This is a genomic window from Corynebacterium sp. HMSC076G08 (assembly GCF_001811515.1).
GTDB lineage: Bacteria > Actinomycetota > Actinomycetes > Mycobacteriales > Mycobacteriaceae > Corynebacterium > Corynebacterium hiratae.
This window is the reverse complement of the sequence record NZ_KV805081.1, coordinates 1-57,671: the sequence shown is the minus strand read 5'-3', so window position 1 is coordinate 57,671 and position 57,671 is coordinate 1. Positions and strand designations below refer to the sequence as shown.

46 protein-coding genes and 1 pseudogene (1 of these 47 running past the window's edge) are annotated in these 57,671 nt (G+C 62.6%); 30 read left to right on the top strand and 17 right to left on the bottom strand.

What is annotated here, in order from left to right; genetic code table 11:
• Window positions 1-1,039 carry the 3' portion of an HNH endonuclease signature motif containing protein gene (locus tag HMPREF2806_RS10855; protein WP_010188624.1) on the top strand. The gene continues 329 nt to the left of window position 1, outside the view, so 1,039 of the gene's 1,368 nt are visible here — the last part of the coding sequence; its start codon lies off the left edge, out of view; it ends in the stop codon at window positions 1,037-1,039.
• A 94-nt stretch (window positions 1,040-1,133) separates the two neighbouring features.
• On the opposite strand, the gene HMPREF2806_RS10850 is transcribed toward HMPREF2806_RS10855, so the two are convergent.
• The 5 genes and pseudogenes from HMPREF2806_RS10850 to HMPREF2806_RS10835 form a co-directional block, all read right to left on the bottom strand.
• Complete coding sequence (locus HMPREF2806_RS10850) at window positions 1,134-2,357, bottom strand: pyridoxal phosphate-dependent aminotransferase (RefSeq protein WP_010188626.1); 1,224 nt, start codon at window positions 2,355-2,357, stop codon at window positions 1,134-1,136.
• 10 nt (window positions 2,358-2,367) lie between these two features.
• A complete protein-coding gene (locus HMPREF2806_RS13915) occupies window positions 2,368-2,595 on the bottom strand; it encodes a hypothetical protein (protein WP_232745448.1) in 228 nt (75 codons plus the stop codon).
• Window positions 2,596-2,861: 266 nt separating this feature from the next.
• A pseudogene (locus HMPREF2806_RS13910) lies at window positions 2,862-2,960 on the bottom strand (DUF1707 domain-containing protein); the annotation flags it as partial.
• 37 nt (window positions 2,961-2,997) lie between these two features.
• On the bottom strand, window positions 2,998-4,227 hold the full coding sequence (locus HMPREF2806_RS10840) for a cation:proton antiporter (RefSeq protein ID WP_070517702.1): 1,230 nt from the start codon (window positions 4,225-4,227) through the stop codon (window positions 2,998-3,000).
• Window positions 4,228-4,296: 69 nt separating this feature from the next.
• A complete protein-coding gene (locus HMPREF2806_RS10835) occupies window positions 4,297-7,185 on the bottom strand; it encodes a (Fe-S)-binding protein (protein ID WP_070517701.1) in 2,889 nt (962 codons plus the stop codon).
• A gap of 112 nt (window positions 7,186-7,297) precedes the next feature.
• Between HMPREF2806_RS10835 and HMPREF2806_RS10830 the strand changes: the two genes are divergently transcribed.
• The 3 genes from HMPREF2806_RS10830 to HMPREF2806_RS10820 are packed head-to-tail and all read left to right on the top strand — an operon-like array spanning window position 7,298 to window position 8,925.
• Window positions 7,298-7,870 carry a DUF6230 family protein gene (locus tag HMPREF2806_RS10830; protein WP_049154769.1) on the top strand — a complete coding sequence of 191 codons (573 nt, stop codon included), beginning with the start codon at window positions 7,298-7,300 and terminating at the stop codon, window positions 7,868-7,870.
• Window positions 7,860-8,324, top strand: coding sequence for a DUF6114 domain-containing protein (locus HMPREF2806_RS10825; protein ID WP_232745439.1), 465 nt, complete (start codon window positions 7,860-7,862; stop codon window positions 8,322-8,324). The genes HMPREF2806_RS10830 and HMPREF2806_RS10825 overlap by 11 nt, the downstream gene beginning before the upstream one ends.
• Window positions 8,317-8,925, top strand: coding sequence for a hypothetical protein (locus HMPREF2806_RS10820; protein WP_232745435.1), 609 nt, complete (start codon window positions 8,317-8,319; stop codon window positions 8,923-8,925). Before HMPREF2806_RS10825 ends, HMPREF2806_RS10820 begins: the two co-directional genes overlap by 8 nt.
• A gap of 2 nt (window positions 8,926-8,927) precedes the next feature.
• On the opposite strand, the gene HMPREF2806_RS10815 is transcribed toward HMPREF2806_RS10820, so the two are convergent.
• The 3 genes from HMPREF2806_RS10815 to HMPREF2806_RS10805 all read right to left on the bottom strand — a co-directional run bounded on the left by HMPREF2806_RS10815 (window position 8,928) and on the right by HMPREF2806_RS10805 (window position 13,164).
• A complete protein-coding gene (locus HMPREF2806_RS10815) occupies window positions 8,928-10,865 on the bottom strand; it encodes an ABC transporter ATP-binding protein (RefSeq protein ID WP_070517700.1) in 1,938 nt (645 codons plus the stop codon).
• Entirely contained in the window at window positions 10,866-12,584 is a 1,719-nt protein-coding gene (locus HMPREF2806_RS10810) for an ABC transporter ATP-binding protein (RefSeq protein ID WP_070517699.1), read from the bottom strand.
• Window positions 12,585-12,747: 163 nt separating this feature from the next.
• A complete protein-coding gene (locus HMPREF2806_RS10805) occupies window positions 12,748-13,164 on the bottom strand; it encodes a methylenetetrahydrofolate--tRNA-(uracil-5-)-methyltransferase (RefSeq protein ID WP_070517698.1) in 417 nt (138 codons plus the stop codon).
• A gap of 162 nt (window positions 13,165-13,326) precedes the next feature.
• Here HMPREF2806_RS10805 and HMPREF2806_RS10800 point away from each other — a divergent pair, with 162 nt between their 5' ends.
• From HMPREF2806_RS10800 to HMPREF2806_RS10790, 3 genes are read left to right on the top strand one after another with little or no spacing between them, the layout of a single operon-like run.
• Window positions 13,327-14,109, top strand: a complete 783-nt coding sequence (locus HMPREF2806_RS10800; RefSeq protein WP_070517697.1) for a phosphoadenylyl-sulfate reductase — start codon at window positions 13,327-13,329, stop codon at window positions 14,107-14,109.
• Window positions 14,109-15,005, top strand: a complete 897-nt coding sequence (gene cysD, locus HMPREF2806_RS10795; protein ID WP_010188641.1) for a sulfate adenylyltransferase subunit CysD — start codon at window positions 14,109-14,111, stop codon at window positions 15,003-15,005. The genes HMPREF2806_RS10800 and cysD overlap by 1 nt, the downstream gene beginning before the upstream one ends.
• Window positions 15,005-16,297 carry a sulfate adenylyltransferase subunit 1 gene (locus HMPREF2806_RS10790; protein WP_070517696.1) on the top strand — a complete coding sequence of 431 codons (1,293 nt, stop codon included), beginning with the start codon at window positions 15,005-15,007 and terminating at the stop codon, window positions 16,295-16,297. Before cysD ends, HMPREF2806_RS10790 begins: the two co-directional genes overlap by 1 nt.
• 18 nt (window positions 16,298-16,315) lie before the next feature.
• Here HMPREF2806_RS10790 and HMPREF2806_RS10785 read toward each other — a convergent pair whose 3' ends face one another.
• Window positions 16,316-16,948 carry an LppP/LprE family lipoprotein gene (locus tag HMPREF2806_RS10785; RefSeq protein ID WP_070517695.1) on the bottom strand — a complete coding sequence of 211 codons (633 nt, stop codon included), beginning with the start codon at window positions 16,946-16,948 and terminating at the stop codon, window positions 16,316-16,318.
• 59 nt (window positions 16,949-17,007) lie between these two features.
• Window positions 17,008-17,499, bottom strand: a complete 492-nt coding sequence (locus HMPREF2806_RS10780; protein WP_070517694.1) for an LppP/LprE family lipoprotein — start codon at window positions 17,497-17,499, stop codon at window positions 17,008-17,010.
• Between the two features lie 111 nt (window positions 17,500-17,610).
• On the opposite strand from HMPREF2806_RS10780, the gene HMPREF2806_RS10775 reads away from it, so the two are divergent.
• On the top strand, window positions 17,611-18,189 hold the full coding sequence (locus tag HMPREF2806_RS10775; protein WP_070517693.1) for a nucleosidase: 579 nt from the start codon (window positions 17,611-17,613) through the stop codon (window positions 18,187-18,189).
• 126 nt (window positions 18,190-18,315) lie between these two features.
• On the opposite strand, the gene HMPREF2806_RS10770 is transcribed toward HMPREF2806_RS10775, so the two are convergent.
• The 3 genes from HMPREF2806_RS10770 to HMPREF2806_RS10760 all read right to left on the bottom strand — a co-directional run bounded on the left by HMPREF2806_RS10770 (window position 18,316) and on the right by HMPREF2806_RS10760 (window position 24,583).
• Window positions 18,316-19,581 carry an AI-2E family transporter gene (locus tag HMPREF2806_RS10770; RefSeq protein WP_232745434.1) on the bottom strand — a complete coding sequence of 422 codons (1,266 nt, stop codon included), beginning with the start codon at window positions 19,579-19,581 and terminating at the stop codon, window positions 18,316-18,318.
• A 35-nt stretch (window positions 19,582-19,616) separates the two neighbouring features.
• Window positions 19,617-23,063: a bifunctional proline dehydrogenase/L-glutamate gamma-semialdehyde dehydrogenase gene (locus HMPREF2806_RS10765; RefSeq protein WP_070517692.1), complete on the bottom strand. Its 3,447-nt coding sequence runs from the start codon at window positions 23,061-23,063 to the stop codon at window positions 19,617-19,619.
• Between the two features lie 410 nt (window positions 23,064-23,473).
• On the bottom strand, window positions 23,474-24,583 hold the full coding sequence (locus HMPREF2806_RS10760) for an ABC transporter substrate-binding protein (RefSeq protein WP_046647137.1): 1,110 nt from the start codon (window positions 24,581-24,583) through the stop codon (window positions 23,474-23,476).
• Window positions 24,584-24,645: 62 nt separating this feature from the next.
• On the opposite strand from HMPREF2806_RS10760, the gene HMPREF2806_RS10755 reads away from it, so the two are divergent.
• The 8 genes from HMPREF2806_RS10755 to HMPREF2806_RS10720 all read left to right on the top strand — a co-directional run bounded on the left by HMPREF2806_RS10755 (window position 24,646) and on the right by HMPREF2806_RS10720 (window position 33,891).
• A complete protein-coding gene (locus HMPREF2806_RS10755; protein WP_369799722.1) occupies window positions 24,646-25,674 on the top strand; it encodes a FecCD family ABC transporter permease in 1,029 nt (342 codons plus the stop codon).
• A complete protein-coding gene (locus HMPREF2806_RS10750) occupies window positions 25,671-26,678 on the top strand; it encodes a FecCD family ABC transporter permease (protein WP_232745432.1) in 1,008 nt (335 codons plus the stop codon). Before HMPREF2806_RS10755 ends, HMPREF2806_RS10750 begins: the two co-directional genes overlap by 4 nt.
• Before the next feature lies 1 nt (window position 26,679).
• Window positions 26,680-27,477, top strand: coding sequence for an ABC transporter ATP-binding protein (locus HMPREF2806_RS10745; RefSeq protein WP_046647139.1), 798 nt, complete (start codon window positions 26,680-26,682; stop codon window positions 27,475-27,477).
• A 231-nt stretch (window positions 27,478-27,708) separates the two neighbouring features.
• Window positions 27,709-29,553 (top strand): molecular chaperone DnaK, encoded by a 1,845-nt coding sequence (dnaK, locus tag HMPREF2806_RS10740; RefSeq protein WP_049155042.1) that lies wholly within the window; start codon window positions 27,709-27,711, stop codon window positions 29,551-29,553.
• 3 nt (window positions 29,554-29,556) lie between these two features.
• On the top strand, window positions 29,557-30,261 hold the full coding sequence (grpE, locus tag HMPREF2806_RS10735) for a nucleotide exchange factor GrpE (RefSeq protein ID WP_070517691.1): 705 nt from the start codon (window positions 29,557-29,559) through the stop codon (window positions 30,259-30,261).
• A gap of 135 nt (window positions 30,262-30,396) precedes the next feature.
• Window positions 30,397-31,602, top strand: coding sequence for a molecular chaperone DnaJ (gene dnaJ / locus HMPREF2806_RS10730; RefSeq protein WP_070517690.1), 1,206 nt, complete (start codon window positions 30,397-30,399; stop codon window positions 31,600-31,602).
• Between the two features lie 13 nt (window positions 31,603-31,615).
• Window positions 31,616-32,038 (top strand): heat shock protein transcriptional repressor HspR, encoded by a 423-nt coding sequence (locus HMPREF2806_RS10725; RefSeq protein WP_070517689.1) that lies wholly within the window; start codon window positions 31,616-31,618, stop codon window positions 32,036-32,038.
• Window positions 32,039-32,370: 332 nt separating this feature from the next.
• Window positions 32,371-33,891 carry an acetaldehyde dehydrogenase ExaC gene (locus tag HMPREF2806_RS10720; protein WP_070517772.1) on the top strand — a complete coding sequence of 507 codons (1,521 nt, stop codon included), beginning with the start codon at window positions 32,371-32,373 and terminating at the stop codon, window positions 33,889-33,891.
• Between the two features lie 27 nt (window positions 33,892-33,918).
• On the opposite strand, the gene HMPREF2806_RS10715 is transcribed toward HMPREF2806_RS10720, so the two are convergent.
• Both HMPREF2806_RS10715 and HMPREF2806_RS10710 read right to left on the bottom strand, forming a co-directional pair.
• Window positions 33,919-35,070: an alpha/beta hydrolase gene (locus HMPREF2806_RS10715; RefSeq protein ID WP_070517688.1), complete on the bottom strand. Its 1,152-nt coding sequence runs from the start codon at window positions 35,068-35,070 to the stop codon at window positions 33,919-33,921.
• Window positions 35,067-35,327: a hypothetical protein gene (locus HMPREF2806_RS10710; RefSeq protein ID WP_070517687.1), complete on the bottom strand. Its 261-nt coding sequence runs from the start codon at window positions 35,325-35,327 to the stop codon at window positions 35,067-35,069. Before HMPREF2806_RS10710 ends, HMPREF2806_RS10715 begins: the two co-directional genes overlap by 4 nt.
• A 102-nt stretch (window positions 35,328-35,429) precedes the next feature.
• Between HMPREF2806_RS10710 and HMPREF2806_RS10705 the strand changes: the two genes are divergently transcribed.
• A complete protein-coding gene (locus tag HMPREF2806_RS10705; protein ID WP_070517686.1) occupies window positions 35,430-36,239 on the top strand; it encodes a carbon-nitrogen hydrolase family protein in 810 nt (269 codons plus the stop codon).
• Between the two features lie 4 nt (window positions 36,240-36,243).
• On the opposite strand, the gene HMPREF2806_RS10700 is transcribed toward HMPREF2806_RS10705, so the two are convergent.
• Entirely contained in the window at window positions 36,244-37,443 is a 1,200-nt protein-coding gene (locus HMPREF2806_RS10700; protein WP_070517685.1) for an FAD-binding oxidoreductase, read from the bottom strand.
• Window positions 37,444-37,611: 168 nt separating this feature from the next.
• On the opposite strand from HMPREF2806_RS10700, the gene HMPREF2806_RS10695 reads away from it, so the two are divergent.
• From HMPREF2806_RS10695 to HMPREF2806_RS10650, 10 genes are all read left to right on the top strand, one after another.
• Window positions 37,612-38,982: a sodium/glutamate symporter gene (locus HMPREF2806_RS10695; RefSeq protein ID WP_070517771.1), complete on the top strand. Its 1,371-nt coding sequence runs from the start codon at window positions 37,612-37,614 to the stop codon at window positions 38,980-38,982.
• A 209-nt stretch (window positions 38,983-39,191) separates the two neighbouring features.
• A complete protein-coding gene (locus HMPREF2806_RS10690) occupies window positions 39,192-40,589 on the top strand; it encodes a TetR/AcrR family transcriptional regulator (RefSeq protein WP_070517684.1) in 1,398 nt (465 codons plus the stop codon).
• A gap of 535 nt (window positions 40,590-41,124) precedes the next feature.
• The gene (clpB, locus tag HMPREF2806_RS10685) at window positions 41,125-43,686 is read left to right on the top strand and encodes an ATP-dependent chaperone ClpB (RefSeq protein WP_070517683.1); all 2,562 of its coding nucleotides are present in this window, start codon (window positions 41,125-41,127) and stop codon (window positions 43,684-43,686) included.
• A gap of 83 nt (window positions 43,687-43,769) precedes the next feature.
• Window positions 43,770-44,621: a sulfurtransferase gene (locus tag HMPREF2806_RS10680; RefSeq protein ID WP_070517682.1), complete on the top strand. Its 852-nt coding sequence runs from the start codon at window positions 43,770-43,772 to the stop codon at window positions 44,619-44,621.
• 97 nt (window positions 44,622-44,718) lie between these two features.
• The gene (locus HMPREF2806_RS10675; RefSeq protein WP_070517681.1) at window positions 44,719-45,945 is read left to right on the top strand and encodes a type III secretion system chaperone family protein; all 1,227 of its coding nucleotides are present in this window, start codon (window positions 44,719-44,721) and stop codon (window positions 45,943-45,945) included.
• A gap of 125 nt (window positions 45,946-46,070) precedes the next feature.
• Window positions 46,071-46,616, top strand: a complete 546-nt coding sequence (gene pyrE, locus HMPREF2806_RS10670; protein ID WP_070509837.1) for an orotate phosphoribosyltransferase — start codon at window positions 46,071-46,073, stop codon at window positions 46,614-46,616.
• Window positions 46,603-47,283 (top strand): TrmH family RNA methyltransferase, encoded by a 681-nt coding sequence (locus HMPREF2806_RS10665; RefSeq protein ID WP_369799721.1) that lies wholly within the window; start codon window positions 46,603-46,605, stop codon window positions 47,281-47,283. Before pyrE ends, HMPREF2806_RS10665 begins: the two co-directional genes overlap by 14 nt.
• A gap of 63 nt (window positions 47,284-47,346) precedes the next feature.
• Window positions 47,347-48,546, top strand: a complete 1,200-nt coding sequence (locus tag HMPREF2806_RS10660) for a glycoside hydrolase family 76 protein (RefSeq protein WP_070509839.1) — start codon at window positions 47,347-47,349, stop codon at window positions 48,544-48,546.
• A 181-nt stretch (window positions 48,547-48,727) separates the two neighbouring features.
• Window positions 48,728-49,762 carry a class II fructose-bisphosphate aldolase gene (fbaA, locus tag HMPREF2806_RS10655; protein ID WP_070509842.1) on the top strand — a complete coding sequence of 345 codons (1,035 nt, stop codon included), beginning with the start codon at window positions 48,728-48,730 and terminating at the stop codon, window positions 49,760-49,762.
• A gap of 140 nt (window positions 49,763-49,902) precedes the next feature.
• The gene (locus HMPREF2806_RS10650; protein WP_070509844.1) at window positions 49,903-51,123 is read left to right on the top strand and encodes an FUSC family protein; all 1,221 of its coding nucleotides are present in this window, start codon (window positions 49,903-49,905) and stop codon (window positions 51,121-51,123) included.
• Window positions 51,124-51,149: 26 nt separating this feature from the next.
• On the opposite strand, the gene HMPREF2806_RS10645 is transcribed toward HMPREF2806_RS10650, so the two are convergent.
• Window positions 51,150-52,079, bottom strand: coding sequence for a hypothetical protein (locus tag HMPREF2806_RS10645; protein ID WP_070509860.1), 930 nt, complete (start codon window positions 52,077-52,079; stop codon window positions 51,150-51,152).
• Window positions 52,080-52,274: 195 nt separating this feature from the next.
• Between HMPREF2806_RS10645 and HMPREF2806_RS10640 the strand changes: the two genes are divergently transcribed.
• The 3 genes from HMPREF2806_RS10640 to HMPREF2806_RS10630 form a co-directional block, all read left to right on the top strand.
• On the top strand, window positions 52,275-53,363 hold the full coding sequence (locus HMPREF2806_RS10640; RefSeq protein ID WP_070509848.1) for a hypothetical protein: 1,089 nt from the start codon (window positions 52,275-52,277) through the stop codon (window positions 53,361-53,363).
• 150 nt (window positions 53,364-53,513) lie between these two features.
• The gene (locus HMPREF2806_RS10635) at window positions 53,514-54,806 is read left to right on the top strand and encodes an adenylosuccinate synthase (protein ID WP_070509851.1); all 1,293 of its coding nucleotides are present in this window, start codon (window positions 53,514-53,516) and stop codon (window positions 54,804-54,806) included.
• A gap of 587 nt (window positions 54,807-55,393) precedes the next feature.
• Window positions 55,394-57,671: YPDG domain-containing protein (locus HMPREF2806_RS10630; RefSeq protein WP_198531342.1), on the top strand; the 2,278-nt coding region annotated here is incomplete at its 3' end.

Below are 57,671 nucleotides of genomic sequence, written 5' to 3'. Positions count from 1 at the left end.
CTATGCGCGCAAGCGCATTCGTGAGCTCAACCCGCCGCCCGCGCCGAAGCCGGGCGTGACAATTCGCCGTGGCAAGGAGCTGTCGAAGCTCACGCTCACAGCCCCGGCCGCGCTCATCGAGGACCTGCGCCCCAATATCGATGAGGAGGATCCGGTGGGTTCCTTTACCGCCGCGTTTCGTGAGGGCCGCCTCGCCCGCCCCGTGGCCCAGACCCTCGCCGTCATGGAGCTTCCCGAGTACGCCACAATCTTGGGCCGCTTGGGCGACCCGTCCACCCCGCGCCCCGACTCCGCCGCGCCCGCTGCTGACGGCACGCCTCCTACCCAGCCCGCCACCACATCTACCCTGCGCCCCGACTCCACGGGTGCCATGCCTCCCACCAAGTCCGCCGCCGCGTCTAGTGCTTCTGACGAGCCTGCCAGCGATGAGACATTCGGGCACGACATCAGCGACCCCGCGGCGCCGGACCTCGGGGATATCGTGATTCAGCTCTCCAACGGCGCGAAAATCACCGGCCAAGAGCTCATCGAGCGGGAGCTCGCCGAAGAAGGCCTCGTCATGCTTGTCGACCGCGTCAAAGGCCCCGTGGAACTCCACCGCACCCAGCGCGTTGCCTCGGAAAAGCAGCGCATCATGGCCAGCGGTGAGCAACCTACCTGTGCCTGGGACCGGTGCCTGTGCGGCGCCGATTACTCTCAGATACACCACATCACAGAATGGCGAAAAGGCGGCGAAACGAACCCCGAAAACCTCACCCCGCTGTGCAAGTACCACAACGCCATCAATGGCTTGCCGGGTCGGGGCCGCATCGTGCGCGAAGACGGCAAAATTAAATGGGTGCCGGCTGGGCCCCGCGATCCGCGGGAACCGGCGCATCCGCACCGCGCGCCGCGCGCCCAGCGCATCCGCGAAAACCGTCAAGAAACAGTAAGCACCGTTGCGAGCCCTAGCACAAGCCGTCGCGCCCAGACCGCAAAGCCGGCCGAATCACGGACATCCACACGTTCCGAGCCGGGAAGCCCCGCCCCGCCGGACTGATAACACCGGCCGGTGAGGGATTCTGCATGCACGTTTGTGTTGTGCTTTCTTTGCGCCGTGGGCCCTATCGCGCGAAGTTCAGGTATCGGCTGTGCTACTGGCGGTAGCTCACCAGGAAGTTGCCGAGTCGCTCAATCGCGTTCTCCAGCTGCGAGGCCCACGGCAGCGTGACCACGCGGAAATGATCCGGCGTGGGCCAGTTAAAGCCGGTGCCTTGCACCATGAGGATTTTCTCGGCGCGCAGGATGTCGAGCATGAGCTTCGAGTCATCGTGAATCTCATAGACCTCTGGGTCCAAGCGCGGGAAGCAGTACAGCGCGCCCATCGGTTTCACCACGGACACGCCGGGAATCTCGTTGAGCTTCTCGTAGGCAATGTTGCGCTGTTTGAGCAAGCGCCCGCCCTCACCGGTGAGTTCATAAATGGACTGTCTTCCGCCCAGCGCGACCTGAATCGCGTGCTGCGCCGGCACATTCGGGCACAGGCGCGTGCCCGCCAACAAATCCAAGCCCTCGATGAAACCACGCGCATGGGACTTCGGGCCTGTCAGCACCATCCAACCGGCACGGTAGCCGGCCACGCGGTAGGCCTTCGACAAGCCGTTAAACGTAATCGTCAGCAAATCCGGCGCCAGCGAGGCAATCGAAATGTGCTTCGCACCGTCATACAGAATGCGGTCATAAATCTCATCCGCCAGAATCAGCAGGTTATACTCGCGCGCCACATCCACGATTTTCTGCAGGGTCTCACGCGAGTACACGGCACCCGTCGGGTTATTCGGATTAATGACCACAATGGCCTTGGTCTTCTCCGTTACTTTCGCGCGAATATCTTCAATGGACGGATTCCAATCATCCTCCTCATCGCACAAATAGTGCACCGGCGTGCCACCCGCCAGCGACGTCGCCGCCGTCCACAGGGGGTAGTCAGGGGCGGGGATGAGAACCTCGTCGCCGTCGTCAAGCAGCGCCTGTGTCACCATCGAAATCAGCTCGGAGACGCCGTTGCCCAAGTACACGTCATTGACGTCGAAGCTGGGGAAATCCTCCAGCTCATAGCGGGTCACAATCGCGCGCCGCGCCGGGATAATACCCTTCGACGTGGAGTAGCCCTGCGAGGTCGGCAGCGCCGCAATCATGTCGCGCATGATGACATCCGGCGCATCGAAACCAAACACCGCCGGGTTGCCGGTGTTGAGCTTCAGAATGCTGTGCCCGTCGAGCTCCATGCGCTCGGCTTCCGTGGAAACCTCGCCGCGAATATCGTAGGCAACGCCCTGTAGTTTGGTGGATTGATCAAAAATCCGGTTGTGAGTCATGCCGGATATGTTACTTCTGGTTCCACTCTTTCAGCTTGCGTTTGGCAAGATTCATCGCATCCCCGGTAATTTCACTTGCTTGGCGACGCCTCTCCGCCCACTGCGCCTGCTCCAACGCCCGCATCTGTGCGCGTTCTTCAGCGCCGGCGGCCTTGAGCTCGCGCATGCGCTGGCGCTCAATCTGCCGCGCGGAGGGCTGGTGCCAGGACTCGGGGCCCACCTTGGCCACGTACAGCATGATCCACAACGCGGGGATGAGGAAAAGCAGGCCGGTGCCGGTGAGTGCGGCGGTGGCCCCGGACAGGGTGGCGAAGGATGCGATCGCTCCGAACAGTAGCCCGAGGGGCCAACCAATGCGGTGGCCAAGCGGGGTTTCCGGGTTGACTGGTAGGCGCGCGCGACGTCGCCCTGGGAGTAAATCTTCAGCTCGCTGCTGGCCTTGGTGGGGATATCCATGAAGACTTCTGCCAGCTCGCGGCGGGTAGTGGCGCGCATGACGGCGTCGGTGCGGTCCTCAAACTCATCCATGGTCAGGCGGCCTTCACCCAAGGCCTGGGCGAGGTCGTTGACGGCGTCGGTCCGTTCGGCGTCGGAAAGCCGCATGCTGAAGGGATTAGTCACGCCCTATATTCTAGCAGCCCTATTCTTCCGCCTTGGCGGGCTCTTTTCCGCGCACGAGGCTGGAGAGGAACGGGAAGATTGCAACGGTGAGTGCGCCGCCGGCGATGAAGATGGAGGCCATTTCACTATCGACGATGCCCGAACCCACCGCAAGCGTCATCACCGCCACGATGATGGGCAGGCCGGTCGCCGCGTAAAGGGCCACCTGGATGCGCTCGCGGGTGGTTTCGACGTCGGAGCCGGTCTGGTGGATGTTCTCGCGCAGGAACACCGGCAGGCCGCGGGTGACCAAGATGAGCAGCGGAATGCCGAGGACCTTGAGGGGTTCGTCCACGATGACTTTCCAGTCAATCGCCATGCCAGAGACCACGAAGAAGACGGGGATGAGCATGGAATAAAAAACGACGTCGAGGCGGTTCTCCAAGCCCTTATGGAACTCATCGGGAATGATGCGGTTGAGGATGATGCCCGTCGCGAAGGCGCCTAGGACAATGTCGAGTTCGAATACCGCCGTCACCGCCATGAGGATGGCCAGCATCAGGATGATGAGGCGCATGATGGTCTGATTGGTGGAGCCCGCCCCGGAGATGAAAGCGTCCTTGAACCACGGCATGAGGGTAGTAATGGCGAAGGGCATGACGGCGACGGCCACGGCAATGCCGATGAAGGCGAGAAGAATCAGCATCGTTGTCCACGTGGAGCGTGTTCCCAGCAGGAGTGCCATCGCGGTAATGGGCGCGACCTCACCGATTGCGCCGTGGATAACCACGGAATCGCCTACTCGCGTGCCCAGGAGCTTGTCCTGTTTGAGCATCGGCGTGATGGTGCCCAGGGCGGTGGAGGTCAAAGCGATGGCCATGACGATGGCGCCGGGGATGTCGTCCATGAGGAAATAGGCGCCGACGCCACACGCCACCACGCAGAGGAGCCACGTGGATAACCCTGTGGCGGCTTCCTTCGATTTCAGGGCGGCGAGGTCAATTTCGAAACCTGCAAGCAGGAAAAGCGCACCAACGCCAAGCTCCTTGAGCATCCCGATGCCGGGGTCCTCGTGGGCCAGGCCCAACATCGACGGGCCGATGAGCATGCCGAAGAAAATAAGCAGCGCCACGGCCGGCATCTTCTTGCCAAGCGCATGGGACACCAACGGCGCCAGCAGCGCCACCGCCATAATCCATGCGAAGGACACCAGCGAGTCGGTGTAATTATTTTCGCCCGAGGCGAGGACGTAGGTCACGTCAGATTGCATGGAGTAGAGCGTACCTGTGCGAAACCAGGCATGCCTAGCTCACGCGGCGCTGCTGTGGTTGACGTCGCACTAGTCTTTGCTTTCCGACGCCCCCTCTTCCGACACGCCTGGCGCCTCCGGAGCCTTCGGCACGGCGCCCGCGTTTGGTGCACTCGGTGCTGTTGGTGCAGGCGGTGCCTTCGGCACCGAAGGAGTATCCGTGGGTGCTTGCGGTGCGTTTGGTGCAGCGGGGGCACTGGGAACGCTCGACGCTGGTGCCGCCGGTGCACCGGGAGCGCTTGGCGTTGTTGCAGCCTTGGGTGCCGCCGGTGCAGTCGGTACAGCTGCAGCGTTTGGCGACGATGGTGCACCGGGCGCCTGGGGTGCGGCTGGTGCCTGCGGTACAGAGGCTGCGTTCGGTGTCGGAGTGTGTGCAGATGGAGCTGCGGGTGCGTCTGGCACGGACGGTGCGGTAGGTGCTTTGGGAGCACTCGGCGCTGTAGGAGCGGTTGGAGCTCCTGCGACATGTGGCGCAGCTGGGGCCTGCGGTGGACTGGGAGCTGTTGGAGCAGATGGACTCTGTGGTGCACTGGGAGCAGAGGGCGCTTGTGGCGCAGATGGAGTCGAGGGTGCTGCAGGCGTGTTCGGCGCGCTGGGGGCAGTCGGCGTTGATGGTGCCTGCGGTGCAGCGGATGGAGCCGTTGGCGCGCTCGGCGCGGCAGGGGACGTTGGCACTGCCTGTGGTGCGCTGGGCGCGGCAGGTGCTTGCGGTGCGCTCGGCGCAGACGGAGCTGCGGGCGCGCTGGGGGCAGTCGGAGGTGTCGGCGCCGCAGACGTACTTGGTGCAGCGGTGGGGGCCTGCGGAGAGCTTGTTGGGGCAGATTCCGCAGCGAGTGTTTCCGGGGAAGGTGCGGTGGAATCTTCCACGGGCAGGCGGCGGGGAGTGTCGAGGAAGGCCTTCTCGCGCGGGGCGGGAAGGTCGCCGGAGGGGGCAATGGCGTCGCGAAGCATGAGCGCCACATCGCTGACCTGTGTCTGCGGCGCGATGGACTTCACACCACCCGTCAGCATGACATTGCAGAACGGGCAGCCCGTCGCAATCTGCTCGGCACCGGTCGCCACGGCCTGCTCCGAGCGGAACTCGTTAACTCGCTTGCCCTGGTTTTCTTCCATGAACATGCGCGCGCCACCGGCACCGCAGCAGAAGGCCTCGTCGCGGTTGTGGTCCATCTCCGCCAGCGTTGCGCCGGTCGCCTCGACGAGTTCACGCGGCGGGTCGAAGACCTTGTTGTGGCGGCCCAGGAAGCACGGGTCGTGATACGTGACGGGTCGGCGGTTCTCCGGGGAACGCGGCACCGGCACGAGCAGCTTCTCCCGCACCAAACGGTTGAGCAGCTGCGTGTGGTGCAGCACATCAAAGTGGCCGTCGAAATCGGGATACTCGTTGCGGATCGTGTTGAAGCAGTGCGGGCACGTCGTGATGATTTTGCGCTGGCCTTTGGGGACGCCGGCGAAGGCGTCGTTAAGCGTGGCAACATTCTGCTCCGCCATCACCTGGAACAGGAACTCATTGCCAGCACGGCGCGCCGGGTCACCGGTACAGGTCTCGCCCGTGGCCAGCACACCGAACTTCACGCCCGCAGTGTGCAGCATGTCCACCACCGCGCGCGTCGTGGCGCGGCCCTTGTCGTCGTACGCACCCGCGCAACCGACCCAGAACAGGTACTCCAGGTCCGAGAAATCAGTGGCGTCCTCGCCGATGATCGGCACCTCAATGCCGTCGGCACGCGCCTCATCGATCCACGCGCGGCGCTCCGAAGCGTTGCGCCCCCACGGGTTGCCCTTCGTCTCCATGTTCTTAAACAGCCCGGTCAGCTCCGACGGGAAGTCGGACTCCGCCAGCACCTTGAAGCGACGCAGGTCCGCCACGTGGTCGATGTGTTCGATATCCACCGGGCACTGGTCAACGCAAGCACCGCAGTTGGTGCAGGACCACAGGACGTCATCATCAATCGTGCCCGCCATCGCCAGCACGTTGAGCCCCTCATGCGGGTTGTAATTATCCAGCGCGCTCTGGCGCAGGTCCATCATGAGCTTCTTCGGGCTCAGCGGCTTCTCGGTGTTCCATGCGGGGCACAGGTCCTGGCAGCGGCCGCATTCGGTGCAGGAGGAGGCGTCGAGAAGCATCTTCCAGCTTCCCGGTTCGAGGTCCTCCAAGTCCGGCGTGGGGAGAGCGCCCAGCGCCTTCTCGCCGTCGGCGTTGCGCTGGAAGAAGATGTTGAAGAACGCCAGGAAGCGGTGCCACATCACGCCCCACTGGAAATAGTGGGCGATGCACGCGATGAACACCAGGCCCGTCAGCAGCTTCACCAGGGCAAAGAATTGCACCATGCTTGGCGACGCCTGCATAACCCCCGCCACACGCATCGACAAGAAATCAGCCCACGGGGACCCACCGCCGTACGTGGCGATGGCGGCGGCCTTGACGGCGAGCATGCCCAGGCCCTCGAGGAGCACGATGGCCTCCACCAGGCGTGCGGGGAAGACCTGCGAGTTGTAGAAGCGGCTGCCGCGGTCGGTATGGCCGAGTTTGAGGCGCACGCCAATGAGGAAGCAGATGCCCAGCACGGTTCCGATGGCGAGGACCTCTTCGATGAAGTGGTAGACCGGCCAGTCGCTGAGCCACGGCCAGCCTTTATCGGGCGCGAAGGTTTGGATATAGGCTTCGAACCACACGATGGCGCCGAAGAGGAAGCCCACCATGACGAGCCAGTGCGCGGCATTGACCAGCGGGCGGCCTTTGAAGTGGGTATGGCCGAAGACTTCGATGAGCACGCGGCCAAGGCGCGCCAGGGGCCGGTCGGTACGGTTCAGCTGCGTGGGCCCGCCGGAGCGGATGAACCGAAACAGCGCCGTGAGGCGGTAGAAAAAGTACAGCCACACCGGGACTGATGCGGCGATGGCAACCCAGCCGAACATGCGCGCTCCTTTAATTGCTGCTGTGCGTGCCTCCTACCTTAAATCCCCCGGCCCCAAATCAGTGAGTCAGCATTCAGCTATCATCTTGAGGGCTAAGAATTCAGGAGGCGTTGTGGGCAGAATCAATGTTCCGAAGGCCGCGGTGGGCCTCGTTGCGGGCTTCGCAGCATTCGGAGTGGCCGGAGTTGCGGTTGCGCAGGGCGGTCTGACGGCGAATCTGGCGCTCTCGGGTACGTTCTTCAACGTCAACATTCGTCACTTGGAAGGCGATGGCTTTTCCTTGTTTGTGGATAGCGACAAGAAGGGCGAGGAGGATGTTCCCACCGCGCGGCTGAAGATGGAACACGCCGTGGCCTCGGATTTGTGTCTTTATGTCACCACTGACCTGCCTGCGGTGGGGGAGTCCACGCTCGCGCTCAAGGCGAAGGGCGATAACAGTGTGGAGGCCACTGGTCTCCTCGTTGGTGCGTCGAATATCGAGGGCTCGCTGGTCATGCAGGACGCGAACGTGGGCATCGACGCCAGCCAGCTGTCCCAGTCGGCCGACCCGGGGACGTGGGGCCTCTATGCCAAGCAGGTTTCGCTGACTGCCGACGACGTGCGCGCCACCTCCATCGGCGCGAAGACGCTATCCGCAAAGAATGTGGGCGTCTCTGTGGAGCGGGGCCGCGGCAATGTCTGCTGATCACGCTAGGGATTCCGACGCAGCACTGCATGGAGCAGAAGCGCCGGATTCTCTCGATGTTGACCAGGCTGTAGCTCCCGCGGCAGCCACAGGCGGGGCGTGGGGGCGGTTTAAGACGTGGCGCGCCGGGCGGCCGTTTATTCCGGGGCTGCTGCTCATTCTTTCGGGCATCGTCATCGCTATGCCGGCCTACTTCACGGTGCAGATCTCGGACCTGCTCGTCATGATTTCTACCGTGTCGGGTGTGTCCACCCTGCTTATCGGGGCGTTGCTGGTCATGTTTGGCCTTGGCGCGTGGTTCCGTCCCACCACTGCGACGTACCTGGGGGTACTGGGCATCATCGTGGCGGTCATTGCGCTTCCCACCTCCAACTTGGGAGGCTTTCTCATCGGTTCGCTACTCGGCATCATCGGCGGCGCGCTGACCTTGGCCTGGGAGCCTAGCGATGGCTAAGCTCCGTCGTTTGCGTTGGCATCAGAGCGTGGTTCGCCCTGCGCGCGTGAAGGTCGGGGTAGCCGTGCTCAGCGCGCAGATCCTGGTGAGCAGCGCGGGACCAGTCGGGGCGCAGGTTGCCCCAGCGCAGCCTTATTTTTCCACCGTGCGAGCGGACGAGGTGACTCTGACGGGGAACGTGAAAGCCACATTGGGTACGATGCCCGCCCGAGACGGCGAGGTGCGCGTTATCGAGCTCACCGGCGAGCGCCTTGCCGTGCGCAACCTTGCCATCACGCTGCCGGGCAACGCCGGCGATGGGCTGCTCACCACCGGCGGGGCCATAACGACGGTGGAGCCCGCGCGCATCGTGGCGACGTCCCTGACCTCCACGCCCACCGTCGAAGGCGCGCGCACCGTGCCCGTCACGGCAGACCTCACCGGCGGTGACATTCATGCCGTCCTCGACCAGCTCGGTATACCCCAGCCGAATCCTGTCCCAGACGCCGAGCTTCCCGACGCCCTCATGGAACACCTCTCCCTCACCGACGTCACCCTCGAGTTAGCAAACCTCACGGGTGACACGTTCTCGGCCCCGATAATGTCCGTGACGGTCGACTAGCGTTAGTCCTCGCGGAACTGGGACTGGTGGAGGCGCCAGTAGGCGCCGTGGGCGTCGAGAAGCTCGGCGTGGGTGCCTTGTTCGACGATGCGGCCCTCTTCCATGACGATGATGAGGTCGGCGTCGCGAATCGTGGACAGGCGGTGCGCGATGATGAAGGACGTGCGGTCCGCGCGCAGCGCATTCATGGCCTGCTGAACGAGCACCTCGGTGCGGGTATCCACTGACGAGGTGGCCTCGTCGAGGATGAGCAGCGCCGGCTGGGCCAGGAAAGCGCGCGCGATGGTGATGAGCTGGCGCTCGCCGGCGGAAATCGCGCCGCCATCCTGGTCAATCTTGGTGTCGTAGCCATCGGGGAGGGAATGGACGAAGCGGTCCACGTAGGTGGCCTTCGCGGCGGCGATGACCTCCTCGTCGGTGGCGTCGAGGCGGCCGTACCGAATGTTGTCCATGATGGTGCCCTCAAAGACCACGGCGTCCTGCAGCACCATGCCCACCTGGGAGCGCAGCTCGCGGCGCGAGATCTGCGCGGTGTCCACGCCGTCGAGGCGGATGGTGCCCGAATCGATGTCGTAAAAGCGCATGATGAGGTTGACCAGCGTGGTCTTGCCAGCACCCGTGGGGCCGACAATGGCCGCGGTCTGGCCGGGCTCCACGCGCAGGTTGAGGTCCTGGATGAGCGGCTTGTCGGGGTCATAGGAGAAGTCGACGTCGTCGAACTCCACGAGCCCCTTCGCGCGCCCACCCAAGCGGGAGGTGGATTCCTCGGCGGGTTCTTCCTCGGCGTCGAGGAACTCAAAGACGCGCTCTGCCGAGGCCACGCCCGACTGCACCTGCTGCATCATGCCGCCCAGCTGGCCCAGCGGCTGGTTGAACTCGCGCGAGTACTGGATGAAGGCCTGCGCGCCGCCCAACGTCAGCGTGCCGGAGGCCACCTTCAACGCACCCAGCACCGCGATGACCACGTAGGACAGGTAGGAGATGAACTGCATGATCGGCATCATCATGCCCGCCAGGAACTGCGCCAGCGAGGCGGAGCGGAACAGCTCCTCGTTGCGCTTATCAAAATCCTCCGTCATGGAATCGATACGTCCGAAGACAGTCGCCAGATCGTGGCCGGAAAAGGCTTCCTCGACCTGTCCGTTGAGATCACCGGTGGCTTTCCACTGCGCCTTGAACTGCTTCTGCGCGCGCGAGCCAATCACCGCGATGACCACCGCCGTCAGCGGCAGCGCCAGCAGCGCGACGAGGGCCAGCTGCCAGGACACGGTGAACATCATGACCGTGATCCCGATGACCATGAGCAGGTTGTAGAACAGCTGCGAAATGGCCTGCTGCAGGGCGGACTGGATGTTGTCGGCGTCGTTGGTGGTGCGCGAGAGGAGGTCGCCGCGCGACTGCGTATCGAAGTAGTTCAGCGGCAGCGCATTGAGCTTGGCCTCGATGCTCTCGCGCAGGTCGAAGACGATCTTCATGACCATGGAGTTGAGCAAGTAGCCCTGCCACCACTGGAAGAGCGAAGACACCACGTACATCGCAATTACGATGCCGATAATCGTGCCCAACGTGGAGAAGTCGATGCCGAAGCCAGGGTTCAAGTCCATGGCGGAAGCCATGTCGGCGAATTTATCCTGCCCGCCCGCGCGCAGCGCCGCGATGGCCTGCTCCTTGGTCACCCCAGCCGGCAGCTGGCGGGAGATGACTCCGGAGAAGATGACGTCGGTGGCCTTGCCCATCACCTTCGGCGCGGCCACGGCGAGGAACACGCAGATGATGTTCATCGCCGCAATCGCAAAAAGCTGCACCTTAAACGGCGCGAGCAGACCAAAGAGGCGCTTGGCAGACGGCCAGAAATTCTTGGCCTTGCGCGGGGCGTTCTCGCCGGTCTTTTCCTCGATTGTGGTGTCTTCACTCAACGTAGCGTTGTCCTGCTCAGCCATTTATGCCACCTCCGAGGTCTTCTGGGATTCCACAATCTCGCGGTACGTCTCGGAGGACTCGAGCAACTCCTCGTGCGTGCCGCGGGCCACGACGCGCCCAGCGTCCATGACCAGAATCTGGTCGGCGTCCACGATCGAGCTCACGCGCTGCGCCACGATGATGGTCGTTGCTTCCGCGGTGTACTCGCGCATTCCGGAGCGCACGGCGGCATCCGTCAGCACGTCGAGCGCGGAGAAGGAATCATCAAAGAGGTACACCAACGGGCGGGCGACGAGCATGCGCGCGATGGACAGGCGCTGGCGCTGACCACCCGAGACGTTGGTGCCGCCCTGCGCGATGTGCATGTCGAGGTCCTCAACGAAGTCAGCTTGCGCCACGCGCAGTGCGTTCCACAGCTCTTCGTCGGTGGCCTCCGGCGCACCCAGGCGCAGGTTGGAGGCCACTGTGCCGCTAAACAGGTAGGGCTTCTGCGGCACGAGGCCCACGCGCTTGACGACGTCCCCCCGCTTCATCTCGGCGATATCGGTGCCGTCGAGAAGCACGCGGCCCTTCGTCGGGAGGTAGAGGCGCGGGACGAGGGAGAGCGCGGTGGTCTTGCCGGAACCGGTTGCGCCGATGAGCGCGGTGGTGGTGCCGGAGGTGGCGGTGAAAGAGACGTCGTGAAGCACGGGCGCTTCGGCGCCGGCGTACTGGAAGGAGACGTTGTCGAACTCGACGACGCCTTCGGAGCGCTCCGGGGTGCGGGGCTGGTCCGGCTCGGTGATGGAGGGCTCGTGCTCGAGGACGTCGGTGATGCGGCGCGCGCAGATGACCGCGCGCGGGAGGATCATCGCCATGAAGGTGCCCATCATGACCGCGGCGAGGATCTGCAGCAGGTATTGCAGGAAGGCGGTCAGTGAGCCGACCTCTACGAGGCCCTCGTCCACGCGGTGGCCGCCGAACCAGAGGACCGCGCCCGTGGCCACGTTGAGGATGACGGTGATGATGGGGAACATGAGGATGAACAGCTGGCCGACCTTCAGGGAGAGGTTGGTCAGGTCGCGGTTGGCGGTGCGGAAGCGCTCGGCTTCGTGCTCCTCGCGGGTGAAGGCGCGGACGACGCGGATGCCGGCGATTTGTTCGCGCAGGGTGCCGTTCATGACGTCGAGCTTGCCTTGCCAGGCGCGGAAGAGCGGCATGAGCCGGACGATGATGAGGGAGATGGCGGCGAGCAGCACGATGACGGAGACCGCGACGAGCCAGGACATGCCGGCGTCTTCGCGGATGGCCATGATGACGCCGCCGATGGACATGATCGGCGCGGTGACCATGAAGTTGAGCATCATCATGTAGACCATCTGGATTTGCTGGACGTCGTTGGTGCCGCGGGTGATGAGGGTGGCGGTGCCGAAGTTGCTCATGTCCTCGGCGGAGTAGCGGGTGACGCGGCGGAAGATATCGGAGCGCAGGTCGCGGCCCAGACCCATGGCGGTGCGGGAGCCGAACCAGATGGCGGCGATGGCGGTGAGGACTTGGACGAAGGCCACGATGAGCATGATGCCGCCGGTGCGCCAGATGTAGTCGATGTCTACTTGGGCCACGCCCCTGTCGATGATCTTCGCGTTGAGTGAGGGCAGGTAGAGCGTAGCCGCGGTGGAGAGCGCTTGGAGGAGCAGCACCGCGATGACGTAGCCGGTGTACGGCTTGGAGCGGGATAAAAGGATGCGAACGAGTTCCATGTGCCAGCGTTTCGTGCGTGTTGGCGGCCGCGCCGGGCCGCTGGAGAGCATTGACCGCGCAAGTCTATCCCGCTAGACGCGAGCGCGTCTAGCGTGGGTATGGGCAGCAGGCATCCCTTATGGCTGCGCGAGCGACTAGCTCGCGCGCTCGCGCGCCCGCGCGCTAGAAGCAGACCGGCGCGCGCTGCGCCTGTGCCGTGACGGCGGCCCAATCCTCGACGTCGTCGGTGAGCTGGCAGAGGCCTTCCCACGTGGTGATGGCCACGCCGCGGGCCATGAGCTCCAGCAAAACCAGGTGGCGGTCGCCGGAAGCGGAGAGCTGGTTGAGGTCCGTGTGGTTGATGTCCGCGTCCGGGCCAGAGCCTACGCGCACGTTGCCGATGAGTCGCAGGCGCGGCGTCGTCCCCTTCGGGCACGGCGAGGCGGCGGATTCCGCGCCGGACAGTCCCGCGAAACGGCGCAGCAAACCAAACGGCGCGGGGCGCTCGCAGTAGAGGTCCACGCACAACCCGGCTTTGATGAGCCGCTCGGCGGTGGAGAGTGCTGCGGGGCCGTCCCCGACGATGGCAACACGCTGCATGAGAACCCCTTCAGTTCGCTAGAAGTAGACTATCCAGTCTGTAAATCTAGTCCGCTCGGTTCATTCTGGCTAATTTTTATTCTTCCTAGTACCCAAGCTCACAGCCCTCGCACCCCTCTGTGGGGCTGCACACACGCCCAGCTCCCTTTAATGTGAGGAGTCATGACCGAACCGATCAACCTGCTGGACCGCGGCGACTACCGCGACCCCAGCATTAGCCCCGAAGGCACCCGCGACACCGCGCCGCTGGGACCTGCCGTGGCCCAGCGCAACCAGGAACTCGTCGAGGAGTGGGCCGATAAGCTCCACGATGCCTCCGCCGACACGATTACCGCCTGGGCCGCCGAGCACGCACCCGGCCGCCTCGCCGTCACGATGTCCATGGAAAACACCGTGCTGGCCGAGCTTGCGCACCAAGCGCACCTCGACGCCGACCTGCTCTTTATCGATACCGGCTGGCACTTTCCGGAGACGTTGGAGGTAGCGGGGGACGTCGCCAAGCGCTATGCGGATCTGCCGCTGGTGACCGTGCGCCCGCTGCTGAGCCCCGAGCAGCAGGACAAGATTTATGGCCCGCGCCTGTATGCGCGCGACGTTGCAGCATATAACCGCATGCGCAAGGTGGAGCCGCTCAACATGGCCATGGACCCGTACGTCGGGTGGGTTACCGGCCTGCGCCGTGCTGATTCCGAGCACCGCGCGAGTGCCCCGGCGCTGAGCCTGGACCGCACGGGCCGGCTGAAGATTTCCCCGATTATTACCTGGGACCTCGACGACACCGACGCTTACATCAAGGAACACGATCTCATCATCCACCCCCTCACCCTGCAGGGCTACCGCTCCATCGGCTGCGCGCCGCTGACTTTCCCGGTAGGCGAGGGCGAGGATGCGCGCTCCGGGCGCGTTTTCGCTGACGGCAAGACAGAATGCGGGTTGCACGAATAATGACTCTTTCACCACACCTTAAAGACTTAGAGAACGAATCCCTCCACATCCTGCGCGAAGTCGCCGGACAATTCGACAAGGTAGGCCTGCTCTTTTCCGGCGGCAAAGACTCCGTCGTGGTCTTCGAGCTGGCCCGCCGAGCCTTCGCGCCGGCGACCGTTCCGTTCGAGCTCATCCACGTCGATACCGGCCACAACTTCCCCGAGGTCATCGACTTCCGCGATCAGCTCGTCGCCGAGACTGGCGCGCGCCTGCACGTCGCCCACGTCCAGGATTGGATCGACCGCGGCGACCTGCAGGAGCGCCCCGATGGCACCCGCAACCCGCTGCAGTCCGTGCCGCTGGTGGAGACCATCGCCGAGCGCGGCTACGACGCCGTCCTGGGCGGTGCGCGCCGCGATGAGGAACGCGCCCGCGCCAAGGAACGCATCTTCTCCATCCGCGATTCCTTCGGCGGCTGGGACCCGCGCCGCCAGCGCCCGGAGCTGTGGGACCTCTACAACGGCGGCAAGATGGCCGGCGAAAACGTCCGCGTATTCCCCATCTCCAACTGGACGGAGTCCGATATTTGGGAGTACATCGGCGCGCGCAACCTGCAGCTTCCCTCCATCTACTACTCGCACCAGCGCGAGGTATTTAACCGCAACGGCATGTGGCTGACCCCAGGCGAGTGGGGCGGCCCGCGCGAGGATGAGCCGCTGGAGACCCGCACCGTGCGCTACCGCACCGTGGGCGATATGTCCTGCACCGGCGCCGTGGAATCCACCGCCGCCTCGCCCGACGAGGTGCTCGCGGAAATCTCCATTTCCACCCTGTCCGAGCGCGGTGCCACCCGCGCCGATGACAAATTGTCCGAGTCCGCCATGGAGGACCGCAAGAAGGAAGGCTACTTCTGATGACGACTACCCTTGCGCCGAATGTCGGCGCGCTCAAACAGCGCGATACCCTGCGCCTGTGCACCGCCGGTTCCGTCGATGACGGCAAGTCCACTTTCGTGGGCCGCCTGCTTTATGACACCAAGTCCGTGCTCGCGGATCAGGTGGAATCCATGGAGCGTTCTTCTGCCGACCGCGGCTTCGACGGCATGGACCTCTCACTGCTTGTCGACGGCCTCCGCGCCGAGCGCGAGCAGGGCATCACCATCGACGTGGCCTACCGCTACTTCGCCACCGATAAGCGCACTTTCATCCTCGCTGATACCCCGGGCCACGTGCAGTACACGCGCAACACGGTAACCGGCATGTCCACGTCCCAGGTGATGGTGCTGCTTGTCGACGCCCGCAATGGCGTCGTCGAGCAAACCCGCCGCCACCTCAACGTTGCCGCGCTTTTGGGCGTGCGCCACGTGATTCTGGGTGTGAACAAGATCGACCTGGTGGACTACGACGAGGCCACCTTCCGCGCGATTGAGGCGGAGTTCAACGAGGTCGCCGCGCGCCTGGGCATTACGGATTCGGTGGTCATCCCGATTTCTGCGCTCAAGGGCGATAACGTGGTGGAACGCTCCACCAACATGGACTGGTATGAGGGCCCGACGGTCCTGGACACGCTGGAGACCGTCCCCGTGGTCACCGGCCGCGCCGATGACCTGGACCTGCGTTTCCCCATCCAATACGTCATCCGTGAGCACGCCACTGACTACCGTGGCTATGCCGGGCGCGTGAAGGCCGGGCACGTGGCGGTGGGGGATGAGGTGACCCTGCCGGGCGGGAGGACGTCGACGGTTACCGCGATTGATACCACCGATGGCCCGCTTGGATCCGATGAGGTGGCGCGCGCCGGCGACTCCGTGGTGCTGCGGCTGGCCGACGAAATCGACTTGGCCCGCGGCGACCTCATCGCCGGCACACAGCGCCCGGAGGAGGTGCGCGAATTCGCCGCCACCGCGGTGGTCCTCACGGACAAGGAGCTGCGCGCAGGCCAGATGGTGAAGCTGCGTTATGGTGCCGCCCTGGTCAAGGCCCGGGTGGCCTCGGTTGATCGGGTGCTGGATTTGGATGGCGTGGCCGATGTTGAGGCCCCGGAATCCGCGGCACTCAATGACATCGCGTTCATCACCGTCCAGACGCAGGCGGAGCTTCCCATGGAGGACTACGCCGCCCGCGGCGCGGTGGGCAATTTCCTGCTCATTGATCAGTCGAGCGGCAACACACTGGCCGCGGGGTTTGTGGGCCAGCGCCTGCGCTAACGGTGGCGAACCGCCGCGCTAGCTTGTCGGCGGGACGTCGCCAGACATGATGACCTTCTGCTGGCCGTCGTCCCAACGGAAGCCGGCATGCGTTTCGCCGGTGTGCCCCGCATTGGATTCGCCCTCGCGCGGCCAGTGGTAGGTCACGGCGATTTCGTTGCCGCTGACCTGCTCGACGGTAGGGAAGAAACCATAGGGCTCGGCGGTGGCGGTGCCCAGGTACTCGCCCTTGTGGAAGAGCATGATGTGGTACGGCGAGGAGGACGTTCCGCGCTCGATGCTGATGGTCTGCCAGCTCAGCTCCGCGCAGGGATCGAACTGCGAGAAATCCACCAGCGTCCAGTTGTTGTCATTCCACGGTGGAATCGTGCCAATGCCTGATTCATAGGCCGCGTGGGCGTCGATATCCTGGCAGGATTCCGCATCGTCTGTAGGGGACTCGGCAGGCAACGTCGGCGAGGCACCCGCGGCCGGCGACGATGCAGCGGGGCCCTCGGCGCCCTCTGCGTTATCCGGAGTGCTATCCGTTGCGCTGCTCTGCACGGAATTGAACATCGGCGAGTCCGCAGAATCCTGCGCCGCGTTGTCCTGGGAACAGGCGGCCAGCGGGAGGCAAATAAGGGCAGCGCCGATGAAGGCGGACCTAAGCATTGATGTTCCTTCCTTAAATTGTGCGCCTCATCTACGGCGCACGATTGGCTCTATCTTATCTAGCCCATCGGCGGAACATCGCCGCTCATGATGACTTTGTGCTGGGCCTCGTCCCAACGGAAGCCAGCGTGTGTCTCGCCCGTCGGTGCGGCATTGGCATCGCCTTCTTGTGGCCAGTGGTAGGTCACGGAAATCTCGTTGCCATTGACCCGCTCCACGCTGGGGAAGAAGCCATAGGGCTCAGCGGTGGCGGTACCGAGGTACTGGCCGTAGTGGAAGAGCATGATGTGGTGCGGCGAGGAAGCCGTTGCGCCCTCGATGGAAATGGTCTGCCAGCTTAAGCTCGCGCAGGGATCGAAGTGGGAGGAATCAACCAGTGCCCAGTTGTGGCCATTCCACTGCGGAACCTGCGCGATGTTGTCGTTGAAAGCCGCCTGGGCGTTTCCTGCCTCGCAGACTACGGGGCTGGCCTGGGCTTCTTCAGGGGTGCTGCACGCGATAAGGGGGAAGCAGAGCAGTGCCGCTGCGGCGAATACTCGTGGGGTGAACATGGTGTTCTCCTTTCTGAGGTCTCGGTGTGGTTCCAGACCCTACAAGTGGCCGCAACGCTCAGAACAGAGTTGTGGAGAGCATTCCTCGGGCCAGAAGGTAGTCTCGCAGGCATGGAGAATCTTTCTGGTCGTACCTTGTTCGTCGCCGCCGTGGACGCTGAAGCCGCGCATGTACCGGAAGGAGCACCGCTGCTTATCACGGGTATTGGCACGGTACCCGCCGCCATCGAGCTGACGTCGGTCTTGGCCTCAGCGCAGCAGCTGCCGGAGCGCGTCATCAACATTGGTACTGCGGGCGCGCTTCGCGACGATCTTGCTGGCGTCTTCGAGATCTCCCACGTTTGCAAGCACGATTTCCACTTGGAGGTGCTCAGCGACGTCTCTCGTTATCTCCTCCCCGAGGTCATTGAGTTAGAGACCTCCGGAAAGCTGCCCACTGAGACTCTGGCGACGGGCGATTCCTTCATCTCGGACACCCCTACCCGCACGCGCCTTGCCCAAGATTCCGCGCTGTGCGATATGGAGGGCTACGCCATCGCCGCGGTGTGCCGAAAGTTCGGTGTGCCGTGCACGTTGCTTAAGCAGGTATCGGATACCGCAAATGAGGAATCCTATGGCTCGTGGGCCTCGGTGCTCGACCGCGCTGCGGAGGAGCTGGCCGTCGCTTTCGGCACGGTAACCGCGGATTAGACCCCACATACGGAAAGTGCCCTAGTTGCCAAAACCATTGCTCCCGCCGCGGGTGGCGGGGCAGAAGTTTGGCAGCTAGGGCAGTTGCACGGCCGGGGAGGCTAGAGCCATGAGCCGGTTGTGTGGCTAGCGGGCGCTGCTGGCTTCCAGGTTCTCGTAGAGCTCCATGACGGTGTCGTGGCCCTCTGACGTGGAAATCTTGATGTTCTTGGCTTCGATTTCGCCGGCGCGCAGGCTGGCCATCTCCTGGTGGTAGCGGAAGACCACGGCAATCGTGGCAGCCACCGGCACGGCCAGGAAAGCGCCGATGATCCCCGCCAGGGCGGAACCCACGGTCACGGAGAGCAGCACCATTGCTGCGTGCAGGCCCATGGCCTTGGACTGCAGCATTGGCTGGAGCACGTTGCCCTCCACCTGCTGCACAATGATGATGAGGGCGAGTGCCAAGAGAGCCTTGGTGAGGCCATCTGAAACCAGCGCGATGATGACGGCCAAAGCACCCGCAGTGACCGCACCGATGACTGGGATGAAGCTGGCGAAGAAGGTCACCACGCCGATGACGAGAGCCAGCGGAACCTGGAGGACCCAGAGGCCGAGGCCGATGAGGAGGCCGTCGACAGCCGCGACGGCTGCTTGTGCCTGAATGAAGCCAGACAATGTATTCCACACGCGAGTCAGCAGCTCAGTGGCGTGCCAGCCCGCGGAGTAGCCGGAGTAGGTGCGCAGCCATGGCAGGAACTTGTCGCCGTCCTTGAGGATGAAGAAGGCTACGAAGAGCATGATGGCGAGCGCCATGGCGATGGAGCTGGCCATCGATACGCCGGAAATCACCCCGGTGGCAATGTTGGAAGCTTGGCCCTTGATGAAGGTCATGGCGTCATCGAGCACTTCCTGCACCTTCGCCGCATCAATCTCAAAGGGCAGGTCCTTGGCCATATCGACGAGCTTGTTCAAGCCGCCCTCAGCTTGGCTGACCAGGGACGCACCCTGAGAGGAGACCACCGGGGCCATCGCTGCGAAGACACCGCCGATGATGGCCAAAAAGCCCAGCAGCGTGGTGATGGCGGCCAGCGCGCGGGGGAATTTGTGCGCACGCAACCAGTTGGTCACGGGGAAGAGCACCGTGCACACCAAAATGGCCAAGATGACCGGCAGCAGGCCTACCCAGATGAACTTCAGCAGGTAGCCGGCCAGGCCGACGCCTGCGACCACGATGATGAAGATCAGGCAGATCTTCGCCAGAGAAATGGCATCGCGGCCGAGGACACGGGACTTGTCGTCGGTCTCTGAGGGGTGGAGGGTGGCTTCTTCATTGATGGGCTTCGCCACCGCGTCGGAGGCCTCAGTGTGCTGGGCGTCCGAAGCGGTGGCATCACCGGTGTTTTGACTCATGCGCTCTATCTTCTCATATGAGCGCAGGAAACGAGCTATGCGCGGATGCTGCTTACCTGGCGAATGATGCCGAAGCGGTGCATCGTCACCGAGACTGCCTGCTCAAGGAGGAAGGGCAGAAGCTCGCGGCGGCCATCGGCCAACACGGGCTGATCCAAGACCACGGAGTTGGATTCCACCGCCGCCTCAAAGAGGCCCGGCTCCACGGAGCCAACGACGCGCACGCGGCCCGATTCCAGGCGAGCGACCTCGCGGGCAAAGGTTTCTGCCTCCACGGCGTCGACCTTAAAGCCCAGTCCACGCAGCTCCGCAGCCTTCTCCGGGGCGGCGCTGAAGCGCACCGGGGAGTCGGTGCGGGTGGCGGCGAGGGCGAGGCGGGAGACGTCGCGAAGCGCGGCGTCGGAGGCAATGCGCACCTGCAGCGGGGTCAGCACCGGGCGGTAGCGGAAGACGTTGGCCTCGCAGACCAGGCCGGAGCGGTCGTGCTTGCGGCCGAACTCCTGCTGCCAGGCCAGCTCGTCGAGCTCTGCTGCGCGCCACAGCCAGGCGGTGTCCTCCTCCGAGAGATCGAGGTCACCGAAGGCACGCAGCTGGGCCGCCACCGGCTGCGAAATATCCACGTCGAAGGGGCGCAGCGGGCCCTCGGACCAGGTGCCGAACTGTGCGACATAGTTCGGGCCGCCGGCCTTGGCACCCGGGCCCATGACGGACTGCTTCCAGCCGCCGAAGGACTGGCGTTGCACAATCGCGCCGGTAATACCGCGGTTGACGTAGGCGTTGCCCACCTCGACGCGCTCGAGCCAGTAATCGATCTCATCGTTATCCAGCGTGTGGATGCCGCCGGTGAGGCCATAGCCGGTGGAGTTCTGCCACTCGATGGCCTCCTCCAGGGTCTCCGCGTGCATGATGCCAAGCACCGGGCCGAAGCACTCGTTGACGTGGAACCAGGAACCCGGGCGCACGTTATCGCGAATACCCGGCGACCACAGGGTGCCTTCCTCGTTGAGCTTCTTCGGCTTCACCAGCCACTTTTCACCCGGCTCCAGCTGGGTCAGGCCGCGCAGCAGCTTCTCACCCGGGGCTTCGGCCAGGCCATTCATCGTCGTCGTGATGTCGTAGCCGGGGCCGGGGATGAGGGTCTTGACGGCGTCGACAAGCTGGGAGCGCAGGCGTTGCGACTCGCCGGCCGCGCCGACAAAGATAACCAGGGAGGAGGCCGAGCACTTCTGACCAGAGTGGCCGAAGGCAGAGAGGTAGAGGTCCTGAATGGCCAGGTCCGGGTCCGCGGACGGAGTGATGATGAGCGCGTTCTTGCCGGAGGTCTCCGCCATGATGTTGAGCTCCGGCTTCCAGGAGCGGAAGAGCTTGCCGGTATCGGAAGCGCCCGTGAGGATGACGGCGTCGACGTCGGCGTGGGAGACCAGAGCGCGGCCGGCGTCGCCCTCGTCGGTGAAGACGAGCTGGACCAGATCCGGGTCGAGGCCCTGTGCCTCGAGGCCGGCGCGGAAGGCGTCCACGACAAGCTTCGCACAGTGCACGACCTGCGGCGCAGGCTTGATGATGACGGCGGAACCCGCGGCCAGAGCGGCCGCGATGCCGCCGGTGGGGATGGCCACCGGGAAGTTCCACGGCGGGGTCACCACGGTCACGCGGTAGGGCGTGAACTCGGCGGCGTAGTTCTCCAGCAGGCGCGCGGACTGCGCGTAGTAGGTGCAGAAGTCGATGGCCTCGGAGATTTCCGGGTCGGTCTGGGTCACCGTCTTATTGGCCTCGTAGGCGGCCACGGAGATGAACTCGCCGCGGCGGTTGGCCAGCTCATCGGCCACGGCCTCGAGCGCGCGGGCGCGGTCCTCGGCAGGACGGGAGCCCCACTCGGCGCCGAGCTCGGCGGCGCGGGCCACGTGCTTGTCGACGTCGTTGGTGTCCGTCACCTGCTCCACGCCATGCGCGCCGGGGTCGGTGCCCAGAGCCTGGATGGCCCACTCGCGGTTGGGCTCCAGGGCCGGGTCGGTATCCGGTTCGTTGGCAAAACGTCCGGTGCGCGGAGCCTGGCGGCCGGCTGCGTGCGTGGCTTCCTCCAGACGGTTCTGGGTGCGGCGCGGGCCGGCGAAGGTATCCCAGCGCTGCGCGACGGCCTCGCGGAAGACCTCCTCCTGGTCCTTCAGCGCCTGCTCCTCCGGGGCGAAGAGGGCGTAGAGGAAGTTCTGCGGAGCGGAGTTCTCCTCCAAGCGGCGCACCAGGTAGGAGACGGCGACGTCGAAGTCCTCCATGTGCACCACCGGGGTGTAGAGGATCTGGCGGCCCTCGAAGGCCTCGCGGACCGCGGTCTGCTGGGCCGGGGACATGCCTTGGAGCATCTCGGAATCCATCATGCGCATCACGCCGCGCTTGGTGCCCAGCTTGTAGGCAAACGCCGCGGTGTAGAGGTTGTGGGTGGCCACGCCGATGCGCACGCAATCGGCGAACTCGGGGCGCAGGATGTAGTCGAGCAGGCGGTAGTAGTTGGCGTCCACCTCATCCTTGGTGGCATAGGGCGCTGCCGGCCAGCCGTGGATCTCGCCCTGGACGTGCTCCATGGAAAGGTTTGCGCCCTTGACGATGCGAATCTTGATGTGGGAGCCGCCCTCGGCCACGCGCTGCTTAGCGAACTCGGCGAGGTGCGTCAGAGCGTCGAAGGTATCCGGCAGGTAGGCCTGCAGCACGATGCCGGCCTCGAGGTTGATGAACTCCGGCTCGCTGAGCAGCTCGGTGAACAGGCGCACGGTGAGGTGGAGGTCGTGGTATTCCTCCATATCCAGGTTGATGAAGACCTTGTCCGGGCGGCGCGCGGCGGCCTCGTACAGCGGGCGCAGGCGCTCCTTGAGGCGGACCAAGGAACCCTCGATATCCCAGGGGTTGAGCTGGGCCACCATGGAGGAAGCCTTGACGGACACGTAGGTCACGCGCGGGTTCTTGATGAGCTTGAGGGTGCGCTCAGCGCGGGAGCGCGCTTCCGCATCACCCAGCACGGCCTCGCCGAGGAGGTTGAGGTTGAGTTGCTCGCCGGACTCGGCGGCCTTGTCCAGGGTCTTGTTCAGGGCATCGCTCTCAGCGTCGAGGACCAGGTGGCCGACCATCTGGCGCATGCGCATGCGGGCCAGCGGCATGACCAGGTTGGGCAGGATCGGGCCGAAGAAGCCACCCAGGCCCACCAGCGATCCGTTGATGAGGCCGAGGAAGGAAGCATCGTAGGTGGTGGTGACGGACTTCAGTGCGTGGGCGGCTACCTTGTCATCTTCGGGGCGCATGACGCGGTCGACGAAGTCCATGGTGAAGGCCACTCCGTCCGGGTTGCGCAATAAGTCAGCGAGCTGTTCTGTGGCCGGATCCTGTTCGTCGGCAGTGGAGGCGAGCCAGGAGTGGGCTTGGGCCGCGGCGGCGTCGATCAGCGCGGCGTCGATGTCGGTGGATTCGGGCACGGGGGTATGAGCATCGTTAGTCATGGATTACAACCTTTATGGGTCTCAAGGCACACTGGTACAGCCTTATGGAATGCGGAAAGAACACAAACTATCGAGTCCAGCAGTTGCTCAAGCTCTGTGCGGCGCTGATTAGCCTGTCCAGTTTGTGTGATAAGAGGGCTTACTTAACGTTGGCGTGCACAACTGGAGGCCGGTCGGAAGAACGACGCTGTCTAATGAAGTAAGCATTCATATGTGACCACCCTTCTTGCGTGGGGAAACGGCCAAGCGGTGGCTTGGCCGGGCCAGCGAAAAATAGGCGCCTTTAACATGGTCCGCCACACAGTGGGTGCAGACATGTAACCCATCTCGCTTATATGAAAGCTAGCCCCTTATGTTGGGGTGAGTCAATCCCACAGGTGTTGTTTTGAGGGGAGGTTGCTACCCCCGTGTTAGTGACTGAGATACTCCGTGAGATCTGTCGCGATCTTCTGTGCGCCCATTGGACCTAGGCCGAGTGCCCACGTATCGTCGCTGACCTCGATAGCATGGCCGTCTTTAACCGCTGGAAGCTGCTGGAACGCCGCAGTGGAAATGGCGGTGTCTTGGCCGGTGGCGGAGGGATCTCCGTAGCTGCAGTAGAAGATGTAGTCGGCGTCCGCTTGGTCAATGTTCTCCGGTGAGATTTCTGCAGCGAGCTCTTCGATGTCCTGGTTGGCGGGGCGGGCGAGGCCGGCGTCATCAAGCACCGTTCCAATGAGTGAAAGGCGCCCGTAGAGGCGTACTTTGCCCGGCATGAAGCGCAGAATGGTGACGGTGGTGTCTTCGCTAGCTGGCCCGTCCTTAATGACCTTCTTTACTTCTTCGATCTTCTTGTCGTAGTCGGCCATGACTTGTTCGGTGCGCTCTTCCTCGCCGAGGGCTTCACCGATCAGGTGGAAGTTTTCTTTCCAAGTGTACCCAGGGCGAATCGAGAAAACGGTAGGCGCGATGGAGCTGAATTGGTCATAATACTTATCCATGCGCAGCTGCGAGCCGATGATGAGGTCCGGTTGTAGTGAGGCGATCTTTTCCATATTGACTTCGTTGATCGTGCCTACCGTTTCGATGTCACTTGCTTTGTCGGCCATGTAATCGGGGACGGGGTTCTGACCCTTAGACGTGGTCATGCCGACTGGCTTCATGCCAAGGGCAAGGACGGAGTCGAGCTCGCCGCTTTCGAGAACGACTACTCGTTGAGGCTTCTCTTTGAGCTCGGTCGTACCACGGGCATGTGTGACGGTGCGGGGGAACTGGCCGGGAGCTGCATCGCTGCCAAAGGATTGGGTCTTCTCTCTGGCTCCAGCAAAGCCCTCGCCACCAGTTGCCACGGAGTCATTTCCTGCGGCGGAGTTGGATTTTCCTGTTTCCTTCTCTGCTGGAGAGGATGAGCTGGACCCGCCGGTGTTTGAATCGGCGTTTTCGAGGCTGGCGCAACCGGTGAGAGCTAGCGCTGCGGTAAGGCCAACAGCGGTAAGGCGGAGGAGTGGGATGTGAGACGCGATTTTCTTTCGAGTAGTCATAAAAGGTAGCCTAACCTAAATTAGGTCAAGCTAAGGAAACGTGAGCGTATGAAGGTGTTTGGGTGGTGTTGGTGATTGAGCAGGGGGTGCACACCGGAAAGGGAAATACTCGGCGTCTTGGTCGGGTAGTAGTTGCTGGCCTTGCCATTCTCTGTATCGGCGTGGGGCTGTCGCTGGCGTTGGGGGCGCGCAGCATTCCTTTCAGTGACGTGTTGGCCGCCCTTCGAGGTCAGCCTGGTATAGCTTCCTCGATCGTGTGGGAGAGGCGGCTTCCCCGTACTCTCGTGGCCGTTTGTGCGGGCTGTGCTTTGGCTCTCGCTGGTGCAGTTCTGCAGATTATGACGCGCAACCCTTTGGCAGATACCGGAGTTTTCGGGATTAACGTAGGCGCCAGCTTGGCCGCGGCCATTGCTCTGGGCTGGTGGGGGTGGCAATCACCTTTTGCTTTTTCGCTCGCAGCCATCATCGGTGCGGCAGTGACCATGCTGCTGGTCACCGCGGTAGGGCGTGGCAGAGCTGGCGATGTTGATCCGCTGAGACTGATTCTTGCAGGTGTAGCCATCGGGGCGGTATGTGAAGGGCTTTCCTCCGCTCTCATCCTGGTAGATCCGCACTCTTTTGCACGTATCCGCGCGTGGGTGACGGGCTCTGTTGACGTGGCCTCGTGGACACCGGTGGCGATTACAGCCGGCGGGTTAGCAGTTGGTGTGGTGCTGCTGATTGCCTTTGCGCGCCATTTGCCGCCCCTTGCTCTGGGGGATGACGTTGCGGCGGGTCTCGGTATCAACCTCAAACTGACTCGTTTGGGACTTGTCGCGGCGGTAACAGTGTTGGCTGCTACCGCTACCGCAGCGGCGGGGGTGATTGTATTTGTCGGATTAGTCATCCCGCATGTTGTCAGGCTGTGCGGGATATATGAAGAACGGGCACAGCTTGTCGCCGCTGCCGTGGTGGGGCCTTTGTTTTTGTTGGGAGCCGATATTGTGGGGCGCTACCTCACTGCTGCTGAGTTGCCGGCTGGCGTCACGGTGTCGCTCATTGGTGCCCCAGTATTGATTGCGCTGTCCCATCGCGCTGGAAGGAGGCTGTGATTGTGAGCGTGAGAAGTGTTTTGTCCTTTACGGGCATTGTGATCGTCGCGCTGGCTATTGCTGCCTATTCGCTCTTCTCGCCTGGTGCCGGGCAAGAAAGCGCAGCGTTGTGGTCCGTGGCTACGAATCCCAATAGCACTGACTTTGCGGCCACCGTCGTGTGGCAATGGCGTGCTCCGCGGGTGGTTGCTGCGATTGTCGTAGGAATGTGTTTGGGCATAGCGGGCGCCATCTTTCAGATCCTTACTCACAATCCTCTGGGGTCGCCCGACATCATCGGGTTTAATACCGGTGCCTATACCGGTGTCATCGCGGTTTCCTTGGCGGGCTTTAGCTCCGCGTTCAACATTGCGCTAGGCGCATTGGTGGGTGGGGCTCTCACTGCGTTACTCATCATGGGGCTTTCATTTGCAGGAAGGCTTACGGGAGCAAGACTGATTGTGGTGGGGATTGGAGTGACGTTCTTTCTTTCAGCAATAAACAAGTGGTTGATTCTTAGCGGTGAGTTGGAGCAATCCTTAGGCGCGGCGACTTGGGCTGCTGGAACATTGAATGCTGTGTCCTGGGCACGAGTTATTCCATTGGGGGTGCTGGGAGGCGCGGCGTGCGTCGCTGGGTTGCTGCTGCGTGGCTGGTGCGACGCGCTTGCCCTGGGGGATAGCGCGGCGAGTGCGTTGGGGTTGAACGTGAGTCGTGCACGTGTGGTGATGGTTCTGGTTGGCACAGTTCTTGTCGCTGTATCGACGGCGATAGCGGGTCCAATCTCATTTATCGCCCTCGCGGCCCCGCATATGGCTCGGTTGCTCTCGCGTCCAGACAGGACACCGGTGTTGCTCTCTGGAGTCCTCGGTGCTCTTTTCTTGCTCGCTGCCGACTTAGCAGGGCAGCGACTGTTTTTCCCAATTACTCTGCCTGCCGGTCTTATTACGGTGTGCGCCGGTGGCATCTATCTGGCGGGTCTGCTGCTGTGGCAATCCCGAGCTGCCGGAATGAAAGGTCAGTAAAGTGAACCAGCAAAAAGTATGTGACGGTGCGCCGAGCGTGCGGGCTGAGGGGGTGAGCATGTCCTACGGGAGGACTGCCCCGCTAATTCTCGACTCGGTGGATGTGTCTTTTCCGGCCGGGAAATTCACTGCCATTATCGGTCCCAATGGTTGTGGAAAATCCACTTTGGTCAAGGTGTTGGCGCGGTTGGAAACACCGAACGCGGGCGCGGTGCGCATTGGCGAACAAGATGCAGCCGCATTCTCTCGGCGAAGCTACGCTCGGCGCGTCGCCGTGATGTCGCAGCAATCCATAGCTCCCGAAGGGATCAATGTCAGGGAACTGGTCGCGCGCGGGCGCTTCGCCCACCAAGGATTTATGGGGTGGAGGAGTCAGGAGGACGAGCGTGCTGTTAGTCGCGCGCTAGCAAAGGTAGGCCTTGAAGAACTGGAGACGGCCGAGGTAGCGGCGTTGTCTGGTGGTCAGCGTCAGCGTGCTTGGCTGGCTATGGCCCTCGCCCAGGAAACGCCTGTGCTCTTCTTGGATGAGCCAACGAGCGCTCTTGACATCGGATACCAGCATTCCTTCATGCGGCTGATGCGACAGCTGGCAGGAAACAAAACCCTCATTGCGGTCATTCATGACTTGGCGCATGTATTGCGCTATGCGGATCGCGTCGTGGCGATGAAAGATGGAAAGGTGTGGGACGCGGGCGTGCCGCGCGACGTCATTACCCCTGCCCTTATTGAGGAACTCTATGGGCTGACAGTCCGCGTTGTAGATGTGGACGGTGAGCCAGCAATCGTCCCTGTGGGGTGAGTTTCCGCCAAACCGGTTTTGTTTTCCCAGCGTGTGGGCGGTAATTAAAAAAAGTTGAGTGGATCGGGAACAACTTTGGGTTTGCCCGCGTTGTGTAGGTTGAGTGACCGGCGCTCAGGTTTGGATGACAATGGGTGCCGCTTCTGTTAGAGTTCAACCCTGAACGCGGCGGAAGTTGAGTCGCGCACTATCAACTTAAGAACAAACCCCAACAAGCAAGGAGAAAAGATTATGGGACGCGCAGTAGGAATTGACCTCGGTACCACCAACTCGGTCGTATCCGTACTGGAAGGTGGCGAGGCCACCGTTATCGCTAACTCGGAGGGTTCCCGCACCACCCCGTCCGTCGTGGCTTTCGCTAAGAACGGCGAAATCCTCGTCGGCCAGTCCGCGAAGAACCAGGCGGTCACCAACGTTGACCGCACCATCCGCTCCGTCAAGCGCCACATCGGCACTGACTGGACCATCGACATCGATGACAAGAAGTACACCCCGCAGGAGATTTCGGCCCGCACGCTCATGAAGCTGAAGCGCGACGCCGAGGCTTACCTGGGTGAGGACGTTACCGACGCCGTTATTACCGTCCCGGCTTACTTCGAGGACTCCCAGCGCCAGGCCACCAAGGAGGCCGGTCAGATTGCAGGCCTCAACGTCCTGCGCATTGTTAACGAGCCGACCGCCGCTGCACTGGCCTACGGCCTGGAGAAGGGCGAGCAGGAGCAGACCATCCTGGTCTTCGACCTTGGTGGCGGTACCTTCGACGTCTCCCTGCTGGAGATCGGTGACGGCGTGGTTGAGGTTATGGCTACCGCTGGTGACAACCAGCTCGGTGGTGACGACTGGGACCAGCGCATCGTCGACTGGCTCGTGGATAAGTTCAAGGCTTCCCAGGGCGTTGACCTGACCAAGGATAAGCGCGCCGTCCAGCGCCTGCGTGAGGCTGCGGAGAAGGCCAAGATTGAGCTGTCCTCCTCCCAGTCCGCCAACATCAACCTGCCGTACATCACGGTGGACGCGGAGAAGAACCCGCTCTTCCTGGATGAGACCCTGTCCCGCACCGAGTTCCAGAAGATCACCCAGGACCTGCTGGACCGCACCAAGGAGCCGTTCAACCAGGTCATCAAGGATGCTGGCCTGTCCCTGTCCCAGGTTGACCACGTGGTTCTCGTCGGTGGCTCCACCCGTATGCCGGCTGTGTCCGACCTGGTGAAGGAAATGACCGGCAAGGATCCGAACAAGGGCGTTAACCCGGACGAGGTCGTGGCAGTCGGCGCTGCTCTCCAGGCAGGCGTGCTGCGCGGTGAGGTCAAGGACGTGCTGCTTCTCGACGTCACCCCGCTCTCCCTCGGCATCGAGACCAAGGGTGGCGTGATGACCAAGCTCATCGAGCGCAACACCACCATCCCGACCAAGAAGTCCGAGACCTTCACCACGGCTGATGACAACCAGCCTTCCGTGCAGATTCAGGTCTACCAGGGCGAGCGCGAGATGGCTTCCGCCAACAAGCTGCTCGGCTCCTTCGAGCTCGGCGGCATCGCCCCGGCACCGCGCGGCGTACCGCAGATTGAGGTCACCTTCGACATCGACGCCAACGGCATCGTCTCCGTCTCTGCTAAGGACAAGGCCACCGGCAAGGAGAACACCATCAAGATTCAGGATGGTTCCGGCCTGTCCCAGGAGGAGATCGACCGCATGGTCAAGGATGCCGAGGCTCACGCCGAGGAGGACAAGAAGCGCCGCGAGGAGCAGGAGACCCGCAACCAGGCGGAATCCACCTCCTACCAGACCCGCAAGTTCATGGATGAGAACGCCGACAAGCTGCCGGAGGACCTCAAGACCCGCGTGACCGAGGCTGCCGACGCCGTCGACGAAGCCCTCAAGGGTGATGACATTGAGGCGATTAAGTCGGCCGTCGAGAAGCTCGGCACCGAGTCCCAGGAGCTGGGCAAGGTCCTGTACGAGGCACAGGCTGCTGAGGCAGGTGCCGAGGGCGCCGCTGCTGGTGAGACCGCTGGTGACCCGAACGTCGTCGACGCCGAGGTTGTCGACGAGGACGACGAGAACAAGGAGAAGTAAACCATGACCTCCCCTCAGGACCCGGGCAACCCGGCCAACACCGACCCTGAGGCAACCTCCGCTGAGGCTGCGGAGGCTGCCGCCGCCGAGGCTGCTTCTGCCGACGGTGCCACCGACGAGGCCGCTGAGGCGCAGGCCGATGCTGCCACCGCGGGCACCGCTGAGGCAGAGGCCGCGGTTGAGGATGCCGCCCGCGACATCACCGAAGAAGCGGCCGCTGGTGAGGACACCGTCGCAGAGAATTCCCTGGAGGCTCAGCTGGCTGAGCGCACCGAGGACCTGCAGCGCCTCAACGCGGAGTACACCAACTACCGCCGCCGCACTGAGCGCGACCGCCAGGCCGTGATCGAGACCACCAAGGCCAAGGTCCTGGCAGACTTCCTGCCTATCCTTGATGACCTGGAGCTCGCACGCCAGCACGGTGACCTCAACGAGGGCCCGCTCAAGGCCATCGCGGACAAGCTCACGGGCGTGCTGACCAACAACCAGCTGACCCCGTTCGGCGCCGAGGGCGATGCCTTCGACCCCGAGGTGCACGAGGCGGTTCAGGACCTGTCCACCGGTGACGAGCAGGTCATCGGCACGGTTCTGCGCCGCGGCTACACGGTGGGCGAGCGCGTTGTGCGCACCGCCATGGTGATTATCGCCGACCCCGCCGAGTCAGCCGATGCCGCTGACGGTCCGGACAGCCCGGATAACGCAGGATAGGCATCATAGGTGGCGTCAGGGTTTGAGTATTCCTTGGCGCCACTGTTCTTTTCACTACTTAGTTAGCATTTTTACTTAGCAAAAAATCTTTAAACCCAACCGATTAACGATTCTCCTGAAAGGAGGAGATGCCCAGTGAACGCTAAGCCAGAATGGGCAGACAAGGATTATTACGCGGATCTGGGGGTCTCCTCATCCGCTACCGCTGAAGAAATTAAGCACGCCTACCGCAAGCTGGCCCGCCAGAATCACCCCGACGCCAACCCGGATAACCCCGCGGCGGCGGAGAAATTCAAGCAGGTGGCCGAAGCCTATGATGTGCTGTCTGATAAAGCTACCCGCAAGGACTATGACGAGTTCAAGGCCATGATGCGCGGCGGCGGCTTTGGACGGAGAGGAGGCGCCGGGTTTCCCGGCGGGTTTCGATCCACGCACATGGGTGGACCGGGTGCGCAAGACTTCGACCTCTCGGACATCTTCGGAGGATCCGCTCGAGGAGCGTCTCAAGGCGGCGGTCTGGGGGATATCTTCGGTGGCGTTTTCAACCGCGGCGGTGGTGCTGGCCACACAGCTCGGCCGTCGCGGGGGGCCGACGTCGAAACGCACATAACCCTCGACTTCCGCGAGGCGGCCAAGGGGACCACCATCCCGCTGCAGTTGAGCGGCGAAGCCCCTTGTACCACGTGCCACGGTTCCGGATCGAAGACCGGCAAGCTGTCGACGTGCTCGACGTGTGATGGCACCGGGTTCACCTCGGAACAGCGCGGCTCCTTCGGTTTCTCGGCGCCGTGTACCGACTGTGGGGGCACTGGCCAGCGCGCGGAGGATCCGTGCGCGGATTGCTCTGGCACCGGAACGGTACACCGCACCCGCTCGATTACGGTACGTATCCCCGCCGGGGTCATCGATGGGCAAAAGGTGCGCCTGGCTGGCCAGGGCGAAGCGGGGCCGAACGGCACCCCGTCCGGTGATCTCTTCGTGGCGGTTACGGTGAAGCCCGACAAGGTCTTCACTCGGGAAGGCGATGACCTGCACGTCACCGTCCCCGTCTCCTTTGCGGAGCTGGCCTTGGGTGACACCATTACGGTGCCGACCCTCGATTCGCCCGTGCGCGTCAAGGTACCGGCGGGAACGCCCGACGGGCGCACGCTGCGCGTCAAGGGCCGCGGTGTGGCCAAACGTGGCGGCAAGGCCGGCGATCTCATGGTGACCGTGCAGGTCACCGTGCCCTCCACGCTGGATGCCGCGGCCTCCTCGGCGCTGCGCAGCTACGCACAGGCGGAGAAGGACTCCGGCTTCGATCCGCGTGCTGGCTGGGCCGGCAACACGGTGACGCGCTAGAAGGAGGTGTGAGATGAGCAAGGACGACACAAATCGAACCGATGCGGCTCAGCCCAAGGCGATGTACGTCATCTCTGTTGCCGCGGAACTATCCGGCATGCACGCTCAAACATTGCGCACCTATGACCGGATGGGGCTGGTCTCCCCAGCCCGCACCTCCGGGGGTGGGCGCCGCTATTCCGAGAGCGACATCGAGCTCTTGCGCAAGATTCAGACGCTCTCGCAAGATGATGGCGTGAATCTGGCCGGCATCAAATCCATCATCGAGCTGACCGCGGAGCGCGACCGCCTCGCGGCCGAGCGCGATGAGCTGCAGGCGGAGGTCGACCGCCTGCGCAGCCAGGCGCGACCTTCGCGCGGCGAGCTGGTCCACGTTCCTCGTTCTACCTCCGTGGTGATGTGGACGCCGCGGCGCAACCGCCGCCGCGACAGCTAGGCACGTCCCCCTCCTTCGCGGAGGGGGTTCTTTTCGTTTTGAGCAAGTCGGACTGAGGCTCCGTACTCTCCACTTAACAAGTGCCCGAGTTGCCAAAGATCCAAGGTCCAGAGCAATTGTGGGCACGATCTTTGGCAACGCGGGCACTTTCTCTAAAGGTAACCATCCAGAAGAAAAAGCTTTCCTTGTAGAAAACGTGAGTTTGTTGGAAAGTAGCGCTACACTCGCACCCAACGTTGTGTGACCTGTCACATCCCTTGGTGAATGTGGCCGAGAACCTCAGGTGAAGGCCCAACGGAAACCCTTAAGACAACGAGAAAGGTGCGATGACCATGACTTTGTACGCTAACCCCGGAACCGCAGACGCCATCGTCAACTACCGCGAGCGCTACGACAACTACATCGGCGGCGAGTGGGTACCGCCGGTCGACGGCGAATACATGGACAACATCACTCCGGTTACCGGTGAGGTCTTCTGCCAGGTTGCCCGCGGCAAGGAGGCGGATATCAACCTGGCCATTGACGCCGCGGAAAAGGCTTTCGAGACCTTCGGCAAGACCACTCCGGCAGAGCGCGCGCTTCTGCTGCACCGTATTGCAGACCGCATTGAGGAGAACCTGGAGAAGATCGCCGTCGCGGAGACCTGGGAGAACGGCAAGGCCGTTCGCGAGACCCTCGCCGCCGACATCCCGCTGGCGGTCGACCACTTCCGCTACTTTGCCGGCGCCATCCGTGCGCAGGAGGGCCGCCTGTCCCAGATTGACCAGGACACCGTGGCCTACCACTTCCACGAGCCGCTGGGTGTTGTGGGACAGATCATCCCGTGGAACTTCCCGCTGCTCATGGCGGCGTGGAAGATCGCCCCGGCGCTGGCTGCGGGCAACACCATCGTGATGAAGCCCGCCGAGCAGACCCCGGCCTCCATCCTGCTGCTCATTGAGATCATTGAGGACCTCCTGCCGAAGGGCGTGCTCAACATCGTCAATGGTGTCGGTGAGGAAGCGGGCGTGGCGTTGTCCACCTCGGATCGCATCGCCAAGATTGCCTTCACCGGCTCCACCCCGGTGGGCAAGATCATTAACAAGGCCGCTGCGGACAAGGTCATCCCGGTCACCCTGGAGCTCGGCGGCAAGTCACCGTCCATCTTCTTCGCGGACATCATGGACAAGGATGATGCTTACCTGGAGAAGTGCGTCGAGGGCTTCGTCATGTTCGCTCTCAACCAGGGCGAGGTCTGCACCTGCCCATCGCGTGCGCTGATCCACGAGGACATTGCGGACAAGTTCTTGGAGAAGGCCGTGGAGCGCGTGAAGAAAATCAAGATCGGCCACCCGCTCGACACCGAAACGATGATGGGCGCGCAGGCCTCCCAGGAGCAGATGGACAAGATCACCGAATACCTCGAGATCGGCCCGAAGGAAGGCGCGGAAACCCTCATCGGTGGCCACGTGAACAAGGTAGAGGGCTTGGAGAACGGCTACTACATCGAGCCGACCGTCTTCCGTGGAACCAATGACATGCGCATCTTCCGCGAGGAAATCTTCGGTCCGGTGCTTTCCGTGGCTACGTTCAAGGACTTCGAGGAAGCCATTCAGATTGCCAACGACACCAACTTTGGCCTCGGCGCCGGTGTGTGGTCGCGCCACCAGAACACTTGCTACCGCGCCGGGCGCGAAATTCAGGCCGGCCGCGTGTGGGTTAATCACTACCACGTGTACCCCGCCCACAGCGCTTTCGGCGGCTACAAGGAATCAGGCATCGGACGCGAGAACCACCTCATGATGCTGTCCCACTACCAGGAGACGAAGAATATGCTGGTGTCCTACTCTGAGGAGCATGCCGGCCTCTTCTAAAAGGCAGCAATTCCAATTGGCTGCCTACTAGTAGCGTTGGGCGATGACACCCAGACCCCGCAGGAATGCGGGGTCTTTCCAATAGGAGCCATGATCGCCCGGCAGCCCACTTGCGCCCGGCACCGCGCTGGCGCCGAAGGCAGGGGAGGAAGGATCCGGGCCGTGAATGCCGCCGCGCGGTCCGGTGGTGGCGGCGATCGGATCCTCGGCGTTGCGTGCGCTCCAGACCCGGCCATGCAAGTGTGCGGCGTTAGCCACGGAGGCACCTGGGCTGCCGACGAGTACGACGTCATCCGCAACATAGTCGTGCTGCGCAGCCTTGCCCGCCACCACGGAACCATAGGAGTAGCCGATTAACATGTGCTGGGCACCAGGGAAGCGTTGCCGCAGGGCGCGCTGGAAGCGGATGAGTTCGGCAGCGCCGCGGCGCGCCGGCTCCTCGTGTGCCGCGCGGGACAGCGAGGAGGGGGCTGCATAGCCAATCCACGCCACGGCAGGCCCGTGCGTGGCGTGGGCGATGGCGCGGGCGCGCTCCACTGCGGTGGGCCAGCTACCAGGCTCGGAGGAGCCGACCCCGCCCACAAACGTGCTGACTTGGGCCGCGTGCGTGCCGATATTCTCTGGGTCGACGAGCACCACCAGTCGCCCGGGGCTGGCCTCCAGCACGGTGAGGTCCGGATTAGTTGCAACCAGGGAGCGGACCTCCTCGCTGGCCATGGTCAGCTGGACCTCATGCAATTCCGCCAGGGATAGCTCGCTGAAATCCTCCAGGCGGGTCGGCGGCTCACCCAGCTCCGGGGTGCACAAGGCGCTCAGCTGGCGGGCGCAGGCCCAGTCGAGGGCATCGGCCAGCGTGTCGAGGTGCCCCAGCACCGCGCTGGCGGGCTCCGCAAGAGCGGGAACCGCAGCGAGCCGAAGGGCTCGAACGCGCAGATGCTCGACTCGCTCCATCAACGGCCCATAAAGGCTCACGATGCGTGCCGCCACGCGCATCTGCTGCGCCGGACCCAGCAGGGCATCGGTGGCGCTGTGGAGGGTACCGCGCGCTGCGTCCGCGGCCGCCCCAGAAATCGCTAGCGCTACCCAATGATGGTGTGACGCATCGATATATCGGGCAAGCTCAGCGGCATAGTCCTCCAAACGGTAAGCCTCCGCGCGCAATGCCGCTGCTGCGCTCATTGGGTGTCTCCCAAGAAAGAGGAAAGCTCCGCATCGACACCCTGGGCTGCACCCACGAAGCGGTCAAGCTCCTCCAATTGTGCTCGCCGCGCACTCTCGCTGAGCCTTCGTGACTCCTCCCACCGCGCGCCGAGGATCTCCAAGGCACGTGCGGTCCGGGGAGGCTTCCGCACGGAGGGCAACGCGGTGGGGGAGGAATGGTCGAAGAGGGAGCGGATCTGCTGGCGGGCACCGCGGTCAATAGCGAGATGGTTCATAGCATCGAGACTGCGTCAGCAGCCCACCCGCCGTAAAGGAGGGTAGTGCCGAATCCGCGAAATCTGTGGATAACTAGTCCGGGCTCGTCTACCGTGGGCCGCATGAAGGTAGCAGCAGTTCAATTGACCAGCACCGGGGACGTTGAGAAGAACCTCGCCGTAGCACTCGACAAGATCCGGGAAGCCGCGGATAGCGGCGCGCAGCTCATCGTCCTGCCGGAAGCTACCACCCAAAGCTTCGACTCCGGGCGCCTCGATACGAACGCGGAGGGGCTCGATGGACCCACCGCCACCGCGGTGCGCGCCCTAGCGGAAGAACTCGGCGTGTACGTGGTCCTGGGAATGTTCGCCCCGGCGGACACCGTCGAGCGCGGTGAGAAAACCATCAACCGCGTGGCCAACGTCGCGCTGATCGCGGGGCCCGGAGTCCTCAGCGGCTACGAGAAAATCCACACCTACGATGCCTTCAAGTACAAGGAATCCGATACCGTTCGGCCGGGTGAATCACTCGTTACCTTCGAGGCCGGGGACCTCACCGTGGGCGTGGCCACCTGTTATGACATCCGCTTCCCCGAGCAGTTCAAGGAACTCGCCCGCCGGGGCGCCCAGCTCATCGTCGTGCCCACCAGCTGGGCGGATGGCCCGGGCAAGCTGGAACAGTGGCGCCTGCTCAGCGCAGCGCGGGCTCTCGATTCCACGACGTACATCCTGGCGGCTGGCCAGGCGCGCCCCGGCGGCGAGGCCAAGGCTGGGCAGGCCTCCGGGCCGACTGGTATCGGGCACTCTGTTCTCGTGGCGCCAGATGGCACGCGTCTTGCTGAAGCCGGCTATGAGCAAGAAATCCTCTATGGCGAGGTGGACCCAGACACCGTGGCAAAGGTCCGCCAGTCCCTCCCCGTCTTGGACGCTTAAGCGCTTAGGCCCATTGGGATTTCTTCCACGCCGCCCAGGCCTCCCAGTCATCGCCCCATCCGTCGAGCTCCGCAGCGGAGGCCGCCCACTCGTGGCCACGCTGCCAGCTATCAGTGGTGATAGCCTCCTCCGCGACGCCACCCGTGAGCAAGGCCGCGCGCGCTAGCTCGACGCGGTCGGCGGGACCAATGAGCACGAAGCGGCGGTCGGTTCCCTCAGCGAGCACCGGGGCCATCGGCTCCTTGGCCGCTACGGGATCGAAGCCTGCGGCAGCTGGCTGCGCGCCGAGCAGCCAAGGGTCCTGGCCATCCCGGACGATGTGGCGCAGCTTCAGCTTCGGAACCAAGGCCTGCAGGTTAGCCTGAAATTCTGTGTCATAGTGCTCACCTGGCGAAGGTGCTACGGCATAGACCTGGAGGCCGGAGGGAAGGCCGTTCGCTAGGCCGTCGAGAAGCAGCGCCCGCGCGCCCGCCCAGCCGGTACCGAAGGAAATCAATGTCGTCGTGTCATCCAGTCGCGGCGGCTCACCGGCGGGCGCGCCCAGCGTCCACCAATCACCCGGCTGCGCCTTGGCCAGCATGGAGGAGGCCTCACCGGCCAGCGCGAGGTGGAATGTCAGCTGTCCTGAGTCCTCCGGGGGTGCCGCCGGGGTCAGCGGACGCCAGGTGCCGGGCGTGAGCTGAGACGTCACCGGAACGTGCTGCCCTGCGCGGTAATCCAGCGCCACGCCCGATTCCAACCGGACCACCGCGGTGCGCCGGTTCGGCTTGTCAACAGCCGCCACCTGGGCGCTGTGGGCAGGGGGAACACCATCCGAGTCCGCCTCCTGTGCGGCGGTGCGCATGATGGAGCACACCTGGGAAATGGTGCGCGTGGCGACGTCGTGCTGGTACGGGGTGAGCCCCAGAACCCCCAGCCCGTGAACAAGCGATGCCTCGAATTTCGGATAGACCTCAGGCGGGAAACCGTGGCGGCGATGATCACGGCCCATGCGTGCCAGGCGCTGAGCGACGTCCCCCTGTACCTCATCGCCCTCCACATTCTCCAGCACCCACGCCAGCGCCGGGGCCATGGAGGGGTGCGTGTCCTTCATCGATAGGGCAAAGACTTGGCGGGATTCGACGACGTTGGCGAAAAAGTGCCTGTGTACTGCATCGCGATAGTCTTCCGCGTGGTTGCGTAGGTGCTCACCCAGTTCCCTCATGCCCGCCCATCCTAGCCCCTGGGGGTAGAGCTACATCACCCTAGGGTTATATGCCAGGGGTGGAAAAGCGGGAAGGGAGTTGTAGTGTAATCAACGGATCATTTCCCGAAAGAGGGTGAGTCTCGTCTCAAGGACGCCGCCATGGGCGGCATGGAAGGAAGTTTTCGCATGGAAGAATTCTCTGCGTTCACAATCATGACAGACGTGGGCTGGATTTCTTTGCTCATGGTTATCGGCAACGTTCTGCGCCACCAGATCAAGTTCGTGTTTCAGGATTTGCTCTTGCCTGCCCCCATCACGGCAGGTCTACTCGGCCTGCTCTTAGGCCCTAATGTCTTGGGCTGGATCGGTTTCTCCGACAATCTTGGTGATTACACCTCGCTGCTCATCGCCGTAGTCTTCGCCTCCATGGCCTACTCTATGGAGATGGGCGGCAACATGGGCAAGGGTGCCCGCAATATGTGGGGCTACTCCACCATGATGTTCACCGGCCAGTGGGGCCTGTTCATTGTTTTGGGTCTTCTCCTGTTCAAGCCGGCCTTCGACACCCCGGACTGGTTCGGCATGATGCTGCCCGTTGGCTTCACGGGTGGTTTCGGTACCGCGGCGGCTGTCGGCAGCGCCTTGGAAGGTGTGGGTGCTGAGGCGGCATCCTCCTTGGGCTTTACTTCCGCCACCGTGGGCACGCTGGCCGCCATCATCGGCGGTATCGTCGCCGGTAACTGGGGTATTCGCAAGGGCAAGGTCTCGCACGTGCCGAAGCAGCTTCCGGAGGAACTGCGCCGCGGCTACATCTCGCGCCTGGAGGATCGTCCTTCCCTGGGCCGTGCTACCACGAACCCGTCTGCCATCGAGCCCATCACCCTGCACGTGGGCTTTATCGCTCTGACCGTGATGACCGCCTACGGCATTAACAAGGGAATCTCCTCCATCTGGGAGAACGTTTCCATTCCGCTGTTCGCCATGTCGATGGTGGTGGGCCTGCTCTTCCGCGCCGTGATGAACATGGTGGGCGCCAAGGATTACCTGGATAAGGACACGGTGAGCTCGGTTTCCGGTGCGGCAACCGACTACCTCATTGCCTTCGGCGTGGCCGCCATTGTGCCGGCCGCCGTGGCCGCCTACTGGCAGGCCCTCCTCCTGCTCTTCGTCTTGGGCACCATTTACTGCGCATTCTTCCTCATGTGGTTCCCCGCCGAGTTCTTCGGCGAGCGCTGGATCGAGCGCGGTATCTTCGGCTGGGGCTGGGCCACGGCTACGGTGGCTACCGGCATTGCGATCCTCAAGATCGTGGACCCGAAGCTCAAGTCCGGCACACTGTCGGAGTACGGCATGGCCTACATTGGCTTCGGCCCCTTCGAGATCTCCTGGACCATCATCGCGCCGCTGTCGGTGATGTACGGTTTTACCGCCGGCTTCGGCTGGATCTCCCTGGGCATCGCGGTAGTTATCTATATCGTGTTCAAGTTCAGCGGCATGATGCCGCCGCGCGGCACCATCTTCAAAGAAGGCATCGGTCACGTCGGCTCATCGAAGTAGACGCTGACCTGCTAGCACGTGAAAACCCTCAGCCTTATGGCTTGAGGGTTTTCTCGTTTTAAGCAAGTCCTGAGTAGTAGTGCGAAATGAATCTCAGCTTGCATTGCTCTTGTGAGAAGAAAAAGGCTAAAATTCAGGAAGCTGTCAGCGTGGCGCTCTCGCAGCCTCTCTTTTTCTTTCCCTCAGTGTGCGCAGGCTTAGGAATCCATATGCATTTTCTTTATGAAGACTCACCTCGTGAGGTCATCCTCGAGTCTGCTCTTCACATTGGCGCCGCGCAGGGTGATGAGGCAATTACCGTGGAGTCGGTGGCGAGGCTCGCGGAGGTTACTCCCGCCGAGGTTCGCGCGGAATTCTCGGATCGTGAGCAGATCGTTGCCGCTATCCCGGACTATGCCTCCGAGCGCAAGGTCAAGTTTTTGGAGGAGACGCTCGACGCCGCTCCTGGCTACGCCGATCTTTTCACCAAGCTGACCACCTTCACGGAGGCCTATTACGAGTACGCCGAGCGCGAACCGGAGCTTTTTCGCTACCTGTTTGAGCAGAAGGGCTGCGTCTTTGAAGATGAGTGGCAGTCCCTCCTGCAGGGAAACAGATCGGGCAACCGCGCGCTGGATCTGATCTATGACAACATCGCGCTCATCGCGGACGATGCACAGCTTGAGGTCGGGCCGGACGTGTGCCCCCAGACCTTGGCAAAGTTGAGCGTTGCCAGCTGGGCCACCGTCCACGGCATGGCCCACTTGAGCGTCCTTGGCGTGCTGCGGCACCAGCATTCGGTGGTGCGGCGCTTCAACCTGCGCGAGGTGTGCAAGGCGCTCATCGGAACGCTGTTCATGACGGCCGAGACGTTGGAGCTTCCCGATCTGCGCCACCCGATGCAGGAGTACCGCGCACTGCTGAGCGGCTTCACGCCGGACCGGGACCTTTCCCTGGACATTACCGCCATCGAGGATCTGACAGAGCTTCCCGCGGAGCAGGCCCGCGCAGCCGTCGTGGAGCGCGCCATCCAGCTGGCGGCGTGGGTTGGCATGCAGTCGGTGACCATCGAGAACGTCGCCGAATACTTCGGTGTTTCTGAAGTTTTCGTCGCCTCTCTGGTGGACAATGACTTCGTTCTACGTGAAACCGTCGAGCAGGAGACCGACCGTGAACTCGTGGACGGCATCCTCTACCTTTTGGAGCGGCTGCCGGAGGGGGCCTCGGCCGTCGATAAGCTCCTGTGCGTGGCGGTGGCCTATTTTCATTACGCGGTGGAGCATCCAGAGCGCTACAGCGCCTGCATCGGTGCAGCGTCTGGCTCCGTGGTCCCGCTGAGTGAGGACGGCGAGGAACAGACGCAGATGAGCGAGTCCTTCGCGCTGCTGATGCGTTTTGCCCGTGAGGCCCTGCGGGAGGCCGGGCACGAGCCGGAGGACCGCCTGGTCTACATCAAGAATTTCATCCTGTGGGCCGGTGCTGACGGTATGTGTCACCTGGCCTCGGTGGGTGAATTCCGCAACATCGACCTCGACGAGAGGTGGTCGCTCTACTACTCCGTGGCGGCCGTCGTCCTAGCATCGTTTAAGTACGGCCTTCCCCAGGAAGCGGCAGTAGCTAACCCCTAGCCCCGCGCACTGACACCACGGGCAATCCACAGCAATCCGCGTCACGCAGAAAATCACACAGCGCAACGTCTGCGTACCTTCAGTGACATGCTGGAGGCATCCAGCAAAAGACGTCTGACAAAAGGCATCAGTCATAAGGCGTTTTTACGGCTAAAAACGCCATTTACGCATTGCAGATGGCGTTTTTAGGCCCAAAGATGCCGTTTGTCAGATGCCTTGTGCGGAACGCCCTTCGGACGAAGGCGCATTTTAGTGCGGGCCAATCCCACCCCACCGCCGAACACCGCCAAGCAGCAGCGCCAAGAACAGTGCCAAGCGTGGCGTTGCTTACCCGCCCATGACCTAAGTTGGGGTAAAGGACGCACACCGTAGACTTGAGCGAACTGCGCTCAATTCGGCGGGGGTGAGAGATTTAAAAAAGTTCTAGTTGAGTGGAACAGACTCAAGTTCTGTAGCGTTATAGACAGTGAAGCTTCCTTCCCTGCTGCAGCCGCAGGGAGGTTTGGATAAATAGTAGAAACGGAGAAACACAACAATGAGTTCTTTTAACCCCACCACTAAAACTCAGGAGGCCCTGCAGCAAGCGCTGCAGACGGCCTCCGCCAACGGTAACCCGGACATCCGCCCGGCACACCTCTTAGCAGCCATCCTCGAGCAGAAGGACGGCATTGCCGCCCCGGTGCTCAAGGCCACCGGTGTGGACCCGGAGACGGTTCTCAAGGAGGCGCGCCAGCTTATCGACGCCCTCCCCAAGGCCGAGGGCGCCAACATGGCGAACCCGAACTTCAACCGCGACGCCCTCAACGTCCTCACCCGCGCCCAGGAGCTGGCCGGTGAGCTCGGCGATGAGTTCGTTTCCACCGAGGTTCTGCTCGCCGCTATTGCAGGCTCCAAGTCTGATGCTGCTGAACTGTTGACCTCCCGCGGCGCTACCTATGACGCACTCAAGGGCGCTTTCCCCTCGGTGCGCGGTGCGGCCAAGGTGACCTCGGAGAACCCCGAGGAACAGTTCCAGGCCCTGGAGAAGTACGCCACGGACCTCACCGCCCGCGCCCGCGAGGGCAAGATTGACCCGGTCATCGGCCGTGATCAGGAGATCCGCCGCGTGGTCCAGGTGCTTAGCCGCCGCACGAAGAACAACCCGGTGCTCATCGGTGAGCCCGGCGTGGGTAAGACCGCCATCGTGGAGGGCCTGGCCCGCCGCATCGTGGCCGGTGACGTACCGGAATCCCTCAAGGGCAAGACACTGCTGAGCCTGGACCTTGGCTCCATGGTCGCCGGCGCGAAGTACCGCGGCGAGTTCGAGGAGCGCCTCAAGGCCGTCCTCGATGAAATTAAGGCTTCCGACGGGCAGATCATCACCTTCATCGATGAGCTGCACACCATCGTCGGCGCTGGCGCTACGGGCGAAGGCTCGATGGATGCTGGCAACATGATTAAGCCGATGCTGGCCCGCGGCGAGCTCCGCTTGGTCGGTGCTACCACCCTCGACGAGTACCGCAAGTACATCGAGAAGGACGCCGCCTTGGAGCGCCGTTTCCAGCAGGTCTACGCCGCTGAGCCTTCCGTCGAGGACACCATCGGTATTCTCCGTGGCCTCAAGGAGCGCTACGAGGTGCACCACGGCGTGCGCATCCAGGACTCGGCCTTGGTCTCTGCTGCGGAGCTCTCGCACCGCTACATCACCAACCGCTTCCTGCCGGATAAGGCCATCGACTTGGTCGATGAGGCCGGCTCCCGCCTGCGCATGGAGATTGACTCCTCCCCGCAGGAGATCGATGAGCTGGAGCGCGTCGTGCGCCGCCTCGAGATTGAGGAGCTGGCCCTGAAGAAGGAGTCGGACGCCGCCTCGAAGGACCGCCTGACCGCCCTTCAGCAGGAGCTGGCAGATGAGCGCGAGAAGCTCGGTGAGCTCAAGGCCCGCTGGGCCAATGAGAAGAAGGCCATCGATGACGTGCAGACCATCAAGGAACAGCTGGAGGATCTGCGCCGTCAGGCAGAGATTGCGGAGCGCGATGGTGACCTAGCCCTGGCCTCCGAGATCAACTACGGCAAGATCCCACCGCTGGAGAAGGACCTGGCCGCCGCCGAGGAGAAGGCCGCGCAGCAGCACAACACCATGCTCAGCGAGGAAGTCACCCCGGACACCATCGCGGAGGTCGTCTCCGCCTGGACCGGCATCCCGGCCGGCAAGATGCTGCAGGGAGAGACCGAGAAGCTGCTCAACATGGAGTCCGTGCTGGGTGAGCGCGTGGTGGGCCAGAAGGAGGCCGTCACCGCGGTCTCCGATGCCGTGCGCCGCGCCCGCGCCGGTGTGGCTGACCCGAACCGCCCGACCGGTTCCTTCCTCTTCCTGGGGCCGACGGGCGTGGGTAAGACGGAGCTGGCGAAGGCTCTGGCGGACTTCCTCTTTGACGATGAATCCGCGATGGTTCGCATCGACATGTCCGAGTTCGGTGAGAAGCACTCCGTCGCCCGCCTTGTCGGTGCCCCTCCGGGATACGTGGGCTACGATGCCGGCGGCCAGCTCACGGAGGCGGTACGTCGCCGCCCGTACACGCTGGTGCTTTTCGACGAAGTCGAGAAGGCTCACCCGGACGTCTTCGACGTGCTGCTGCAGGTCCTCGATGAGGGCCGCCTGACCGACGGCCAGGGCCGCACCGTGGACTTCCGCAACACGGTCATCATCCTGACCTCGAACCTGGGTGCCGGCGGCACCAAGGAAGAGGTCATGGAGGCGGTCAAGCGCAGCTTTAAGCCGGAGTTCATCAACCGCCTCGATGACGTCGTGATGTTTGAGCCGCTCACCTCGGATCTGCTCTCCGGCATCGTGGACATCCAGCTCAAGGGCTTGGCCGAGCGCCTGTCTGGCCGCCGCCTGACTCTGCAGGTCTCCGATGCCGCCAAGTTGTGGCTGGCCGAGCGCGGCTACGACCCGGCCTACGGCGCCCGACCGTTGCGCCGCCTGATCCAGCAGGCCATCGGTGACCAGCTGGCCAAGAAGCTGCTGGCCGGTGACATCGTGGACGGCGATACCGTGCACGTCGACGTCGCCGACGGTGGCGAGCACCTCGAGCTAGCTGCCCGCACAGCTTAATCCGCCTAAACCGGTGAGCACGATGAGTGCTCACCGCGCTCAACGGTCGCCAGCACCCACTCATGCCCCTATCATCTAGGGGCATGAGCATTTTGATCTCCCCTCACGAGTTGAGTGAGAAGATTTACCGCGGTGATAAGACGACCATCCTCGCTTCCCTCTGGGCACCAGGGGAAGGCGAGTCCTTCAACCAGTTTTCCTCCCTGCACATTCCGACCGCCCAGTACGCGGATGCTGCCTCTGCCTTCGTGGGCCTGCCTGGTTCCAAGGTCGGGCGCAACCCCCTCCCGCAAACGGAGAAGGTCCAGGAGTGGATCGATCACTGGGGCTTGCACGCGGACAGCGAGGTCGTGGTCTACGACGAAGGCCGCGGCCTCTTCGCCGGCCGTGCGTGGTGGACGCTGCGCTGGGCCGGCATCCGCAACGTCCGCATTCTCGACGGTGGCCTGTCCAATTGGCGCGCCCAGTCGCTGCCCACGCTCACCGGCCCCGGCAACTTGGGCATGCGCTCGGACTTTAAAGTGACGACGGGGTCGATGCCCACGGCTACCATCGATGAAGTTAAGGAACACGACGGCCTGCTTCTCGACGTTCGCACGCGCAACCGCTTCGCCGGCCGCCGCGAGAACCTCGACTTGAAGGCCGGCCACATCCCAGGCGCGGTTAACCTTCCGGAGCGCCTCTTCCACACGGAGGACATCACCGTGTGGAAATCCAAGGAGGAGATCCTGGAGATCCTTGACAACCACGGCGTGACCAAGGAGAACGTGGACGGCGCCATCATCTACTCCGGCTCCGGCAACCACTCCGCGCTCACCATCGCCGTGCTGGAATACGTTGGATTTACCGGCCTGCGCCACTTCGTGGGTGGCTGGTCGCAGTGGTCAGCCAACCCGAAGAACCCGGTGGAACGCGGCGACCGCGAGCACGTTTAGCACCCGCACCCGCCGCCCAGTTGTGCGCGCCCAAACCTGTGCGTGACCAGCGCGTCAGCGCGGATCGGGCGCGCCGGGCGATTAGAGTCGATCAGTGATGCCTTTCGTACTCTTATCCCTCGCCGCCGTCGCGCTCGTGGCTGGTCTCATCGTGCTCTGGCTGGACCAGCGCCAGCGCCGCGCCGCTCTCTCTGCCGGCGACCCCGCTGACAGCGCCGTTGCCGATACGGCTGACGACGCGGCAGTCGACGCCGAGCCGGTTGTCTCCACCCCGGAGCCCGAGGTCGTTCAGGAACCAGAGTCCACCGCAGAGCCGGAACCCGTTGTCGAGTACAACCCCGAACCTTCCGACGAACCCGTTGCTGAGCCCAACGAGCCCAAAGAACCCGAGGAACTCACCGCAGAGCCGAACGAACTCACGGAACCACAGGCTGCAGCGCCCAGCTTTGCGGAGCGTGCGGAGCGCGCCAAGTACTTCGTGCCGGGCAGCGCCCGCCGCGAGCGCAAGGCCTTTGGCCAGCAGCGCGGCTGGGAGTACGCCAAGCATGATTCCTACCTGGCGGATGAGTGGAGCCGCGGCGCGGCCGCCCGCGGCCAGGAGCCCAGGGACATCGTGGCCGGAAACTTCCGCGGCCACGAGACCCTCCTTTTCGATATGGGCACGATCCCGGTCATGGCCATGCGCACCGGCGCGGCCTCCGACATAGTGGTGGATTTTCGCCGGGCAGGGGAGACAGTGGACAACTCGTCCGAGGATCTGGTGTACGTGCGTGAGGAGGAAGGGTTTGAAGTCTTCGCCTCCGATGCCGGCGTGGGCCAGCGCCTCATCGATCCCCGCGTCAGCACGGCGCTACACCGCCTACCCACCGCAGTGACCGCCGTGTGGATGGAAGGGGAGTGGGTGCTTGCCCAAACCACCAAGCACGCCCGCAGCGCGGAGTGGGAAGAATTGCTGGAACCGCTATCCCTGCTGGCTGATGCCGCCCGCGTCCTTCCGCCGCGCTCCGAGGCAACGCAGGTCCTGCGCGTCGATGAACTCGACCCGAGCCGCGACATCCCGCAGCCCCCGCAGCCCGAACCTACCGGGCCTACCGCTGTCCCGGACCGCGATGATTCCCTCGACGCGCCCACCATCCAGCGACCCACCGAACCGGTTGTCATGCCGAGCCGCAGCACCAGCGAGGCGCGCGGCACCATTGACCACTCCAGCCTGGGTGCGGATGAAGTGGATGCGATTGCCGATGGCCGCGAACACCCCACCCCGGAGGACAACCAGGCCCGCCTGCCGCGCCGTTTCGACGGCGGCTCGTCCATCTTCGACTAACAGCAACTCCCAACAGCCCTCGGTGTGCCAGCAACCCTGGATGTGGCGGCCACCCGCGGGGAAGAGGGTAAACTACAGAGCGGATTTTTAAAGACGAGAAAGTCACAGACTTTAAGGAGCGAGCGATGAGCCTGGATCAGCAGAAGAAGCAACGCCTAGCAGAGCTGGTGAAGGAGCTGGCCGTCGTCCACGGCAAGGTCACGCTGTCCTCCGGCAAGGAGGCCGACTACTACGTGGACCTGCGCCGCGCCACCCTGCAGCACGAAGCCTCGCGCCTCATCGGCTCGCTGCTCCGCGAGCTCACCGCCGACTGGGACTACGCCGCCGCCGGTGGCCTGACCATGGGTGCGGACCCGGTCGGGTTGGCCATCATGCACGCCGATGGCCGCGACATTGACGCCTTCGTTGTCCGCAAGGAAGCCAAGAAGCACGGTATGCAGCGCCAGATCGAAGGCTTCAACGTCGAGGGGCAAAAGGTGCTCGTTGTGGAGGACACCACCACGACCGGTAACTCCCCACTGACCGCTGTGAAGGCGCTGCGCAAGGCAGGTGCCGAGGTCGTCGGCGTGGCCACCGTGGTGGACCGCAACACCGACGCCGGCGCAGCTATCGCCGCCGAGGGCTTGGAATACCGTTACCTGCTGGGCCTGGAGGATCTTGACCTTGCCTAAGCCCGAGGAAGAGGCGGAGGCCAAAGGTCCCACCGAATGGAATGAGGGCCGCCACGGCGTCGGCCCTTGGGAAGGCCCGCTGCCCGAAGGCCCAGAAGCGGAGAAATACGATCCCGAGCTTCTCGCGGAGGGGGACCGCCGCAATGTCGTCGACGCCTACCGCTACTGGACGCGCGAGGCGATCCGGGAGGATATCGACACCCGCCGACATGCCCTGCACATCGCTATCGAGAATTTCGAGAACGATGCCAACATCGGCACCGTGGTACGCACCGCCAACGCCTTTGCCGTCGACACCGTCCACATCGTAGGCCGGCGCCGCTGGAACCGGCGCGGTGCCATGGTCACCGACAGGTACCAGCACCTCATGCATCACGCAGACGTGGGCGAACTGATGGCCTGGGCGGCCGACCAAGACCTGACCGTCGTGGCTATTGATAACACCCCCGGGTGTGTGCCCTTAGAAACCGCGGAGCTGCCCGAGCGCTGCTTGCTCCTCTTCGGGCAGGAAGGCCCGGGGGTTAGCCCGGAGGCCCAGGAAGCAGCAGTGATGACGTGCTCCATCGCGCAATTTGGTTCTACTCGCTCCATCAACGCGGGCGTGGCCGCGGGCATTGCCATGCATGCATGGATTCGGCAGCATGCGGATTTATCAAAAGCTTGGTGAGATCCCGCGCACTGTGTTTACATCTAGGTAACGAATTCACATTGTGAGAATGATGAGACAAAAGTGTTAGAGAAATGGTCCCACCGCGCCGACCTTGCGGAAACAGCCATCAATGAGCGCCACGCGCAAGCCGTGTGGGGCTTGCCCCGAACCAACCTTGCCGTGGTGAGTTGGCCACCCACCACCAAAGAATCTCTCTTTGTGCATTGGCATTATTGGTGGCAGGCGCACTACCTGGACTGTCTTGTCGACGCCGCCCAACGAAAGAACACCAAGGCGCGCCGCACACTCATCGCCAACACCATCCGCGGCGTCCACGTGCGCAATCTCCAGCCACTGACAAAGAACCGTTACTACGACGACAAGGCCTGGATGGCCCTGGCCATCGCCCGCGCTGGTGAGCTGAAGAAGCTGCGCCCCCACAAGAAGCTGAGCAGCCTGCAGCACAACATCCGCGATGGCATCGACTCGCAGGTGGGTGTGCTGCCCTGGCGCGAGGGCGAGACCTTCCTCAATGTCCCCTCCAACGGGCCGGGCGCCATCATGCTGGCTCGCATGGGCCGGGTTGAGGAAGCTCGCCATATCGTGGACTGGATCTATGACCACCTCATCGATGACGATGGCTTCGTCATGGACGGCATCCGCATGCGCATGGATGGGCAGGAAATCGTCCGCAACATCCACCCCTATTGCCAAGGCGTGGTGCTCGGTGCCTGCTTGGAAATCGTGCTGGCGCTGCGGGAGAAGACCGGCCTGCGTTCCGTGGAGGACATCGACTCTGTCCACGAGGCCGAACTCGCTGCAGACATGATGGACTACACCACCCGCATCCGCGGCCTGGTCCAAGCGGTGGCCACGGGCATGGCAACGTACACGGGCGTCATCGATTGGCAGACTGGCGACGGCGACGGCGGCCTGTTCAAAGGCATCCTCGCCCGCTACCTGGCGGATGTAGCGGTGCGCCTGCCGGGCGATTCCCCGGCCAACCGCGCAACCAAGAAGCTGGCCGCTCGCCTCGTAACGGCCTCGGCGGAATCCGTGTGGGAACACCGCCTAGAGGTGGATGGCTTGCCCATCTTCGGTTCCGACTGGACCGCGGACGCCAAGCTGCCCCATAACTACGGTTTTGGGCCCTCTTCGCTGAGCCAGAAGATGGGAATTATCCGCGTGGCTGAGCGCGATTTGTCCGTTCAGTTGTCCGGTTGGATGTTGTTGGAGGCCTGCACCCGGATTGTGAAGTACAAGTCAGAATCCAAGAAATAGCAGCGTTTCCCCTGCTAGGCGGAGGATTTCCGCCCGTGCGAAGCGGTGTTTAAGTGAGGTCACATCGCATCTCGCGGCGGAAAACCACAACAACAGGCATACTTGGATGTTGGAACGTGTTGTTTCGCTGGACGTGGGACGGCACGGCTTACTGCACAGCAACTCCAAAGGATGGAATTTCATGCCTATTGCAACCCCTGAGGTTTATAACCAGATGCTGGATACCGCCAAGAAGGGCGGCTTCGCATTCCCGGCAATTAACTGCACCTCCTCCGAAACCATCAACGCCGCTCTCCGCGGCTTCGCCGAGGCTGAGTCCGACGGCATCATCCAGTTCTCCACCGGCGGCGCCGAGTTCGGTTCCGGCCTGTCCGTGAAGAACAAGGTTGCCGGCGCCAAGGCACTGGCCGCCTTCGCCCACGAGGCTGCTCAGCACTACGGCATTAACGTTGCGCTGCACACTGACCACTGCCAGAAGGAAGTTCTGGATGAGTACGTGCGCCCGCTGATTGCCTTCTCCCAGGAGCGCGTTGACCGCGGCGAGCTTCCGCTCTTCCAGTCCCACATGTGGGATGGCTCCGCTATCCCGATCGATGAGAACCTCGTGATCGCCCAGGAGCTCCTCGAGAAGGCCCACAACGCCAACATCATCCTCGAGGTCGAGATCGGCGTTGTCGGCGGCGAAGAGGACGGCGTTGAGGCTAAGGCCGGCGCTAACCTCTACACCTCCCCGGAGGACTTTGAGAAGACCGTCGATGCCCTCGGCACCGGTGAGAAGGGCCGCTACCTGCTGGCCGCTACCTTCGGAAACGTCCACGGCGTGTACAAGCCGGGCAACGTGAAGCTGCGCCCGGAGGTCCTCGACGAGGGCCAGAAGGTTGCTGTGAAGAAGCTCGGCCTGGCTGAAGGCTCCCAGCCCTTCGACTTCGTCTTCCACGGTGGCTCCGGCTCCGAGAAGGAGAAGATCGAGGAGGCACTGCGCTACGGCGTCATCAAGATGAACGTTGACACCGATACCCAGTACGCCTTCACCAACCCAGTCGCTCGCCACATGTTCGCTAATTACGATGGCGTCTTCAAGATCGACGGCGAGGTTGGCAACAAGAAGGTCTACGACCCGCGCTCCTACCTCAAGAAGGCTGAGCAGGGCATGGCTGACCGCGTGGTTGAGGCCTGCCAGGACCTGCACTCCGTGGGCAAGACCGTTTCCAAGTAAACCCACACCAACCGGATGCCGGCGCTGAGCACCCACCGGTGCTAAGCGGCGTCGCGCCATCCCAACAAGCCACCCCTCAATCTCGTGGGGTGGCTTTGTTCGTCCAATCCCGGCGCCAGAACGCGTAAAATACCGGAGTCATGGAAGCGCAAGAGTCATCGTCGAGTTCGTCAAGTACCGTCAAGCGCGTTCGCAAAACTACCCGCGAGCAGCTGCGGTTGGTGGATAAGTCCCTCAAGGCGCGCCTCACACGCATCCGCAACCGGCTCGTGTTCATGCTTCAGTGCACGATAGGCGCGGGCTTGGCCTTCTATGTTGCGCACGATTTCTTCGGCCATGCGCAGCCCTTCTTTGCCCCGATGGCCGTCATCATCATCCTCGGCTTATCGGGCAGGGACCGCCTCAAGCGCGCCGTGGACATGGCCCTCGGCGGTGTTGTAGGAGTCTTGGTGGGCACGCTGCTTGTCGACGCCCTCGGGACCGGCCCCATCCACATGACCATCATCATCGGGTTGGCCCTGATTATCGGTTCCTTCTTCACTAGTTCGCAGCTGGTGAGCAATCAAATCGTCATTGCCGCCATCCTCATCGCCACCATTCTTCCCCCAGAAGAAATGGGCGGCATCTCCCGTGCCATTGACGCCATCATCGGCGCGGTCATTGGCCTCACGATGATCGTGCTGATTCCCTCCTCGCCCCTGCGGGCGGGCCGCTCGGAAGTCTCGAAGGTCTTGGGCATTACCTCCTTGGTCCTCTCCGACGTGGCCAAGGGCCTGGAGGAAAACGATCCTGAGACCATCACGGAAGCACGCGACGCGGTGCGCGGCACGCAGGATGACATCAACAACATGCTTAACGCCACCAAGGGCGGTGCGGAAACCGCACGCCTCTCGCCCTTCCTGTGGAGCTCGCAGCGCACCGTTCGCTCCCTGGAGCGCATCCTCACGCCCGTCGACAACGTGGTCCGCGGCACCCGCGTGCTCTCCCGCCGTGCGCTTGTTCTCTCCGAGGACGGCGACCAGGCCACGCCCGAGCAAGTTGAGATCATCGACGAACTCGCTGAAATCACGATGGAGCTATCCGATCTCTACACTCACCAAACAGCGCGTGAGCGCCGCGTGGATGAGGCGCATGCCATCCCGGACATCGTCAAACGCCTACGCCAGCTGGGTGCGCGCTGCTCGATGGACGTTGCCGGCGAGGAGGCAGTCCTCTCCGCTTATGCCGTGCTCGCCCAGACGCGCTCCATCATCGTGGACCTTCTCATGGTGTGTGGCATGTCGCGGGAGTCGGCCGTGGCACAACTCGTGCCCACCTCCAAGCACCCGGCCTACCCGCCGGAGGTCTGGGAGGAAAACTAAGGCTGGGCTAGGGCAGCTGATACAGGCTAGGGCCGCACGATCTGCAGGTCCCGCAGGTGGCGGTAGAACGTCACGCGCTTGACCGGCCGCTTGGCACGGACTCCATCGACGCTGACGCTGAGCGACGGCCCTCCTGCCTGCACCGCCCGGCCCTGCACGACGCTGGCCGGGTCGAGTTGTCCAGGTTGGGCAGGCTTGCGCAGGCGGGTGAACAGCCCACGGCGCGGTGCAGCCTCCGCTTCAAAGCTCGTCACCGCCTTCGCTGCCACGATGCCCGGCGCATCCGTCATTGGTACGAGCTTTGCTCCGAAGACATCTTTCTCACGATCTGCGCGCAGCAGCACGGCATCGTCGACGATGATCTCCCCGGTGATCTCCTCATTCGACCATTCCGCAATCGTTGCCGAGCCCGCCACGGCGAGGCCCGCGTCATTACGGATGAGCGGTGCCGGCTTGACGGGCGCGGTCATGGCAAAGGAGAGCGACTCCTCCACCACTGCTCCCTGGTCGCCGGGACCCTGGCGACCCTGGCCCGTGACGCTCGATTTCAGTCCCCAATTCATCGCCGCCGTGGAGTGTTCCCCGGTGGGGACATACCCCACCTCGGCCCATAGGTAATCCGCCCGCATCATACGGGTCAACACCGCGCTGAGCGCGGCATCGCTGCCAATAACCACGATGCGCAAAGGCTCGCGCAAGTACTGCTTTTGGGGTGCTGGCCCCGGCTCGCCGAGGTGACTCACGTCCGGTTGCGCGGCAATCTCATCCAGCGATGGAGTGGGGTCTTCCGGCAGTATGTCCCTGGCCAGCGCATCAATAGCCTTCAGCTCCTGCCGGCTGGGGATCGAGGCGACGCGGAAGTGCTCAACGCGGATTCCGCTCTGTTGAGCCTTAGCGAGGGAATCGGTATGGGCCTCAGTGAGGTGGCCGCCGCAGTCTACAAGCGCACAGATCATACAAGAAGCATAGGAGCGTGAGAAGAGGTTCGCGAAAAAGGAGCGCCAGCGCCGCTCAAACAACGGCGCTTCCAGAAATTAAGTAGTGCACGTCACATCTGCTAGGTAGGCTCCATTGCAACGCTTAACTCCAAAGCAACTCTCAACTTCTTAACACGTAACTTTTTCTTTGTCTGATAGCTGGAGGTATTCACCGTGTCCACCCGTATGGCAACCCTTGCGCTTGTATCCGCCGCTGGACTGTTGGTGAGTTCGTGCAGTTTCGGCGGGGGTTCGCAGACGGAAGCCAAGGAACCCGCCTTCACCGAGGCCGCCGCCGCGTCCGTGACTAGTTCTACGAAGACCAGCGCGACGACATCGTCGGCACCGAGCAGTACTTCCTCCTCAAGCGCCAACGCTAACTGCGACGAGAAGAAAGAACTCGAGGACACCGACCTTGGCAAGGTCCTTGATAACAAGGAAGCCTACGTGAAAGGCTCCACCGAGAAATTTGAGGACCTCACCATCGGCGAAGACGAGTATGACCCCTGCAAGTTCCTCAGCTACGTGGTGTTGGAGGGCAAGTTCGATGGCGAACCCGTGAAGGTTCCCGTCTTCTTCGTCAACGGCAGGGTCTACGACGAGAATGCCCTGTACATCACGTCCTCCTCATTTGAGGTCACTGAGGATGGAGAGGGTTACACCTATGAGTCCAAGACTGAAGGAGACATTGTCGGCGTCGAAGGAAAGGTGTACAAGCGCCCAGGCACTGAGGCACCTTCGATGGAGAACTCCTTTGACGGTGTGAACTCGGACATATTCTTCATTGACGTAAAGTCAGAGCCCACCGACTCCGCGGACCTGGCCAAGGATGAAGAAGACCTCCGCGGTGAAACGCTGTTCGATATTTCCGCCGACGGTTGGAACTTGGTGTGCGGTATCGATGCGAATGAAAAATCCATTGACTGCGCACACGGCGGTGGCGGAGCCTGGGTTATCAAGAGCGATAAGACCAACCTGCCGGAAGATATGGAATTCGATGTGGTGAGCCTCCTACCGCTGGAGGGTGAAACCAGGTACAGCCAGGGTGGTGTCGACAACCTCCCAACTGACGGCAAGAAGATCGATAGCAACGGTCTCTACCGAATCGGCATCGATGACATTGAAGCTCAAATCGCTGTCGTTGACGATGGGATCATTATCAGCACCCCAAACAATTCGAGGCTGATGTTCACCAATGACACCATCTTCATCGAAGAGAAAGACAAGGGCGACGGTGCCAACTCAAACACCGAAATCGCGTAGTTGGACTTGAACGAGGTTCGGGACGAACCTCTCCACGAAGGTGCCGGCGCATCAATTCCTGACGAGCTTGTCACAAACTCACCGCTGCACCGCTGCGGCGGGTAAAGTAGGTGCGTATTTGACTTCAATAAATAGGAAGTGACATCAAACATGGCAGCGATCGTCATCGTCGGCGCCCAGTGGGGCGATGAAGGCAAGGGCAAGGCTACCGACATCCTCGGCGGCAAAGTCGATTACGTAGTTAAGCCCAACGGCGGTAACAATGCCGGCCACACCGTCGTGGTCGGCGGCGAGAAGTACGAGCTGAAGCTCCTTCCCGCCGGTATTCTCTCTGAAAACGCCACCCCAGTCCTGGGCAACGGCGTGGTGATTAACCTGGAGGCCCTCTTCGATGAGATTGATGGCCTCGAAGCCCGCGGCGCTAACGCTTCGCGCCTGAAGATTTCCGCCAATGCGCACCTCGTGGCGCCCTACCACCAGACGCTTGACCGCGTGCAGGAGCGCTTCCTGGGCAAGCGCGCCATCGGCACCACCGGCCGCGGTATCGGCCCGGCTTATGCCGACAAGGTCGCCCGCATCGGTATCCGCGTGCAGGACATCTTCGATGAGTCCATCCTGCGCCAGAAGGTCGAGTCCGCCTTGGACATTAAGAACCAGATGCTGGTGAAGATGTACAACCGCAAGGCCATCGAGCCGGAGCAGGTTGTGGAGTACTTCCTGAGCTACCGCGAGCGCCTGCGCCCGATGGTTATTGAGGCCGAGCTGGAGCTGAACCAGGCGCTGGATGAGAGCAAGCACGTCCTCATGGAAGGCGGCCAGGCCACCATGCTGGACGTTGACCACGGCACCTACCCGTTCGTGACCTCCTCGAACCCGACTGCCGGTGGCGCTGCTGTGGGCTCCGGCATTGGTCCGACGCGCATTACTACCTCCCTGGGCATCATCAAGGCCTACACCACCCGCGTCGGTGCGGGTCCGTTCCCCACGGAGCTTTTCGATAAGTGGGGCGAGTATCTGCAGACCACCGGCGGCGAAATCGGCGTCAACACCGGCCGCAAGCGCCGCTGCGGTTGGTATGACTCCGTCATTGCCCGCTACGCCACCCGCGTCAACGGCTTCACGGATTACTTCCTGACCAAGCTGGACGTGCTTACCGGCATTGGTGAGATCCCCATCTGCGTGGCTTACGATGTTGATGGCAAGCGCTACGACGAGATGCCGCTGACCCAGTCTGAGTTCCACCACGCCGAGCCCATCTTTGAGACCATGCCGGCTTGGGATGAGGACATCACCGGCTGCCAGACCTTTGAGGAGCTTCCGCAGAAGGCACAGGATTATGTCCTGCGCTTGGAGGAGCTCTCCGGCTGCCGTATCTCCTACATCGGCGTTGGCCCCGGCCGCGACCAGACCATCGTGCGCCACGACGTCATGCAAGACCAGTAAGGCGCCAAAGAGTCCAAGCCGCACAACCTCAGGCACCGCCTAACGGCGGCGGTGTCACAAAGCAACCGCCCTGCTTCTCCTGCAGCATCGTGCACACAACCACCTGCACGCACCACGCACAGGGAAGCGGGGCGGTTTGTGTTTCTATGGCTACATTTGTGCGCTCAATACACCCTGCTTGGCGACGCCTCCCACACCTCCACCCGTCACTATGCTGTATAAAACACCCCCGTTAGGAGTATATTCCTGGGGAAAATGTTACGGATGTGACGACGTGAGCTATTTAACAATCGCAACCGCGTGTCGCAATCGCGGCGAAAAGAGCAGGTCAAACATGTGCTTCGTGTTGTTAGCGGCAAAAAGTTTGCATTCATGAAATTTTCAGGATTCCGTACGGTTCCTTTAATTCGTGCACGGAGTTAACATTAGAGACGAGTTTGTTCATAGACCCTTGGAAACCTCTGACCTTCTTCCAAGGTGACAGATGTGAGCTGCTCTCGGTTGCGTAAGCCGGTATCACCCCTTGCGCGGTCACGTATCCCTAGCGTGATCAGTTCTTTCAAGTCTTAAGGAAAGGGCTTCTTGATATGAACAAGAAGGAAATTAAGCGTACAGCTGTACGCCGTCGCGGCACTACTATTGCTGCCGCGGCGCTCTCTATTGCTATGGTGGGCCCCTTCGTCCACTCGGTAACCCCGAACTTCCCAGTGGCCGCGGTCGCTGGCACCCCGGCTGAGGCTGGCCAGTCGAACACCGCCGGTAATGGCGTCAAGTACCCAGGCAAGAATGCCGATGGTGTTTACCAGTCTGTGGTAGATGAGCAGCGGTACGAGTTTAGCGACCAGCCGATTAAGGTTGAGGGTGCCATCGAGTCTGGTGCTGAGCAAGGCACCAACGAATCTATCGAGGGCTACGTCATTCACCAGCGCGATGGTGACCTTTCGGTGAACCCGGGTACCCGTGATCCATGGAAGCCGATCCCGATGGCAGGCGTGCGCGTTTACGCTCAGTGGACTGAAAAGGGCGGCGTCACCTCGCCGGTGTACACCACCACCACGCGTGAAGATGGTTACTACACCATCAATATGAAGCCTTTCAACAATGCGAAGGGCGAGGTCGTCAAGTTTGACGCAGACCCGAATGGTCCGCAGTACGAGAAGATTCGTGTGTGGGTGGATAACCCGGATACGGATAACTTCACGCAGCTGTATGGCTACAACTTCGGCCACATGGGTCCGAATGCGGCTACGTACGACACCCCGGGTGGCATGGGCTGGCTCGTTGGCCCGGACCGCGTGACCAACGTTCGTTTCGCATTTGGTGAGAAGACCCGCCATGACGTGATGCACCGTGACAAGGCTGATCAGAACCCGGTGGTTGGCAATGGTCCTGGCCAGATCAAGGGCAACCTGTTCTGGCACCTGTACAATACGCAGGGCGCGTTCACTCCGAGCCTGATGAACAAGATGAACGGTGCCGATGTGCCGGCAACGGGCGTGAAGGTTTACGGTTCCTACCTGTCTGACTACGCAGTTAACGAGATCAAGACGAAGGCTGCTAAGGATCTTGGCTTCGACGAGATCCGCGGGCGTGGTTGGACCAACCGCAACGAGACTGCGCTGCAGAACTGGATCAAGCGCAAGATGGCGGAAGAGGGCAAGGACAAGTGGATTGCCGAGACCTCTGAAGCCACTGTCGACAGCAAGGGCGACTACACGCTGCAGTTCAAGGGCACCTTTGGGCGAAATACCGGGACAACCAACAACGTCGACCGTGGCTACGACGACGGCGCGCTCATCTACACCGACCTGGCGCGTGATAACGGTGCTGAGGTGACCTTCCCTGACGGTTCGAAGCACAATGCTTATAACCTGTTTGGCCAGGTTGCGCCTGCTGCAGACGTCGGTAGCTGGGAGAGGTCCGTTACTGGTCGTGGCATCAAGAACATTCCGAAGCACGTGAACTGGGACTGGCTGTTCTTCTCTACGGAGGAGACTGAGGGGCTTGGTCAGTTCACGCCGTTCTACAACAACTCCTTCCTGCCGCGTGACCAGTACGTGTTCAACGGTGAGGGCAAGTGGGCTGGTGGCATTGTCTACGGCGCTGGCGAGCATTACCTGCTGGAGAACCGCAACGTTATCTACTCGGACTACGTGGTCTTCGATGTGCTCAAGTACGATACCCGCCAGAACCCAGCGAAGCCGGGTGCGAAGGTTGATACCAAGACGGCGGGTCTGCCGATCCAGTGGGTTGACGGTCTGCAGTACCAGATCGAGTGGATTAACCAGGAGACTGGCGAGGTCGTTCACACCTGTGCTCCGGAAGACCCTAAGGCTAACGGCATTATCGATTCGTGCCAGTTCGACACCACGGGTGTTAAGTCCACTACGACGTTCACGGCGTACCTGTACCCAGTCAACAAGAAGACCAAGGAGCGCGGTCAGGCGATTGCAGCAGACTCGTTCACGGTTCTGGTTGGTTGGCAGCCACACTACGAGGAGACTCCGGCTAAGCCTGGTGAACCAACCAAGTCCAAGGCTCCGACTTTCGACAATACGGCGACCGATGACGTCGAGAAGCTTAGCGCTGAGGAGCTGAAGGCTCAGGACGAGAAGAAGGCGCCGACGAAGTTCGCGCTGCCTGAGACCTTCAAGGCTCCAGAGGGTTACACCGTCACCGTTGATGAGAAGACCGGTGAGGTTTCCGTAACCTTCCCGGCTGATGCAGCCAACAAGGACAGCATCGAGGTTCCGGTCCAGGTCACCTACCAGGACGGCACGACCGCAACCGGTACCGCTCCTTTCGTCGTTGAATCCACCGATCGTGATTCCGACCAGTACACTCCTGAGTATGAGAACGGCTCTG

Excerpts from the sequence above, each read along its gene's own strand:
- HMPREF2806_RS10695 (WP_070517771.1), top strand. The coding sequence starts at position 37,612 with ATGGAAGAATTCTCTGCGTTCACAATCATGACAGACGTGGGCTGGATT.
- HMPREF2806_RS10810 (WP_070517699.1), bottom strand. The coding sequence starts at position 12,584 with ATGGAACTCGTTCGCATCCTTTTATCCCGCTCCAAGCCGTACACCGGC.
- HMPREF2806_RS13915 (WP_232745448.1), bottom strand. The coding sequence starts at position 2,595 with ATGCTGTACGTGGCCAAGGTGGGCCCCGAGTCCTGGCACCAGCCCTCC.
- HMPREF2806_RS10635 (WP_070509851.1), top strand. The coding sequence starts at position 53,514 with ATGGCAGCGATCGTCATCGTCGGCGCCCAGTGGGGCGATGAAGGCAAG.
- HMPREF2806_RS10765 (WP_070517692.1), bottom strand. The coding sequence starts at position 23,063 with ATGACTAACGATGCTCATACCCCCGTGCCCGAATCCACCGACATCGAC.
- HMPREF2806_RS10680 (WP_070517682.1), top strand. The coding sequence starts at position 43,770 with ATGAGCATTTTGATCTCCCCTCACGAGTTGAGTGAGAAGATTTACCGC.
- grpE (WP_070517691.1), top strand. The coding sequence starts at position 29,557 with ATGACCTCCCCTCAGGACCCGGGCAACCCGGCCAACACCGACCCTGAG.
- HMPREF2806_RS10835 (WP_070517701.1), bottom strand. The coding sequence starts at position 7,185 with ATGTTCGGCTGGGTTGCCATCGCCGCATCAGTCCCGGTGTGGCTGTAC.
- HMPREF2806_RS10820 (WP_232745435.1), top strand. The coding sequence starts at position 8,317 with ATGGCTAAGCTCCGTCGTTTGCGTTGGCATCAGAGCGTGGTTCGCCCT.
- HMPREF2806_RS10720 (WP_070517772.1), top strand. The coding sequence starts at position 32,371 with ATGACTTTGTACGCTAACCCCGGAACCGCAGACGCCATCGTCAACTAC.
- HMPREF2806_RS10705 (WP_070517686.1), top strand. The coding sequence starts at position 35,430 with ATGAAGGTAGCAGCAGTTCAATTGACCAGCACCGGGGACGTTGAGAAG.
- HMPREF2806_RS10785 (WP_070517695.1), bottom strand. The coding sequence starts at position 16,948 with ATGCTTAGGTCCGCCTTCATCGGCGCTGCCCTTATTTGCCTCCCGCTG.
- HMPREF2806_RS10710 (WP_070517687.1), bottom strand. The coding sequence starts at position 35,327 with ATGAACCATCTCGCTATTGACCGCGGTGCCCGCCAGCAGATCCGCTCC.
- HMPREF2806_RS10650 (WP_070509844.1), top strand. The coding sequence starts at position 49,903 with ATGGAAGCGCAAGAGTCATCGTCGAGTTCGTCAAGTACCGTCAAGCGC.
- HMPREF2806_RS10645 (WP_070509860.1), bottom strand. The coding sequence starts at position 52,079 with ATGATCTGTGCGCTTGTAGACTGCGGCGGCCACCTCACTGAGGCCCAT.
- HMPREF2806_RS10770 (WP_232745434.1), bottom strand. The coding sequence starts at position 19,581 with ATGAGTCAAAACACCGGTGATGCCACCGCTTCGGACGCCCAGCACACT.
- HMPREF2806_RS10760 (WP_046647137.1), bottom strand. The coding sequence starts at position 24,583 with ATGACTACTCGAAAGAAAATCGCGTCTCACATCCCACTCCTCCGCCTT.
- dnaK (WP_049155042.1), top strand. The coding sequence starts at position 27,709 with ATGGGACGCGCAGTAGGAATTGACCTCGGTACCACCAACTCGGTCGTA.
- pyrE (WP_070509837.1), top strand. The coding sequence starts at position 46,071 with ATGAGCCTGGATCAGCAGAAGAAGCAACGCCTAGCAGAGCTGGTGAAG.
- HMPREF2806_RS10850 (WP_010188626.1), bottom strand. The coding sequence starts at position 2,357 with ATGACTCACAACCGGATTTTTGATCAATCCACCAAACTACAGGGCGTT.
- fbaA (WP_070509842.1), top strand. The coding sequence starts at position 48,728 with ATGCCTATTGCAACCCCTGAGGTTTATAACCAGATGCTGGATACCGCC.
- HMPREF2806_RS10725 (WP_070517689.1), top strand. The coding sequence starts at position 31,616 with ATGAGCAAGGACGACACAAATCGAACCGATGCGGCTCAGCCCAAGGCG.
- HMPREF2806_RS10690 (WP_070517684.1), top strand. The coding sequence starts at position 39,192 with ATGCATTTTCTTTATGAAGACTCACCTCGTGAGGTCATCCTCGAGTCT.
- HMPREF2806_RS10815 (WP_070517700.1), bottom strand. The coding sequence starts at position 10,865 with ATGGCTGAGCAGGACAACGCTACGTTGAGTGAAGACACCACAATCGAG.
- HMPREF2806_RS10840 (WP_070517702.1), bottom strand. The coding sequence starts at position 4,227 with ATGCAATCTGACGTGACCTACGTCCTCGCCTCGGGCGAAAATAATTAC.
- HMPREF2806_RS10700 (WP_070517685.1), bottom strand. The coding sequence starts at position 37,443 with ATGAGGGAACTGGGTGAGCACCTACGCAACCACGCGGAAGACTATCGC.
- HMPREF2806_RS10790 (WP_070517696.1), top strand. The coding sequence starts at position 15,005 with ATGACGACTACCCTTGCGCCGAATGTCGGCGCGCTCAAACAGCGCGAT.
- clpB (WP_070517683.1), top strand. The coding sequence starts at position 41,125 with ATGAGTTCTTTTAACCCCACCACTAAAACTCAGGAGGCCCTGCAGCAA.
- HMPREF2806_RS10775 (WP_070517693.1), top strand. The coding sequence starts at position 17,611 with ATGGAGAATCTTTCTGGTCGTACCTTGTTCGTCGCCGCCGTGGACGCT.
- HMPREF2806_RS10805 (WP_070517698.1), bottom strand. The coding sequence starts at position 13,164 with ATGCAGCGTGTTGCCATCGTCGGGGACGGCCCCGCAGCACTCTCCACC.
- HMPREF2806_RS10825 (WP_232745439.1), top strand. The coding sequence starts at position 7,860 with ATGTCTGCTGATCACGCTAGGGATTCCGACGCAGCACTGCATGGAGCA.
- HMPREF2806_RS10675 (WP_070517681.1), top strand. The coding sequence starts at position 44,719 with ATGCCTTTCGTACTCTTATCCCTCGCCGCCGTCGCGCTCGTGGCTGGT.
- HMPREF2806_RS10800 (WP_070517697.1), top strand. The coding sequence starts at position 13,327 with ATGACCGAACCGATCAACCTGCTGGACCGCGGCGACTACCGCGACCCC.
- cysD (WP_010188641.1), top strand. The coding sequence starts at position 14,109 with ATGACTCTTTCACCACACCTTAAAGACTTAGAGAACGAATCCCTCCAC.
- HMPREF2806_RS10780 (WP_070517694.1), bottom strand. The coding sequence starts at position 17,499 with ATGTTCACCCCACGAGTATTCGCCGCAGCGGCACTGCTCTGCTTCCCC.
- HMPREF2806_RS10715 (WP_070517688.1), bottom strand. The coding sequence starts at position 35,070 with ATGAGCGCAGCAGCGGCATTGCGCGCGGAGGCTTACCGTTTGGAGGAC.